The following is a 57,671-nucleotide window of genomic DNA, read 5'->3' on the forward strand; positions in this document are numbered from 1 at the left end:
GTTAACTTAATTCTGCTTTCAGTTAAGTTTTCAACTGTTACTAAACAAGATGCTGTAATTCCATTTCCTGTAGTAGCTGTAATAGTAACATTTCCTGCCTTTAGTGCAGTTACTTTACCATTAGAATCTACTGTAGCTATTGATGGATCATTTGAAGTCCAATTTACATTTTTATTTGTAGCATTATCAGGTGTAACTGTAGCAACTAAATTATCTGCTTGTCCAACTTGTAAATTGTCTGTAGTTTTATTTAATAATATTTTCGATGCAACTATTGGTTTGTCATCAGTATAAGTCACTAACTTTCCATCACTATCTATATCTATAGCATCAAATGCAATATTAAGATTACTTAATGCTAAATTTTTAGTCATTATTTTAACAGTATGATAACCTTTATTTAGGGAAGTATTTTCAAAAACCAATGTCTGATAGACTGGGTTATCATTATGTTCAAGAATTTTACCACAATCTATATTATCAATATATACTTCTGCACATTCACCTGTAGGTTTGTTCGAAGCTATAGAACCTAGAATTCTTATTTTAGTACCATAAAATTTAAACTGAACGCTATCATTGTTAGTCCATGTATAAATTTCTGAAGATCCGCAAGCTCCAGCACCATTATATCTAGACCAAGTACCATTATATATTATCATGTTATTTGTATCATCAATTCTCTGCCATCCTTCTTCTGGCGCTGTTAACTGTTTTCCAACAGTAGCAGCACTCGCAACAATTCCATTTTGAATTGCTCCAATTCCCACAGCAACCAAGAACATTATAAATATTATTCCTAATTTTTTTAAATAATTTTTCATTCATCATTTCTCCTTTCGATTTACCAATGTTGAAACACATATGATTATTATAATTCCATATATGTCAAATTACAACAAATTATTTATTGTAATTATTTATTTAAAATTAGGACCAATCCATGCAGGTTTCTTTCTTAACCCGCATTATACCAGTATATTCTTAAGAATATTACTTCTTTGAATAAAAAAAGTCACAACTGAGCAGTATATACTCACTTGTGACTTAATAATAGTAACTAAAGCTAATGCTTTTAATGTTTTAAATACTTACTTCACTTTATATTCTTGTACATTAAAATACTCTATTCTATCATAGGAAATATAATCTTTATTTGAGATATTTCCCGCATTTGCTTTATTCTCAAATACATAAAATGCATGCCCTATTCCATTAGCTCTTGAATCATACCACTTTATAAATGCATTTAACTCATCCTCTGATAAATCATATGTTTTTATAATATTATTGGCCATAGTTATTGTTAGAACTGCCCTATCTTCAGTTGGATTTACAGGAGGTACATCTGCTACTGTAACTGTACACGCCATAGATAAATTACTTCCATCTGTTGTTTTAGCTGTAATACTTACTGTACCTGCCTTTAGTGCAGTTACTTTACCATTAGAATCTACTGTTGCAACTGTTGGATCACTTGAAGTCCAAGTTACATTTTTATTTGTAGCATTATCAGGTGTAACTGTAGCAACTAAATTATCTGCTTGTCCCACTTGTAAATTGTCTGTAGTTTTATTTAGTGATATACCTGTCGCAACAACCTGCACATTTTGATCATAAGATACTAACTCTCCTGTAGAATCTATATCTATTGCATCCAAGCACATAAAATTCGAAGTATTAGTAATTTCTACTGTATGGATGCTATTGCTCAAACTATTTTTTTCATATACCAAAGTTTGAAAATGATTTCCACTTCCGTCGTATATATTAAATGTTTGTTTAACTCCATCGATATATATACTTATTGAATTTCCGCATACAGGATTACGAAGAGATATAATTCTTAATTTTGTTCCTTGAAATTTAAATTGTATTTTTGAAGCTGAATTCTGGCTAGATTGCACCTCACTCTCTGAGCCATTATAGAAATCTCCTCCAGTATTCTTAATCCATCCATCCCCTACATATTTTATTCTACTATCAGTATCATCATATCTTCTCCACCCATCTTCAGGTTGCAATAACTGTTTTCCAAGAAAGACTGTTACTGTACATTTTGTTGACAAGTTGCTTCCATCTGTTGTTGTAGCTATGATATTTACTGTACCTGCCTTTAGTGCAGTTACTTTACCATTAGAATCTACTGTAGCTATTGACGAATCACTTGAAGCCCAAGTTACATTTTTATCTGTAGTATTATCAGGTGTAACTGTAGTAATTAGATTATCAGCTTGTCCTACTTCTAAGCACTCAGAAGTTTTATTTAGTGATATACCTGACGCAGCAATTGGAAGACTTCCATCATAAAATTTTAGTTCTCCCGTAGAATCTATATCTATTGCATCCAAGCACATAAAATTTGAATTATTAGTCATTTCTACTGTATGGATGCTATTACTCAAACTATTTTTTTCATATACCAAAGTTTGAAAATGATTTCCACTTCCATCGTATATACTAAATGTTTCTTTAACCCCATCAATAGATATACTTATAGAACTTCCACATACAGGATTACGAAGGGATATAATTCTTAATTTTGTTCCTTGAAATTTAAATTGTATTTTTAAAGCTGAATTCTGGCTAGATTGCACCTCACTTTCTGAACCATTATAGAAATCTCCTCCAGCATTCTTAATTAATCCATCTCCAACATATTTTATTCTACTATCAGTATCATCATATCTTCTCCACCCATCTTCAGGTTTCGATAACTGTTGTCCAATAGTAGCTGCCTTAGCAACAATTCCATTTTGAATTACTCCAATTCCCACAGCAACCAAGAACATTATAAATATCATTCCTAATTTTTTCAAATAACTTTTCATTCATCATTTCTCCTTTCATTTTACCAGTCTGAGAGCATATACATCATTATTATAATTCCATATATGGTAAAATACAACAAGCTATCTAATATAAAGTCCTTTATAGACAAATATTGATAATTTATTTTATGAAAATTGATGATAGTTTTGATATAAATTTATCACATTATAATCCCAGCAATGCACGCCAAGTATTTTTACCAACTACTCCATCAGCCTCTAATCCTTTAGAATTTTGAAATTCCATAACTGCATTTTTAGTGCCTTCTCCAAAAATCCCATCTTCAACAAGATTATATCCAAACCTATTTAAAAATTTTTGAAGACATTTTGTAATTTCTCCTCTAGCCCCTTCTCTAATTAGAGGACAATGATTTAATGTTTCATTCCCTGGGATACCATCTTCAGCAACTGGTCCGAACCCTTGCTCATTTATAAGTTGTTGAAGCTTTAATACTATGTCATGAATTTCTGAAGTTGGTTGTGGTGATGGTACATAACTTCCATTCATGAAAATTCCTTCGTAGAAGTTATCCATATCTACATTGCCACGAATACCTGAAACTTTTCCACTTTCTGAATATTGATGTCCCACCAATGGGAACCCAGTTTCCATTGGTGAATCAACTCCATAATGCGCTATCCATCCACCATAACATTTTATTCTACTGTCTAAATTATCTCTGCCGAAATATCCCCCTGTGTATATAATAATGTCTTGCCCACTTAATTCTTTAAATCTATTAATAAACGCTAAACACCTGTCTGTTATTTCAGTTGCCGAACGTCCATAATTGTTGACCTCTATGTCTAAGCAAGGCTTAACATCATAAGTTTTTCCTTTAATTGCATTATAAAAATCTTCTGCCTGCTCACTAGGGTCTGTTTTTTCACTCATAAAATGATAAAACCCTATATGTGGTATAATTCCATTAGCTCCATTGTAATTTTGTTCTAATAAATTATCTACAAAATCCACTCCTTCTGTTGCTTTTATTATTACAACCTCAACTCCACTATTTTTTACTGATTCAAAATCAATTGTTCCATTATGACTAGATACGTCAATTCCTTTAATTTTCATGTTACTCACCTTTCCTTCCATTTAACTTAGCTTGTTCTTTAAATTCTAATTTAACTCTTCAATTTGACATATAACCACCTGCCTTTCAACTAATAAAACAAACAAAGTAACTAATTTGACAACCATTTTCTCATTAATAAACTAAAATCATAAAGATGTTGTTACTAAATTAGTCACTTCTATTTATGTTATATATAACTATGAAGCAAAATACAGAAATAAAAAAAGTAGTGAGTAAGATTTAATTCTTACTCACTACCTCGGTATACTTTATACCAACCATCTACAGAAGTATGTTATGACAAAAACAAACCTTATTAAAGTTTCTTTTAAATACTTCTATTTCTTCTTGTAATAATCACCGCTCTTAGCTAAATGTTATTCCTAGTAATACGGCAAATACTAAACTTAAGCCTGACCATATAGCTAAATCATGCCTATAACTTAATCCAATACCTTTGGGTTAACTTCCCATTGTTTAGAACTTCATTTTCCAATATCCCACCGCAAGATTTTATAGTCTTTGCAGAAGCAATATTCTCAGCATCACATGTAACCAAAATTTTATTCATTTCTAATTTTTTACATTCTTCAAGTGCCATTTTCAGCATTTTCTTAGCATAACCTTTTCTTCGCTGATTTTTTGTCACACTGTAGCCAATGTGCCCTCCATAATTATATAAATACTCATTTAATGAATGTCTAATATTTATAATACCAATTAATTTATTATCTTCTTCATTCACAGCCAAGAACACACTTCCAGTCACTTCAGTATGTTTTGTACTCTCTTTTTCATTATCCAATACAAATTTCATCCATTCTTCATATATATCATACTCCTGCAAATATGATGTACCAGCTAAATCATCACCATTCTCCATAAATTCTTTTTTATAATCTAAAACCTGCTGCTTATATTCTATAGACGGCCTTAATAATCTCATAACTTTCCCCCTATTTTATTTATAGTAATAATTTTTTTCTTCGATACTATCTCCAAACAACCTCTAGGAAAATTATACCACAGAACTTTTATATCTATAAAATCAAAGACCAGGATTATCTCCTAGCCTTTTTAATATTATATCTATTTACTTAATCTTTTGAAATTCATCTTCATATTTATTAGCTTCATCTGGCGTAACCTTGTGGTCAATTCTTAATATTGTACTTCCTTTATCAAAATTAATTTTTGATGTATATTGATTAGGCCTAACAATTAAATTGTTTTTTTCATTTTCCCACTCTCCCAAATACTATATAACATGATATTACACTTAATGTAACGAATTTGAAAATATTAATATATTCTGTAATATACGCCAATAAAAAGTACTGCATATTATTTTTGTATAATATACGGTACTATATTAAAAAGAACCCTATTTCTAAACTACTCTCTGTCAACTTGACATCAGCAGTTCATTTCTAGAGTTCTTTAATTTAATTATTTTATTGCTCTACTCAGTAAAATACTCAACTCTTATATTTGTACTCCTGACGCTTTCATCATATTCTATCTTAAAACGCCATGTTCCAGTATGACTCCAGTTATAAATTTGAGTTTCTCCATTTCTAGCATACCGAGCTGGTTCAGCTCCTGAATCATTCCATGAATTATTACTTGAATCATACTGCTGTAATGTAATTTTCATCCTATTCCCATTATAAAACGGTGATGCATTTACCTCTATTGATATACCTTGTCCTCTCATACTAAATTGATTAGTATAAATAATTCCTGCACTACCAAATGATTGAGTGAATGATTTCCATGTACCTGCATAACTTGTTGTAGATGGTATTTGTGAAATAATAAATACACATATTATCATTAATGGTAACATGAATTTCTTTTTTATTGAACTCACAAGCTTTTCCTCCTTTCCGAATATTATTACTTAAGAACATTATTTTAATAAATAAAATTTATGTTCTTATAACAATACTTCTACACTCGCAGAAAAATACCTCCTTAATTTTACATTTATTCAATTTTTATCATCAAGAATGATTTCAAAATAAATTATCGAATAATACGATATCTTTTACACAAAATATATCCAAAGAAAGATTGTATGATGAAGAATTGAATCTTTTCTCCTTATTTTTATTTAAAAAATATGTTAATAAACTTATCAAACTAGAAAGCGAGGAATTAAAATTGAGAATACTAAAAAGAACATTCTCCCTTTTAATATGTATATTAGTTACATTTTCTACCTTATCTCAACATAAAATTAGAAACATCAATGCTAAAGCAAATGAATTAAGACAAACACCTGTAATTGTTGATGTAGTATTATATAACTTTCAAGATGCATTTATTTCTTTAGTCAAACAAAGCTTAGAAAATATTGAAAAACAAAATGAAGGAAAAGTTAACTTTAGATTTTATGATAGTAAAGGAAATCAAGCAATACAAGATGAAATCATAAGCACACTAGTTAATGATAATGCAGATTTTTTATTAGTAAATTTAGTAGATACAAGATCAACTAAAGATATTACTAGAGTTTTTGAACAACGTAAAATACCTATTATTTTCTTTAATCGAGAACCAGCAGACATAGATACTATTAAATTCTATGGTAAATCCTACTACGTCGGAACAAATGCAATAGAAGCAGGTACTATACAAGCACAAATACTTATTAATATGTGGAACAATAATAGAAAAGCACTAGATACTAATAACGATGGCATATTACAGTACATTATATTACGAGGTCAACAAAACAATATTGAAGCTGAGGAAAGAACAAAATCCGTCATTTCTACCATTGAAAAAGCTGGAATAAAGACCTCTGAGCTTGCCCAAAGTATAGCTAATTGGGATAGAATGTTGGCTAGAGATAACATTAGCTCCTTATTTCTTAGATATGATAACAAAATTGAAGCTATAATAGCAAATAATGATGAGATGGCCATAGGTGCCATAGAAGCACTGCAAAAATATGGCTATAATTTAGGAAACCCTAAAAAAACAATTGTCGTTACTGGAATAGATGCAACACCTGAAGCACAAGAGTTAATTAAGAAGGGATTCATGGCTGGATCAGTTTTGCAAGATCCTTCCGAAATGGCCAAAGCTATTTATACAATAGGATTAAATGTATTTCAAGGTAATGACCCTCTTTCTGATACGCAATATAAATTTGATGATACTGGAATAGCAGTTCGCATACCATATAGAGAATACCTAAGCTAAGTAAATAGATATACTAATTAAAATACAAACAAGGAACTTCATAAAAGGAGTTCCTTGTAATAAATATTACTACATTAAATCACAACGAAATATGGAATAATATGATATGCATTACACAAAATATTAGTGAAAGGTGGTTATATAATGAAAAAACTTATTCTAAAATTTTTGATTTTATTAATCTTATCATTTAACCTAATAGGTGCAGCTATTCCGATTACATCAAATGTATTTAAAGAAGGCATTTACAACTTGAGTGATTTTGAGGCTATTTTGAAAGATAAAATTTATAAAGTTCAAAATGTATCTACAGATAAAAGCTCTTATATAATTATTTTTGATAGTAACTTAAAAACACTTCAATCTATAATGCTAGACCCACACTCTATAAAATATGACGTAACTCCATTAAAATCTAGCTACAAAGTAGTAATAGCTGGTGATGGTGAAATATATTTTTCATAAAATAAAAAAAATTTATAATACTTTACATCGGACTTTGCTTACTATTATAACTATAATTAATAAAGCAATATTACATTTAATTAAAATACTATTTACTATTTTATATTTATCCCACTCTATCGTATCCTTTATTGCTACATATTTTTTCAAAGGGTACCATTCTGCTACCTTAAATGTTAATACCCCATACTTATCTGGCTTACTTTCAAATTCCCCATATACCCTAAAATAATGATATTTCATATAATCATTATACCTATATCCCATTCCATTTATTATTGTCTTATAAATAGGATTTCCTTCAGTTAAATTAACCTCACTAGTGTTCAAATTTTTATACCCCATTTTTTTGCCATATTCAATTATATTATCATTTCCGCTTAAAACCCCAGGTCCTCCTGTAGATTGACTTATTGCAATCTCTAATTCAACATAATTTGAGTTTCTTAGTTTCCCTGGCGTTTTATATGGCCAATTGGGAATTACTATTGAAATTACAATTAAAGATATAATAATAAAAATTAATAATATCTTCAATTTTTTATTCATATTAATCACCTTTACTTTCGTATAGATATCATTTATATCCAACTAATTTATACGTAAGTTTATCAATTATATTTTCTAACTTAACCTAGAGTACCTTAAAGATTGTCCTAAACATATATTATAATACATTTAAAAAAGGAGCATTATAATATGTTTTTTACACAACAATTTGTTTCAATTCCAATAATATCTAATCCTCACATATTATGCAATAAGAAAGCACTATCTCATAAGCATAGAACATGTGAAACTCAAGAAAAAACTATAGAACAAGTTTATACAAACGAAAGACAAAAAGTATCTTCTCCTAGGGAAGTGTCTGTACAAAATTTCGAAAACTCTCCTACTCCAAGTGAAATACCCTACCTTAATGGAATTTGGTATGGATATAATCCTAACACAAAACGACATGATTTTTGTGAGATTATCCAGGAGAAAGACACAAATAATCTAACTTTTATTAATGAAGTCAAAGATAGATCAAAAGGAAGTTTCTTAAATAAAGATACTGTCATAGCTACTGAGTGGGATGAACTTATAGGTCATATACGTGGAAATGCAATATATTGGGACAACAATACTTGGTGGGTCAGACAACTAAATGGTAATCTACCTTGCATATTTGGCAATTATTGTGGTCTTGGTTGTAGTGGTCCTGGAACTCCCATCAATCCTGTAGATTGGTGTTGTAAATTTCATGATGATTGCTATACAGAATATGATATTTCTTACCCCTTTCCAACATGTGATCAAGAATTAGTTAAATGCTTAAAGCCACTGGAGGGATCTTTTCCACTATTAGCCCCTATTATTTTATCACCATTTTCATATGCAATTGATATGGTTCCAACAACTATATTAAAATATCCTCCTTGGAATTAGATAATTATTTTGCTATTAAATTTCTCTATAATTAATGTTTAAAAAATTGCAAACCTTAACTCATAAAAGGATTGAGTCCTGTACAATACAGGATTCAATCCCAAAGAGCTGCTTAATTAGACTGTCTAAAATTTAGAGTGCAGTTCAAATTCTTACCCACTAACTTCTTATTAGTTAAACTTTAAACTCCTAATTAGCTTTATATTCTTGCACATTAAAATATTCTATTTTATCATAAATAATATAATCTTTATTTGTTATCTTCCCTCCGATAGGCTTATTCTCAAGTATATAATACGCCTCGGCCGTTCCCTTAGATCTTGAATCATACCAATTTAAAAATGCATTTAATTCATCCTTTGATAAATCATAAGTTTTTATAACATTATTGGACATATTTATAGTTAAGACTGCTCTATCTGCCATTGGTTTATTTGGATTGGTAGTGCTTGTATCTGTTACTGTAACAACACAAGTAGCAGATAAATTGCTTCCATCTGTAGTTGTTGCCATAATGTTTGCTGTTCCTGCTTTTTTAGCAATTACTTTACCATTGTAATCTACTGTTGCTACTGATGTATCACTTGAAATCCACTTTACATTTTTATTTGTTGCATTGTTTGGTGTAATTGTAGGAACTAAATTATCTGCTTGTCCTACTTGTAAACTACTTGTAGTTTTATTTAGTGATATCCCTGATACAACTATCAGTTTGTCATTATTATACGGTTTTAACTCTCCTGTAGAATCTATATCTATTGCATCAAGGCACAAAAATGTTGAATTATTAGTAATTTCTACTGTATGGATGCTATTATTTAAATTATTTTTCTCATATACTAATGTTTGAAGTTGCTCATTTTTTGCCTTGTATTCGCTAAATGTTTGTTTGACTCCATCAATAGATATGTTTATTGAATTTGAGCAGGCAGAATTACAAATAGATATAATCCTTAATTTTGTCCCTTGAAATTTAAATTGTATTTTAGAATTTGGATCCTTATAGCAATCCCCCTCACTCTCTGTAGCATTATAGAAACTTGGCATATCAGGATAATGAACCCACCAGTTTCCTACATATTGTATTATACTATCCCTATCATCATATCTACGCCAACCATTTTCTGGTTGTAATAACTGTTGCCCAACAGTAGCTGCACTCACAACAGTTCCCCTTTGAATTAATTGAATTCCTATTATAGCAAATAATATTAAAAATATTATGCTAAACTTTTTAATATAATTTTTCATTTATGTTTCCCCTCATTTATAAATTACAAACGCGTTCAATTATTATTATAAACATTAAAACACAAAATTCCAATAAAATCCATATATAATTTATTTAAAATAGCATACCATTTTTTAATACTAAAATATTGCATATTCTTTTTATTCAAAAATACGGTATTGTAATTCATTATTTATATTACTTCTAATACAATCTTATATTAAGAAACTTCTTAGCTAAATTAAATTTTCAATAGCTTCAACTGCCTTCGCAGTTCCTCCAAGACTTAACAATATTTCTCCCGCTTTCTTAGAATTATTTCTATATACAGGATTTTCATTAAAATTATTAACTATTTTTTTTATTGTTTCATAATTAAAATCACTTACTTCTAACATGGCTCCCGCTTGTAATTTAACTATCGAAGATGCATTATACTTCCTTTCAAATACATTACCTGGACATATGATTTGGGGGACTCCATATATTAAACTTGTCATAATACTATTTTGACCTCCATGATTTATATACACTACTGCTTCTGGCAATAACTCATTAAAATCAAATCTTTTATTGACATTTATGTTATTTTTCTTATATGGCTCCACCTGCTCTGTAGCAATATAAACTTGATAAGAAGAACTTTCAAATGCCTTAGTTAATTCTTTTATTAATATCATTGGAGAAATCGTCCCATTCCCCATATATGCTACTATTTTGTTTTTTTCTCCCTTTGTTTGTATTAGTTTAGGTGAAGAAAGAGGTCCAACAAAGACTATGCTTTCTCCGTCTATTGGCTCTATCTCGTAAGAACTCGGAACAATCTTTAGATCAGCCCAGTCAAATATATCCAAAACAGATTCCACTTTATTCAAATTATTCTCAGTTAAATATTTATTTACCCCTTTACTATACTCAGGATTAGATGCAAAACTTTTTTGAACTGGCAAGCTAAATCCTGTAGCTACTTTTATTTTTTCTAGCTTAGCTGCAACAATAGCTGCTATTCTAAATTCTGAATAAATCACATCTGGCTTAAATTTTTGTATTGCTCTTCTTATACAAGATACATCATTTGCAAAATATTTTCTATTAATTGCTCCTACCAAGTGTAAAACTTCTTCAAAGCTATTAATCTGTTTTCTTTGCTGTAATCCAACTAATTGTGATATTCTAAATATATTATTGCCAACAAATTTAGGAACTCCTAATAAGGACGGAATAGGGGCATAATAATTTTTTACGTTTTCTATACTATGATAATTTATATCTTCGGGTGCGCATAATGCTACTTTATGACCTCTCTTAATAAATTCGTTAGCTAATAATACTATTCTTGAAAAAGGTCCTTTTGTTTCTGTCATCGCTGACATTGGTGCAAGTAAAACTCTCATAATATTCACTCCTATATATTTTTTGCTATATTAGTCATATGCATATTATACTATTCCTGGCAAATACCACTTTATTCAATTTTCAAAGATTAATTTTTAATATTGTATATAAAACTTATAGCTAACGAATCTAACTAATCAGAATATAGAACAATGTAGGATTTAAAAATTTCATAACAAAATTAAAAAACACGTTTTATTCATAATAAGTAATTTATGTAAAATACAAGAACAAAAGGAAATATAAGAGATATTGCGAATAAGTATATATGTAAAGTGTAACTAGACGAAATCAATTCATACTTGTAATATCAGAACTATACCATATTAGGTAATTTATGTAAATATGTGTAAAATACTACTTGAAGGCAGATATATCGATATAGTACAAGCCTATAATTTAAGGAGGAATGATAATATGAATAAAAAATTATTAAGTTTAGTAATCGCAGGAGTTCTTGCAGTAACTTCCTTACCAGCAGTAGCTACATCAGCAGCTACCACAGATACTACTACAATAAGTAGTGCAAGTAGACATTATACTCGTCATCCAGTACCAGCTGATTATGTAGGATGGGTATATTGTACTGGAAGTGGTGTTCGTATAAGAAATGGTAACGGTGAAATAAGAGGAACTCTTCTTTGTGGTCAGCAGATATATATTTATGGCTTAATTAATGGACAAGGATGTTCCTATCTACATGGAGAAAGGGTATATGTTGCAGGACAATATTTAAGTACTGTACCTGAGGACTGCTAATAGTTCTTTATAAATAAGCAGAAAATCAAATACATATCGTATTTGATTTTTCCGCTTTTCTTGTTAAGTTATAATTTTCCAATATTAAATTTATTCTGCTTGTACAATATAGAAAATTACAAGCCAAGCTTTCTTTCTATCGTTTCATTAATTATTGGCTTTAATTCTTCATCTATATCAAATTTAAATCTTCGATTAATTCCCAAAAATGTATTTGCTTTAAATTGAATTATATCTGGCAACACCCAACTATAACTCTTAATTTTATCCCATTTATAAAAATAACCCAAGTTATATATTCCATTTTCTCTTAATTCTGATCCTATAAACGATTTTATTATATTTGATATTGATAATTCTATCCAAAAGATATATACGAATATTCCATTAAAATTATCTAACTTATTATGAATATACAATCTTATCTCAGACGAAAATATCATAGAGAATAATATTATTAAGACTCCCCATATAATAGCTAGAACTCTGTTATCTTTTACTTTCACAATAAACTTTCCATGATGATATACTGCATATAAATCTTTTAATAACAAACCTGTTCCAAAAATAATTAGTATTATATTAAGAATTGTCCAGAAATAAGAATTGTCCATACGTTCACCCCATTTTAAATTAATACATGTTAGTTTATCATATACTAACTATCCACATATTTCAATACCAGATTATTCAATTTTTCACTTCAATTTACTATATGAAATTTTAATATTACGTAGAAAAAATCGCAAATTCAATTATTTTTGAATAATGCGATTTTACAATTTCCTATTTATTTCTAATTAACAATATACTATTATACACATCTTAAAGATGACAAATCATCGTTTTTTATCCCATAGTTTTCTACCCATGAGTATACTCCTGGGCCAAAAACACCTTCATATGGAAATTGAAATTGGTCGTCTCGAAAAAATTGCCATCTTCCTGATAAAACAACAAAAGAAGATACTATATCGTTAAAACCATATTGCGAAAGACTATCTACTCCATTAAATACATGTAAATGAGCTCCCTTAAAATTGTCATGCTCAAATAAAATAGCGTGACCTATTAATGGAATTCCACTTGCTCTAAAAGCATCAAATTGATTATTGCCTGAATAAAATGGTACATAGTTCATATTAAATCTCCATCGTTATAATAAATTATGATACAATATATGCACTACTTTAAAAATCACCACTCATACTATTTAAACAATAATCATAATATTTACTATTAATGATTTATAAGTAGGTACAATTATGTCATCTTTAGATAATTTAACTCCTGAAGACTTACTAATTTTAACAAATGTACTTGCTGTTGCTCTTTCAAAAGATAAGACTGCAGATGAAATAAATGTACTTGGAAATTTCATTGTAGGCATAGGATGTTTAATGTTAACTCTTGCAGCTCAAGAACAATATATAGAAGCACAAAAGCAACCTAGTAAATCTCCAACTAATGATGATATTACTATCGGGTAATAAATAACCTCATTTTATACACTTCTTTTTGAACTCTAATGCATTTTGCTAAATCCGAAGTTTACGTTTAGCTATCCATTGTGCTAAAAAATCAAAAAATCGACCTGCCATCTTTTTAACAAATCCTAATTGAACATAATAGTAATAATCAGATTCAAACCAGCCTTTTTCTCTAAAATATCTATAATCTCTGAACTTTTCATCAGTAATCGTCCTATAACTTGTGCGGAATAATCTGAATATCATTAGCTTGGATAAAGAAGGAGTAGGTAATACATGCCGCATAAGCTTCTTGTAAAATCTTGCAGATGCTTTATTTATTTTTTGTGCTATTTTTTTCTTTTCAATTTCTGTTATAGGCTCTAATGCTGTCAAACAGCATCCTTTTGCAACATGAAAACCCAATCTTTCTCCTATAGTTTCTAGATACTTTACAATAGATTCTCCTCCATATATTCCTTGAAAAACAATAGCTGTAAAAGCCTTACTAAAATAACGTGGTCTATGGAGAACAAAAGCTATTTGATCTAAAAAGTTCTTCATAAGCGCAGTTACATTAAATGCATAATTGGGGGTGGCAAAAATTACTCCATCTGAATTATCCAGTTTATTAAGTAATAAATCCCGATCATCTTTTAAGGAACAATATTCCTCGCCTTTGTCAAAACATAACTTACAACCTTTGCATCTTTCAAGATTATAGTCTTTTAAAAAAACATATTCAAAGTCAATTTCTCCATATGACCTTAAATATTTTTCAAATTCTCTAACTGCTCCATAAGTTCCTTGCTTTCGTGGGCTTCCAATAAATGCAGTAACTTTTTTTACTTGTTCAGATTTCATTTTATTCCCCCTCTATAATTCTTTTAATTAATATTTGTTACATTTTACTCTACTATTAAAAACCAAATATCATACATATTAAACTCCATAATTATATGTACTTTTTCATATCTCATTTTAGGCAATAAAAAATACCGCATATTCTTTTTGTTGAATAATACCATATTAAATTTTACTTAATCTACCAATTAAAATTTTTAGACGCAAATATATATTAAAGATATTTTTATAATTTTTACCATAAAAAGAAGGAAATATCATTTCTTTGTGTAATTATAACTATGTACAAAAATAAAAAAGATAAAAGGAGAGGTATCATATGAAAAAATTATTAAGAAATTTCTTAGTTTTAACTGCATTTATTTCTATTTTCACATTTCTTAGTGTTGGTACTAAAGCAAGTACATCATCTTATAAAAACACTATAGATTCATTTAAAGTTACAACAAATTCTAAATATCAACCACATGCTGGAAAAACATTTTGTAACATATTTGCTCAGGATGTAATGAAAAAACTTGGTACTCCATTACCAGACGGACCATGTTCTACTATTTTAAGTAAGTTAAAAGGAAATGCCACTACTCATTGGCGTTCTGTATCAGCTGTAACAGCACAAAATCGTGCTAATAATGGAGATAGCACAATAGGAATAACAAGTGACCATATTGTTGTTATTTATCCACACGGTAATACAGCAAAAACCGTAGGTGACTTATGGATGTCAATGTCTGGCTATAAGTGCTTTAACAATACAAGCATACGATATGCATGGACAAGCTCTGCTTTGTCAAACGTAAAATTTTACTCTTGGTACTAAATGATACAAGATTAAAAACTAAAATAAATCTAATAAAAAAATTATAGAAAGAGTGAAGCAGATTTCTCACTCTTTCTATTTTTATATTTATATTTAAAATTAGATATAAAACATAAGAGCCTAGAAAAACTAGACTCTTTAATTAATCTTTATCTTAATTGAAAATAATTACAATTTAATTTCTAATTGTAATAGTTAAACTATCTGTTGTAGCCGTATGACTTGCATCTATATATTGAGTTTTATAACTCAATTCATCCCATGTACTCTTTATTGAATAAAGTGTATTAAGTTCATTAAGAGTGCACTTAAGTTCAACTAATTCGGTATTCTTACTTAAGTCTAAACTTGTTAGATGATTATTAGAACAAAGTAGTACAATTAACTTCGTATTATTACTTATGTAAAGATTTTTTAGTTGATTGTCATTACAAAATAACTCTGCTAATTCTGTATTTGGGATTAAATCTAACTCTGTTAGTTTATTATCGCTACATTCTAATGATATTAGTGCTGTATTATTTACATTTAAATTTGTAAGTTGATTGCTACAACATATTAAATCTGTTAATACTTTATTATTACTTATATCTAACTCTTTTAGTTGATTATATGCACACGATAAGACATTTAACGCCTTATTGTTACTTACATCTAGATTTATTAGCTCATTATTATTACAATATAACTCATATAATTTTGTATTACCACTTAAATCTACATTTGTTAGTTGATTGAAATTGCAATGCAAAATCCCTAATTCTACACAATTTCTTATGTTTATATCTGTTAACTGATTGTGACCACACTCTAAATATGATAGTTTGATATTTTTACTTAAATCTAAACTTATTAATTTATTATTAGAACAATTTAGATCCGTCAAGGCTGTAAAAAATTCAATTCCACTTAGATTACTTATATTTTTTTCACTTATACTTAATTCTGTTATATTTTTAACGTCAGAATAAAGTATTGGTTCAGGGCTTTTTTTACTAATGTGCTCATATACTGCATTTTTAAAGTTTTCATCTATAAACATTTCAGTTATATCTGTATTATCAGTCAGTACAATTGTACCAATTTTTTTTACAATTTTGACTATGTCATATATATCAACTATATTATCTGCATTTAGATCATACTTAGAATCCCACTTAATATTACCGTTTTTTACATTATAATTTTGAGATAGACTAGCCAAATCTAACATGTCCACAACATTATCCCCATTAAAGTCCATATTACCATCATCAATTCCTGCAAACACATCAGTTTTATTTGTCCCTATAACTCCAATTATTATTAATGCTCCTATAATAACAAATGTCACCTTTTTATTTTTCCCCTTATTTTTCATAATTCTCTCCCTATTTCTAAATATTAGTTTAATTATATAAACATTATACAAGAAACTCAAGAAAAATCATATGTTTGTTAATTGTGAAAACTGAAAAGAATCATAGTGAGATGTTTTTAGACATTCCAAGTATTTAATTTGTTTTTCTGTAATATATATAGTCCTATTTCATGCAATAAAAAGATAGTGAATAAGATTTTGTTCTTACTCACTACCTTTTATTTAAATCATTTATATTCCTATATACATATATGCTTTCACTAAATCCTGTTTTTCCTTTTGGTTCCAACTTATCACTTTATATTACTATATAGTTAATGTAAAACCATATAGCATTAGAATATTAGTTTAACATACTATTTAATTTAGACGCTTCTTGTTCTAAAGTATCTAACTTTTTATTAGTATCATCCACTTGCTTTTCTAAATTTTTAACATATTCAATTATTTTTTGTACTTCACCCTTATCTGCATCATATTGTTTTGAAGCATCACCGATTTGTTGTTGCGCTTTCTGAACTGCTGCAGTAGCAGTATCTATTTTATTGGCATTAATTACCTTATTAAATCCTATCCCAGCCCCAGCAATCATTGCTGCGATTGTAAGTCCTGCTAATATCTTGCTTAACCCCATTCCTACCATTTAGTAGACCTCCTGCGTAATATATTTATTATTTACTGTCCATATTTAGGACAATATTAATAATATTATTAATTGGGTTTTTCAACAATAGTGAACTATTGGGCTATCTTCCATGAAATAAAAAAGAGGGTAGTAAATAATATTTCTCTTACTCACTACCTTCCTATAAACCCATAAATTATTTATTTTTCATTCTTCTTTCCTTCATTTCCCTATGCTTTGTTGCTAAATATATTTGATTTTTAGATTTATTTACGCCTCTATGTATTCCTATAAGGCTTATAATCCCTAATCCAGCCGTTATCAGTATTAGACCTAAAACCATAACCATAAATGTTCCTCCACTTTTATATCCTTATGGATATTATACATTTGTTTTAATCTAAATGATATATTATTTAAACAAAAAAGAAGACATTAACTAAGATTTTACTGTATTATTCTAAAGCTAATTCTTTTATAGTATAATAGCCTCATCATCCTTTGCATTTTTAATTTTTCTAGCAAATCTTTCTTTATCATATTTCCTTCTATCCCTGGACCATCTAACATGCTCTAAGACACATATTTTTACTATTTTGATATATTTCACTTACACTATTAACTCCAATAATATGCAATTTAAAACCATACTTTAGAGCATAATAAAAAGCCTTAGTTTTCTAAGACTTAATTACTTTCCAATCCTCTGTAAATATATCTCTTATACTTGGAATTCACATACTACCCAAACTTATAGTAACTAGCTTTATTTTATTGGATTTCTTTATAAAATGTAAAAACTCCTACTTATAACGATTCACTTTCATAACTATATCCAAGTACTGTTATTGATGCTAATTGAACAGAAGTTTCTCGCCAAGGATCCATCACGCTATCATTTCCTGTCAATATAGGATGAAAATCTGGATTTTTCTTTTGCCAAATATGCCATAGACGATCAACTTCAGCATGGTGCAACCAAAATACTGGATCTGTAGGGGAATACATTATGTTATTCATAATTCCACCTACCCAATTATGCACCTGATTATGGGCAGGAAGTATAGAATTATCTGCTCTTCTGCCGAAACCTTCTAGCCCGTAAGTAAATCTAGAATATCCATCCACATTTGCTTCAGGAAGCTGTTGTTGAAAATCATTAATTATGAAATCAATGTCACTAGCCGAAGGTTTTAAGTCAGGTGGAGACAACTTACGAGATTGTACTGGATTACCTGTCACTGGATGAGGTGCAGGTAAAAAACCTTGTAACCATTCAGGAAATGGATCTACCCAACGCCAATATGGAATAGTTATAAGTGTTTCTGCTTGTGGGCGCAATGTACGATCAGCATTTTGTAATGCTTCTTCAAATGCTAATAAATAACGTCTATGCCATGATAAAAATCTTAATAGTCCAATTCTCCCCATGCTACCATGCATATTATGTGACATATCAGCATGCATTTCAGTTATAGTCTTATAAATTCCATCTTCAATTAACTTATTAATTGCATTCTTAAACGCTACTACGTCATTCTCTCCAAAATTTTTCTGATCTTTACGTATAAGCTGAGCCGTTGATTCAGTAACCCCTCTTGTATCTTTCAATTTTGTTTCTTCAATAAGACGATTACTTGTAATTAACTCTTCTAGCTCACTCCCGATTTTTTTGGGATCAACAGTAACTTCTGAAAAGAGATCCACATGTTCTTTTGCTGTATGTACCAATTCAATTCACACTCCCTTTAACTATGAGTTGTATAATATACTTTTTCTATGTTTTATCATAGGTAGTATGTGCTTTAGGCAAATAAATTTATACATATTTTCATTTCTTTATAATGGAGAATGTTAGAAATGGATTGGCTTATTTCATCATAAAGTTTCTTCTTATCATCAGAATATCTTTTCCACTTCTTTTCTCTAGCCACCTCAATCCTAACATCATCTTCAGATTGATAATCATCAAGAATTATTAAATCTGGCCTAACATTCTTATATTTTCTATCTCTCATTGGCGATGTAGAAGAAATAGCTTCAACAAAAGTTTTGTTTGTAAATTCTAATTGAGTTGCATTACAAATAAAATTTCTATTTTTATCATCTAAGAGTTTTCTAATATTCTTTTTCCAGTTAATTCCTCAGCTTGTTCCTGTGGAATTCCTATATCAATATATGATTTTTTTAAGAAGTGATAAAGCAACCTCTTGATTCTTGATTCTAGCTTCATCACTTGGGAAGTCAAAAGGTATTTGCATACTTTATCACCACCCAACATTAATTTGTAAGATACTCAATAATTAACCTAATAAGTTTATTGTTATATATTCTATATGATGAACTCACATCATTTAAGCTGAAAATTCCCATATTATTATAATAACTAAATGATAAAATATATTGTTCACATAAGAAAAGACAATAACTAAGATTTTACTCTCAATTACTGCCTTTCAAGGTTAGCTGTTTTTTCCATTTACATAATTATGAAAATTATGTATAATAAAACAAAAATAATATTTAATAAAATAATTTGTAACAAAGGAGATAAATATGATTAAGAAGATTATTTTTACAACAATAATTATTATATCTTTAATTACACTAATATTTGCTATAATGATTATTTCTAAAGATGACGAAAAAACTAAGATGATTAAAAGCATATCAACTACAACACCTAAACAAATAGAAATAATTAAAACTGGCAATCCAGTTTTAAAAAAGGTTGTAACTTCTGATGAAGATATGAAAAAAATAATTTCTTTTATTCAAAATATAAAAGTTCAAAAAAAATCTAATGAAGAAATTAAGGGGTGGATGTATAGTATAACAATTACGAATAGTAATGATGAAAAACATTCTGTAACTCTCGGAATGATAGCAAATTTTGATACTACATCTTATGCTATAGACCAAAATGTTAATGATGAATTTCAAGGTTTATATGATAGTCTTGATTATAATGAAATAGATCCTCTCTAACTTTTATCTATAATGTATGTTTTATATTTTGATGAAGGTTTTTTGGCCTGCTCCTCATCCACTTTAAGATAACTTTTTATAGAACAACAAGCCATCAAACCTTTTATTTACTACCAAATCTTATTGTTAGTATTTTTATTATTCCTTAAATCTGCATATTTCATCTCATATTCCACATGATCTCCTGCTGAATGCCCAACACCAATACTTATTCCAATAGAATCTTCTGTTAAATAGCAAAAAGCTACATATTCACTTATCATTTTTTCTTTAGAATCTGCTTTTTCAAACTGCGAAATCAACTCATTATTATCCATATTATTAACAAGCTCTTTTATATTTGATTGATATTCTACTGTATCTTTTTCGTTATCAAAAGTTGTATAACAAACTAATTTTCCCTTCTTAAAAGAATTTGCAAGATTTTCATTTACTTTAAGAAGATCAGTTAATTTTATTATCTTTCCATTATTCATATCTATATTAGTAGTATAAAATACATTGGTTGGATGTGCAGCCTGCTCTAAATTTGCTACCCCAGAATATTGAATACTTAATACATTTTCATTTGATAATGTTATTTTATAATTAATCTCTAAATTTAAATTATCTTCAACTCCATTGCTAATGTACGCCTCAGCTCCATCTTTAATTAGTTTATTTATAGTTGATTGCTTATTAATATCACTTAACCCACTAATTTGAGGATAATTTATAATTACATTCTTAATTTTATAAACCTCTTTAGTTATTTTATATTTTTTTTCACTTGTATTTTTTGATGTTGTTTCCTTAGTAGTGTTAGTATCTACTGGTTGTTGAACTTCTGTCTTTATTCCTTCCTTAGAATCTGTATCATTCGATATCTGCTTATTAGCACAACCTATCATGAAAATTCCTGTAAAAATTAATATTAATATAGCTGTTAATTTTTTTCTATTCATAATTCCTCCACTTTTTCTTGTATTTGATTTAAATCTCTTTACTAATTTTAATATCTTAATTTATCTAAATTTGATTTCGACTTATTATATCACAATTCACCATTTAACCAAAGAATTCCTTTATCTAATTATTCCCCTGGCTTGAGGTTTTACATATTTAATATTTGTATATAGACATTTTAGCTTATTATCAATAGCTACTAATACTTATACCTGAGTAATGAAAAAATAAGACAGTAACTAAGATTTTACTCCTAACTACTGCCTTTCAAGGTTAACTTTCTTTTTAGAACTCTAAATGACCACGACCATATACATAGAAATATTGATCACTAAAGTATACTTTATACCAACCATTTCCATAATATTGAATATCTGCTTCGGTTTTAGTTTGTACAGAACCATAATAACGATCTGAATATGGTTCTGAGTATATATCAGTACCAGGAAGGATATAACCATCCTGCCAACTGCTCCTTGCTTTTACTGTTGATATAACACTTTTAGTACTATTAATTTCAGCAGCTGATGTAGTTACTGCTGGTAATGAAGTTACTGTTAAAATTCCTACAATTACTAAACTTAATAATTTCTTATTCATAATATAATTCCCCCTTTAATTCTAAGCTTGTACCATTTAATAACAATTAATATATTACAACTTTACATACTTGTTATTCAAATCCCATATAATACAACTTTATTTCAAAAATATCGTATACCACATATCCATCTATGTATAATATCTTCATTTCCTTATTTTACTTATATAACTTTTAATTACTTATTTGACATAATATTAAAACTATGTTATTACTTCAAATAGGAGCTGATTTTTATGAAAAAAATTTCACTTTTAGGATTTATTATTATTGTGATTATGTCTCTTCTTTTTTTCTTAAATACTTTTTATAAAGAAAGTCAGGTAAAAACAATGAATAAAGAACACTTTATAGCAATGGATATAGTTCCTAGCTCTATTTCAATTACTAAAAGTGGTAATACTGTACAAAAAAAAGAATGTTACATCATCTGAAGATATGAGCAAAATAATATCTTTTATAAAATCTATCAATATGAAAGAAAAACTTGACGATCCATATAAGGGTTGGGGATACTTGATAAATATTGAAGATTCAGAAGGTGAAACTCATCAAATAGGTATTTGTTCAGATAAAATTTCATATAATAATTCTTTCTATACTGCTGATATAAGTGTATCTGAAAAAATAACAGACATATATAACAAACTTAATTATCCAGAGATAGATCCACTTAGTTAGAATATACTAGTAAAAACTATATGAAAAAGATAATACATTGACATTAATTAAATCCCACATAAATACTTATTAGATATTTTCCATCCTATTTTTTTAAGTTCTTTAACAATTTCTTCATTATTTTTAAATTACACTAAAATATTTGTTTTTTTACTTTTAGTTCGCAGATTACCTTCCTCCTGTACAGTAATGTCATAATCATCCGCATCTTTTAACTAATTTTAGATATAATGTTATGTTTTCTATATATTGTAATATTTTCTTAATAATTCTGTAATGATACCGACACAAATCTACCATATATTTAAATATAAATGGTTATTGAAAATATTGGAAATTAAGTGAGGTGTATTTATGAGAATTAAATTAATCAAAATAGGTTTTGGAAATTTCATTGCTTCAAATAAGATAATAGATGTAATTAGCCCTGAATCAGTACCAGCAAAAAGGCTAATAAGAGATGCTAGGTATTTTGGTAAATTGATAAATGCTAATTATGGAAGAAAAACAAAATCTATCATACTCACAGATGATGATTATGTAATTTTATGTAGTATTAATTTTAAAAACTTTAAAAGGTAGCAAGCAAGATTTTACTCCTAATCACTAGCTTTTTAATTTAAATGGATTGCTAATTTTTAATACAGATATAGTATTCTACATATTCAATAATTCACACCAGGTATTTTCTCCCATAATCCAATCTCACACTATCATTTTTAAACGATAATTTATTAGAACTCAAAAAAATTAGTTTTCCCTCTCTATTTATATATTTGTGAAAATTATGTATAATTAAACAAAAACAGCCAGTCAACCACAACTTCATCTTAATATGATTGGTGAAAGAATACCAAATATAAAATACAATCCTAATTGCATATGTGGCTCTTGTGCTGTTGCAAATTTATTAACATTCTTAAGTTTTAATATCAATCAAAGGTTTGTGCCCCAACAATATCAAAATTCTACAAACTTTACAAATAATAGAACGCATTTATATGTTTCTGCTAAAATATATCTTTCATCATCTTCCTCAATTATTGGATTATACTTTAAGATAAAAACTTCATCACAACTAGGGCATTCTAATATAGAAATCACTTTACCTCTTGCCCATATTTCCCATGCATCTTAGAAAATATATCTACTCCACATATTGGACATTTCTTTATTAAATCTGCTCTATTATATCTACATTACTCTGCATAATTATTAAGATGCCCAGGCAAATTTTCTAATGCTTTAAATTTGCTCATAATTTCACTCCTTTCATATAATAATTGTTATATGAAAAATTGTGAATTCCTTCTAAGTATTTCAAATAACTTCTAAAAATAATCAAAAGACACCTACAACTAAGTAAGTGCCTTGCCCTTTTAATTGCCTTATTAGCATTTAAATTCTGCTATAATTGGCCATGGTTGATACAATGAAGTATCTAGATTATTTGCAGTAATATAATTTGCCGCTTCACTATCACTATAGAACCTCATTACATCAAATAATTCTGAAGTTTCTCCCCCATTTTTAGATATAAAACTAAATGCACTAGATTTAGTCCTTACAACATATCCATGATATGTAACTCCAAAATTTAATGTTTTAAAATTACCCATTTAACCATCTCCTAAAATTTATTTGTTTTACACTATTTAAAACATCAGCTTATACGATTTTGTAAACCTATTTAAAATTTATTTTTAATAAAATCAAAAGACACCTACAAACTACAATGTAAGTGCCTTTTGATTTATTTCTATGATACTATTATATAACCTTAAAACCATTGAAAACAGTAATATTATTATAATAATAAAGATATAATAAAATAATAATTAACTCTTTTTCCACATATTTTTAATCTTAAGTTCTAAATCTGCTTTCTCTGCTTTAAGCTTTGCTACTTCTGTCCACTTTTTATTTCTAACTGCAATTCTAATCTGTTTATTTCTGTTAATTCTTATCGAATATCCTTTTCCTAAATAAAGAACTTCAACTTTAGAATCTGTCGTATCCTCTATGAACTTCCTAAGTTGCCCTTCTGTTAATGACAGGCCAACAAAATTACTCATTCCCAAGGTAAGATTTTTATCAGTTTCATCATAGTCAAATTGAATCATTATTATATTATTAATTGTCTATTCTGAATTTAAATACACTCGCGTTTTTTACAATTCTGAATAATGCGATATTTATATCTGTCATTTATTTTTGTTTATATCAATAATAAGACTTTGCAAAAAATTTACGTTTTTTAAAAATATCCAAATGTCTCTTCATTAAATTCTTTTATTAACTCATCCATCAGTTTCACTCTTTTTTCAGCAATTTCCCGTGATTTTTTTAAACAAAGCACTCCAGGCAACTTACTTTTCCTGCTGATAACAGTTTCATATGCTCTTCTCAAATCCCTTGGCTTCATGGAAAATTCTCTTAACATACCCACTATTCCTAACAGGTCTAACTTATCCGCATCACTTAGAAGCATTGCCTCAATTGATCTGTTATGGTTATCCGAATGATGAAACTCTATGCATTCCAGTATAAGTTCCAACAATTCCTTCTTGTATCCCTTGTTAACCAAAAATTCTTCTGCTAGTTGTTTTGAACGTATAGGATGTTCAATATCTGGGGTAAACCATTTTGCATATCCTCCCCAATCATGCAAATAAGCAGCAACCCATACAGCCTCACGATTATATTGTAGCCCTTCACTAATAACTGAAATAATCTGTAATAGCCTTTTTGTATGATTTATACCCCACTGGCCACCATACTCGTCTGTTAGTGAAACAATTTCATCCTCATTAATATACATTTATATCCCTCCCTAGCATTATATAATTCATTTGCATTATAATCTAGTTATAGTATATTTAGCAAATATCACATTATTCAATTTTCAAAGAACATTAGTTATAAGTTTCTACGCACTTTCTACAAATTACGAACTATTCTTCGTAACTTGAACCTAAATTATAATATCTCACATAATCATTCCAATCATCTAAATCAAGACCTTGCAACTTTGCACCTTCATAATCTTCTAAAGAATATGGCTTATCATCCATGAAATTTCACCTCACTTACTGTGAAATATCTACATAATTATGAAGGAAGTAATGGCTACCCTCTTAATTGCAAATACTCTATTACTTGAAAGCTCCATCAATAACTTTTTTCTCTTTATCTGACAATATTGCTTCTTCAAATTCAGGCTCTACAATAGCAAAAGCTTTTAATTCTCTCAAAAAACTCCCTTTAATAATAAGGGAGTTTTTTTATATCATATTACTATTTCAAATCTATAGTTTCTATTTTTTGATCTACTGCTATAGTTACTATTACTGAATCTTCTTTTACTATGTTAGACCCCTCTCCCGATATGCTATGTTGAAATGATTTTGTATTGATATCATCACCCAATTCTATTTCACCACTTCCATGGTTTATATCTGTTTTGTAAGAATACTTTAGAACTTCTGAAGATTTTAAATCTGCTAAATCACCTTTATATGTGAATTTAAGTATTCTCTCATACTGTTCTTTATTTTTTGATGTTTTATATTCTATTTTCCAATTATCATTCTCACCATTATATTTGTATTCTAATTTATTGTTGTTTTTTAACGAACATCCTGTAATAATCAATAAAAATAATATTAACATTCCTATTATATTCGTTTTTCTCATTTCTTTCCCCTCCTATTTTATGTAATCTTCTTATTATCAATATATTAGTATAATTGAATATCATTGGAAAGACTTATTTGTAATATAAATTTTATAGTTTGATTAATAATTCTAACAAATTATTAAAACAATTTCTAAACTATTGTGTTGACAATTCTTATATTGTTAATAATCCTTGTAATGGAAAAAGTTAATTGTGCCACAAGTTATAATACTGAAAATGAAGATATTATTTTTTTAACTGACAATGGTAATTTGATTGATGCAGGTAATATTGAAAAAAGTTGGATTTACTTTTTAAAGAGATGTAAAGTTAAGCATAAGAAATTTCATGCTCTTAGACATACTTATGCTACATTGCAATTTGAAAATGACAAACCACTATTAACTATATCTAAATTACTTGGTCATGCAAATATTGATGTCACCGCTAGTACTTACACACATGTTATGAAAAAAGAAAAACAAAAAGCAGTTGATACATTAGAACTATTAAAATGGAGTTAATATTAATTAAATCTCATATAATAATATTACTTTGGATTTAAAATGGATTTAAATTAAGACTTTACAATGAATTTTTAGCAAATAAAAAAGTCCCAAACGAGTAATATACTCATTTGTGACTTAGTAATGGTAGTCCATAGGGGAATCGAACCCCTGATTCCACCGTGAGAGGGTGGCGTCTTAACCGCTTGACCAATGGACCAGAACATGAATTAGTATACCACAGATATCCTCACTATGGAATTCCTAATATCGGTCATTTTATCCTAAATATCAGCATTATTAATAAAATCATGGACCATTCTTTCATATTCTTCCTTTTTCTCCTTATATGAAGTCAAATGTACTGCATTTGGAACAATAAGTATCATATCACCTTCACGATTCCTTCTTTTATACATATCTATTGCCATATTAACAGGAACCTTTTTATCAGCATCACCATGTATAAAAAATATTGGCACTTCACTTTTAGCTATGGCATTTATTGGACAAACATCCTCAAACTTAAATCCACATCTTCTTTTAACCTTCAAATTTAAAAGCCAATAAACTAGTCCAAAAGGTACATAGTCAACTTTAGAGAATTGGTATCTCATTAATTCCTTTCCTGATGAATAACCACAATCCTCTATTACAAATTTAACTTTTCTATTTCTAGCTCCACATAAAAGAACAGTTGCAGCTCCCATAGATTGTCCATGTAATCCTAAAAATAATTCTTCACCTTTTCTCTCTTCAAGAAAGTTAATCCATAAATTTAAATCTTCTTTTTCTTTATACCCATAAGTTGCATATTTACCTTCACTTTCACCATGAGATCTTTCTTCAACCAATAATATATTAAATCTTTCCTTTAAAAACATAGGAATAAAAGGCATATGAAGATAATGATTAGCACTATACCCATGTACTAATATTATATATCTATTACTATCCTCAAATCTCTCTATTAAATGTCCACAAAGATTCAATCCATCCTTCGATGTTATAAAAACATCCTCCATTTGAAGATTTTCAAAATATTCTTCATTCCAAAGCCCCCAATTATTTAGCCTTTTAATTGAATCTTCTTTGGTCTTTCTTCTAGCATAAAATGCTTCCTTAAATGCATATTCCGATGCAAAGTGAAGAAAAATCGAAAAAACTATAGTAAAAACTATTAATATTGCTATTAATATTGATAATATCATATCTAGAACCCCTCATCTCTCCATTTATATCAATTTATACTATTTTATATTATAGCATCATTTTTTGCAAATAAAAAAGAGCAGCTTATAACACCATAAAGCTACTCTTTTTCAAAATAAAATAGACAAATCCATTTCTATTCCTTTCCAATTAACCTTGTAATTTTTGAGCTAATTCTTTTAACTCATCAAAAGTTAATTCTGATAAATAGGATCTCCTTAGTTCTGCCTCAGCTAGTCCACGATCTTTTCCTAAAGTTAATATGGTAGTGATATACATTTCTCTATAATCTCTTACTGCCATACCCCCCACCTCCTTATATTCAATTTACTAATATACTCTCATACTATGTAAGAAACCAAGATTTAATTACAAGTATTTGAATATTTTTTTATTACAATAATTATTATACTACATAATTTGAAATTTTCAAAATATTTTATTTCATCTTTAACTTTTCCTTCATTTTTAACTAAAATAGCATACTTATCGTTATTTTGCAAAATTTTTATGCCAAAACACTCATTAATAAAAAGAGTTTTTTCTATTTTACTTTATTTTATTTTGCAAGAAATATATTCTTTCTTGTCAATTTTCTCACTTTAGCATGTTAAAGAACCCATCAATTCATTTTGTTATATTTAACTCCATATATTACATATTATATTATAATATTCTTCTACAATTTACTATATTATAATGAAAACCTTAACTTAAACTTAATATAAATATAAAAAAGTTTGCAAACCTATATGTTTGCAAACTTTTATTTTAATTTATCCAAATACGATACAGCACTAAGTGATGCAATATTACCTTCACCTGCTGCCTTAATATACTGATAAGGCTTTCCAACACAGTCTCCACAAGCAAATAACCCTTTAAGATTGGTAGTCATTAATCTATCAACCTTAACATGACCTTCTTCTTCCTGCAATCCTGGCACAAGTTGCGCTGGTGAAATAGCATCTTTTAATAGAAATACACCATCTGTAAGAATTTCTCTATCTTTTAAGATAAGCTTATTTACCTTACCTTCTCCTTGAACTTCAACCGGTCTATCTTCTACAAGTTCTATATTATCATTTAGCTTATAGTCTCCTTTATATAAAGGAATATAATATACTTTAGAAGCTATTTCACTTACGTAATTTGCTTCCTGTTCTCCTTCTTCATTTGAAGACACTATACAAACAACCTTTTCTTTATAAAGAGGAGCATCGCAAGTTGCACAGTAGCCTACACCTTTACCAAGGTATTCAAGTTCGCCAACTAGCGGCTTAGAAAATTCAACTCCTGTAGCTAAAATTACAGACTTAGCTTCATACATCTTTTGATTTACCATAAGAGCAAAATAATCACCCATTGAATAAATATTGTTTATTCTCTCTTCTGTTATTTGTATATCCATATCTTCTATATGTTTTATAAATGCTTCTCCAAGTTTATCTCCAGATGAACCTGGAAAACCTAAATAATTATTTATTTTTGGTGCCTTTTGGATTTTTGAACTTAAATTTTTGCTGCCAAAAAGTATAAAAGATTTTTTCCTAATCTTAGCGTTAAGGGCAGCTGACAATCCAGCCGGCCCTGACCCTACTATGGCAATGTCATATCTTTCAGACATATCCTATAAAACCTCTTCTATTGCTTCCTTTAATGCATCTTTTGGTAAAAATCCAACCTTAGTATCTACTTCTGCACCATCTTTAAATATTTTTATTGTTGGAATGTTTTGAACTTGATATTTATTAGCAATTTCTCCACTTTCATCTACATCTAATTTAACTATTTTAACGCTTTCGCCCATTTCAGTTTGTAATTCTTCCAATATTGGTGAAAGCATTTTACAAGGTGCACACCATGTAGCAAAGAAATCTACAACTACTACTCCTTTACTATTTAATACTTCTTCTGTAAAATTACTAGTATTTATGTGATTTAACATATAAACTCCTCCTTATACCCCTTAGGGGTATGTATCTTTTTCTTAATTTTACTCCTGCAAGCAAACCTTGTCAAATATAATCAAGTAGTAATAGTCTTATTTTAAGATTTATCGTATTATTTTATACCTGCTACATCCACATCTTTACTAAAATTCTTTCTATATTTCTAGCTAAAACATTATAAATCAGTATCAGTCCACCACAGTAAATAGTATTTAATATTACTGGTTTCAAGTTCTTCTTTTCTTTAAATGCTTTAAAGCTCCTGCTTATTAAGAATATCGCAATAATCCAAGGAATAATTCCTTCAACAGATATCATAGGCATAATAAAACATAATCCAATTAAAATATATAATATAATCTTTTTAGTCATTTAAATCCGCCTCATCTCTATAATAATTTCCTCTAATCATCTTATCACTAATACCTATAAGACTCTTTACCTTCTCTTGTTCTTCTGGAGTAAGTCCATCTTGCTTTAAATCATAATTTGATAATAAAGCGTAATCTTTATTTGTATTAAGAAGGTTTCTTCCTATAGTTAAGTTGCTTGAATATTGTTCTTTTGGTGCTCCAAATAAATAAGCTACAGTTGGCAATGTATCTACTTGTCCACCTTTTACCGAAAATGTTTTTCCTTGAATATCTTTGTTATAAACTATTAAAGGAATTTTTCTATCGTCTTTCTCCATCCAAGGTTCTAATCCCTTAGTAGCACTTACTTCATCACCATAGAATTTATGAACACCTTCATGGTCTCCATACATTACAACAACTGTATTATCAAGAGCTCCACTTTCTTCAAGATCACTAAGTAATTTTCCAATATATCTATCTGTATAGTTTATTGATTGAAAATATCCACCAAGTTTTGTTCCCTCTAAATTTTCAGGAAGCTTTAGATATCTATCATTTTCAGGCATATCAAAAGGACTATGACTAGTTAATGTTATTGTATATGCCATATAAGGTGACTTTTGCTTTTTAATTACCTCGCCAAATTGTTTTAAATAACTTTCATCTGATACTCCAAGATTTATAACATCTGAGGTATCATAGTCTGATGCATCTAATAACTTTTCGTATCCCATAGATCTAAGGCTAGTCATCCAGTTCCAGTATGATCCTTTATCAGGATGTGATGCTAAAGTACTATAACCCATATTCTTAAAAATATTAGGCAAAGAATATTTATAAGTATTTGTTGGATATCTAAAGAATGTTGCACCTTCTCTTACTGGGAAAACTGATGTATTTGTCATTAATTCTGCATCAGAGCTTGTTCCTCCATATGTTTGCTCATAAAAATTATTAAAATATAAAGAGTTTGAAAGCAACTTATTTACATTTGGAGTTATTTCTTGTCCATCTACTTTTTGATTAATTACACAATTTTCAAGAGACTCCCATTGTATTACTAATAAGTTTTTGCCTTTAAGCATTCCTGCATATTCATTATCCGGTTTATTTTCCTTTAAACTCGTTAATGTATTTCTAACCTCTTCCTTTTCATTTGAATCAAATTTATAAGGCTTTGATTGCTGATAAAAATCATATCCATCATATATATGGTATCCAATTGGAGTTAAATTCCCCATTGTTTGATTTGGGCTCCAGCTTGTCCTAAACAAAAATTGCCCTTCAAATCCACCAGCTTTTCTATCTAATTTTATATGTAAATATGTCAAAAACGAAAATGAAACTAATAAAATACATAAAGCACCTATAACATTTCTAGAATGCTTAGTATAAGTTTTTCTGTTTTTTATATTTTTAACAGCCATAATTACTAAATCAATTAAGAATAATCCATCTACAAGTCTAACCATTGATACAATTGAACTTCCTAAGTTATCTAAATTACTTGTCATACTAAACATATGGTAGTTTAAGAATACTGAATTTGATCTGTAATACCACATATCCCCTATAACTAGTATCGTGAATAAAAGATTTAAAGTCCAAAAGCTCCATTTCTGTACCTTTCCATTAAAAAATAGCCCTATTGCTACAAAAGCAGCATTAATAGCTAGCCATGCTCCAAGTGGTGGCATAGAGAAAAATATAGATTTTAAATGTATTCCATTCGCCTTATCATCTGATAATAGAGCTAGAAATAACAGTGTTTTTATCAATATAATTACTAAAGTAAGTAAAAAATCTCTATTTTTTATACCTTCAAAAAATTTATCTTTTATCCTAGTAGGAATATTTCTATAAATTACTTCTTCTTTATAGTTCAACATTATTTTGTCCTCCTTATTTTATCTATATAGCTATAGTAACATAAACTTAATATATTAAAAATTAATTATTATTTCATATTTCTTAATTTTTTGGGTATACATATAAATTTTTTACACATAATAAAAATGATCTCACAATGTTAATGTTATCTTGAATGATAATATATTCTCATTCTCACGTAACACAATGAAAAGTCTGACTTTAATAGCCAGACTTTTTTTCCATTTTAAATTCAGTTTTTCTTTTCATCCAATCTCTTGTTATAAATAAATATATACAAAGATGCTAAAAATATTATTCCATATCCAACAAAACTCCATGCATCAGGTAAAATTCCAAATATAAAGAAGCTAAATATAGCTGCAAATCCTATATTACTATAGTCAAATATAGAAATTTCCTTTGCAGGTGCATATTTATATGCATAGGTAATACCAAATTGACCAAGACTAGCGCTAAGCCCTGCCCCCATAAGATATAAAAATTGTGTAAATGTCATATATTCATATGTTGCTATCATAAATGGAAATATCATTATGCTTGATAAAAAAGAAAAATAAAACACTATTGTCTGTGGCTTTTCTTTTCCACTTAATGCTCTAACACAGGTATACGCTCCAGCAGCTGTTACTCCTCCAAGAATTCCTATTAAAGCTGGCATTATTTCTAAATTAAATCGTGGTTTAACCACAAATAAAACTCCTATGAAAGCTATTATTAATCCAATTATCTGTTTAGGTTTTATCTTTTCATGTAAAAATAAAGCTGAAAATATTATTACAAAAAATGGACTTAACTTATTTAACATATTTGCATCAGATAAAACTAAATGATCTATAGAATAAAAGTTAAATACTATTCCTGCTGTACCGAGGGTTGACCTTAATACAAGAAGTTTTTGATTTTCTTTCTTTCCAAAAAGGCTTTCTTTGCTTTTTATAATCATAACAAGAGCAATAAATAAAGATACTAAATTTCTAAAAAATGTTTTTTCAAAGGGAGGTAAATCCCCTGCTAACTTTACGAATGCCGACATAGCTGCAAAACCAAAAGCAGATAAAGTTATAAATACTATTCCCTTCGTTCTACTACTAAAATCCAATTGTTTCACCTCCAGTATTTTGTAGTATATTTAGTTTAGCAAATTATAAGTTCATTGTATATTCTTTCATAAACATATATAATAATAATAACGTTGTAATTACTTAGGAGGATTAAAATGTACAATGATTACCACATGCACAGCTATTTTTCAGCTGACTCAATCACCCCTATGGAATCTATGATTGTTAAATCAATAGACTTAGGATTAAATGAAATTTGCTTTACCGATCACGTAGATTACGATATTATAGGAAACCCTAATGTTTTTATAGATTACGATAAATACTTTGAAGAATTATGTTTCTATAAAGAAAAATATAGAAAAAACATCTCAATAAAAAAAGGTTTAGAAATTGGCTTACAGCCTCACATTCTCCACAGATGTTCAAAAGAAATACAATCTCATGATTTTGATTTTATAATAGCTTCAATTCATACTTTAGAAAGATTAGAGCTTTATACATGTGACTACCACAAAGGTAAAACTCAAGAAGAAGTCTATGATAAATATTATTCAACATTATTTAATATAATAAAAAATTATAAAGATTATTCAGTTCTTGGTCACTTAGATTTAATTAAAAGATATGGAGATTACCCTACTATCTTAGATGACTCTATTTTTTCTGATTACTTTAAGTCAATATTAAAACAGGTAATTGAAGATGGAAAAGGAATAGAAGTTAATACTTCATGTTTTAGATATGGCCTTCCTGATTTAACACCATCTACTTATATACTTAAACTCTACAAAGAACTAGGTGGAGAAATATTAACTGTTGGATCTGATTCCCACGTAACTAAGGATATAGCTACAAAGTTTCAGCAAGTTCATAATTATCTTAAAGAATTAGGATTTAAATATGTATGTGAATTTACTAAAATGGAACCAAAATTCACCAAGATATATTAACAAAATGTTAATATCATAGAATTTGTGTTAATAAACAATTAAAAGTATTTCTTTATTTTTTAATTTTTGATATCATGTACACATAAAATTTAAATAACAGCTATCAAAGGAGATAGTGATTATGTCTTAAAAGACACAATCGCTATCTCCATTTTTTTAGAAAGGAATGATATATTATGACAACAAATTTAGGAGATAGTGCTTTTGTATTAGTAAGTACGGCTTTAGTATTTTTAATGACTCCCGGACTTGCATTTTTCTATGGAGGCATGGTTAGACGTAAAAATGTATTAAATACTATTCTTTCATCTTTCTTTATATGTGGACTTGCTTCTGTATTATGGATAGTAGTTGGTTATTCATTATCTTTTGGTGATAATATAAAAGGAATAATCGGTGGATTTAATCATTTATTTTTTAACGGCGTTAGTATGGAACCTAATGAGCTTTACGCAGCAACCATTCCCGAAACACTTTTTGCAGCTTTTCAAATGATGTTTTCAATTATTACTCCTGCATTAATCACAGGAGCTTTAATTGGCAGAATGAAATTTAGTTCTCTATTTATCTTTATAACTGCATGGTTGTTATTAGTTTACTACCCTCTTGCACATATGGTATGGGGTGACGGTGGAATCTTAAGAGAATTAGGTGCTGTTGACTTCGCTGGTGGTAATGTTGTTCATATAAGTTCTGGTATTTCTGGACTTGTTGCCTGCATTATCTTAGGCAAAAGACGTGGTTATGGGCTAATCTCCTACAAACCTCATAATATACCTTTTGTATTTTTAGGTGCTGCTCTTCTATGGTTTGGTTGGTTTGGATTTAACGCTGGAAGTGCTTTAGGTTCAGGAGAACTTGCTGTGCATGCTCTTCTAACTACTAATACTTCTGCAGCTGCTGCATTACTTTCGTGGATGTTAATTGAAAAAATCAAATTTGGAAAAACGACTTTACTAGGGGCTGCTACTGGTGCAGTAGTTGGACTTGTCGCTATAACCCCTGGTGCTGGATTTGTACCTATTTGGTCTTCTTTAATAATTGGAGCTTTAGTAAGTCCTATTTGCTTCTTCTTTATGTCAGTAGTTAAATCTAAATTTGGATATGATGATGCCTTAGATGCATTTGGATGTCACGGTATTGGTGGTGTTTGGGGAGGAATTGCAACAGGAATTTTCACTCAAGCTTCAATAAACCCAGCAGCTCAATGGAACGGTCTTATTTTTGGTGATGTTCACCTTTTTGTAGTACAAATTATAAGTATTATAGTAACAATTGCCCTTGCATCTATTATGACATTTATCATACTTAAGGTTATTCAATTATTTATGGATCTTAAAGTATCTGAAGCAGATGAAGCTAATGGATTAGATATATCTGAACACAGTGAAACTGCTTACCCATCATTTACAAGACTTGACTAAGGAGGTAATAATATGAAGAAAATTGAAGCAATAATTCGTCCTTCAAGGCTAGAAGCTCTAAAAGATGAACTACATGAAGCCAAAATATCAGGACTTACCATATCTCAAGTTTTAGGCTGTGGTCAACAAATGGGTTGGACAGAACAGTATAGAAGCAATAAGGTTTTAATAAATATTCTACCTAAGATAGAAATCAAATTAATAGTTGATGATGATAATGTAGATAATATTGTTGATCTTATAATAAAAGTCGCTAGAACTGGTGAAGTTGGTGACGGTAAAATATTCATCTCAAATGTAGAAGATTGTATAAGAATCAGAACAGGAGAAAGAGGTAAAGAAGCTTTATAAATACCAAAAAGAAGGATAACTAAAAGTTTTCCTTCTTTTTCATTTCACTTTTTAACATTTCTCCTTTAAATATACTTATATTATTTCCGCCATTCTTTTTGCTATGATACATTGCAATATCTGCAAACTTTATTAGTGTCCCAATATCATCAGTATCCCTATTAAATATGCTAACCCCTAAACTGGCTTTAATATTATAAGAATAACTTTCTTGATTAATATAATAAGTATTTAAAGATCTTAAAATAGCTTGTCCTAATCTTTCGATGTTCTCCTTAGAAATATTATCTTCTAGTATTATCAAAAATTCATCCCCACCTAATCTACCTATACTTATAGCTTCATTTTCATGCTTTCGTAAAATGGCTGCTACCTTATGAAGAACTTGATCCCCTAGATTATGTCCTAAATTATCATTTAACATTCTAAAATTATCTAAATCCAAAAAGAAAATAGCAAAGTCTTTTTTCCTCTTCTTTAAATTAGTCATATGATTATATATACTATATCTATTTTTAGTATCAGTTAACACATCATAGTTAGCTAAGTATCGCATTTCATCTAAATAACTTTTTCTGTCACTAACATCTATAATTATAACTGCAATGGTATCGTTTTTCATTCTGCATATAGAAATTTTAATCCATTTATTATCTCCTATGCTTATATAATCTTCAAGTTTATACTGACCATCCTCTTCTATATCCTTCAACGCTTTTTCATAATCATATTCTTTCCCAACATATTTAGTTAAAAAAGTCTTTAAAGAATACTTCAGTAGTGCTTCTCTTCTTTCTTCTAATATACCTATTAATGCTTTATTCACCTCCAAAACTTCAGCATCCTCTAAATTTCCCAATTCATCTCTTACTATTTTGAAATAAGCATATCCAATATCTATACAGTTTAGTAATTTTTCATACTTATTTTCAGTTATTTTTTTTGATACATCTCTTTTAATAAAAAAATTTTCAAAGCAGTTATAATTTATATCTTCTTTCTCAAATTCAGATTTTTTTTTCATAGCCTTATATAATAGAAAAATAAGTCCAAGAGCTGTAAGATATTCAAGTACTAAATTTACTATTGTAAATCTATCCAAATGAAAGTCATCAATAATCGAATTCAGGTATAAGAAGTTTGAAGTGCTTATGATCAAGAGGATTAATAATACAATCTTATTATTAGTTTTCATTCTCCCCTCCTAGTTGGAAATATTCTTACCGTTCCCCATTATTATACAACTTTTACATAAAAATGCAATAAAAAATATCTAAAAGTTAAAACATGTATAACTTTTAGATATCTTATTCATTCTACTACTTTAGACTTAAATTTTCAAAATTATCTACTATTATATATTTACTATCCTTAACGCTCATATATTTTATAGAAACTCTATCACCAACTTTACTTAAAGCCACTTCTCTAGAACTATCTGTAGACACTGTAAATACTTTCTCTTGATTCTTTAGTTTTATATCATATATACTAACACCGTCTTTAATGACTACACCTATTCTTTCAACTTCACCTTCAATGGCTTCTGTTTTATTTGAACCATCTAATGAAACATTGCTACTTGCAAGTACATCTAAATATTTATTTAAGGCACCTTGAACAGTATCTGCTACTGCTACAGTATTATAATTTTTTACATCCACCATTGCATACTGCTTAACTAATCCATTTGAATCTTTCAATGTAGTAAAGTATGTTGCTTCACCTTGTATATTAATTAAATATGGTAATGTAGCTCTATAGCCATATTGCTGAACTTTACCTTCTGCTGATTTCATAGCAGCACTTTCTGTAGCTCCTGCTGTTTTATACATAGTTGTCTTTCCTGTTTTTGTATTTGTTAACATAAATCCAACTAAGCCTTCATCGTTACCTACAGAAGTAATTCCTGTATAATAGAAACACTCATTTTTATTAAAAATAACATTCATATCATCTGTTGACTTAAGTTTGTCCTTATCACCAAAATTAAACACCCCATGAACTAATTCTCCCCATTTGTCTACATAATTTAAGATATAATTTTCTGGTTGAATTCTATCTACCCATGAAGGCATGTTATCTATATCATAAATCTCTGAATCTCCAGTTTGTGCATCCATTATCAAAGCCCCAATAGCCTTTTTTTCTTTAAATCCAATAGCATTATCATATCTTGTTATAACCCAATAAGGTTTTCCTTCATCATCAAGCTCAAAAGTAAAATCGGTATGTCCAGCTTTCATATCTCTAAGATATGCTGCTCTGTGTAGATCACTTAAAATATATGCCGAATCTAAATATTTTATTTTTAATGCTTCACCATTAAGCTCTGTAACTAATTGCACATCATTTTCGTTTGTTGCACTTACCTTAATATAACCGCTTGTACCTTTACTATTTGTAATCCACTTAATTAATGATGAATGTTCAAGTGGAGCTACATAATAAAGTTCACCATCTAAACTTTGTAAATTTAACTCTCCTATAGTTACTTGACTACCTAACGAAGGTATCTCTCCAAGTTTTTTATCAGCTAATTTTGCTGCAAGTTCTTTATCTATTGTTGGAAGTTGTTTTAAATCAATATGATCTATTTCCTTTGAAAACTCTACTTCATCCACTGTGCCAATTAAATTTCTATGATCTTTATAACTGATAATTGGACTAAAGTATAATGATAAACCAGCATAAATTATAGCTGCCGCTAAGCCTACTAAACCTAATTTTTTCATAGAGTGAGTTAATCCATATATTATGGAGAATAAAACAAAAGGAATTACAATTATAAATGCATTTAAGCTAACATCAAGAATTAAATGTGAATTTAAAAGCTCAAGTAAAGCAATAACCACATATATAAAGAATAGTCCCTTAAGATATCCTTTTACCGATCCTCTTTTTGCATTAATATTTTTATTTCTCTTAAATCTTCCCAAAAACATAGATAGAATATCTCTTATTTTTTCTTCGTAAAAATTGCCATTATTCATAAACTCTCCACCCTTTTCTATACTCATTATTAAAGTGTTTCAATTATAACATAAAAAGTTATTTAAAACCATATAATATTTAAAGTTTTTTTGCATTTTTATAAATTTCATTTTTTTCATCTTTTGAAAGACTTTTATTTATAATATAAGCAATTATTATAATACTAATAATTTCAACTGTTAATCTTATTAAAGTAAACTTTATCCCTAGAGAGGATATTTCAATTAATAACATAGGCACCTTTGTTGAAGCCCAAGCTCCTGTAAATATCATAACGTTTTTTATAGATGCTCCTTTTCTAAGGAACATAGCTGCAACAGGAAAAGCTGCATATATAGGTCCTGCTGCAAAGGAGCCAATTAAAAATGCTACAATACCACCTTTAACACCAGATTCCTCCCCTAAAAATTTCATCATCCTTTCTCTAGGTATCCATATATCCATAAGTCCAAGCAAAACAAAGACTGGAGGCACAAGCTTTATAAGCTCCCATACATTATTTAAAGTTCCTTTAATAGCTAAAATACCTACTTCATGATTAATTAAATACATGATTAATAAAATCATTATACATACAATCACATATTTATATCTTTTAAGTATATACATCTTACCACAATATCTCCAATGCCATTGCTACCATTAAAGCCACTACTACACCAAAAAGATTTCTCATTAAGGTGGCTTTTTTACCCCAGTACTTTTCTTCTAATGGGATAGTTAATAATCCTATCATCATTATAGCAGAAACAAAAGCTCCAACCTGTGGAACTCCAGCACCTTTGTCTATAAGAATTGCTCCTAAGGGGAAAGCTATAAAACCTGCCATCATGGTAACTGCTCCTATTAAAGTAGATAACAATACTCCTATAATCCCAGAGCTTGGTCCAATAAAATTTACAATGGTATCTTCATTAACAAAACTTAAGGAAATTCCTACTGCTGTCATTACACAAAGTACCATTGGCAAAATGCCTTCAAATGCCTTCCATCCCTTGATTAATGCCTTTTTTGTCTTCTCCTTATCTTTAATAAAAGATATTATAGTTAAAACTGCAGCTAAAACATACAATATACCTTGAACCATAATTTTTCTCCAACAATTATTTACTAATATAATAATATAATATACCACTCTCCATTGTGCACTAAAAAAAGAGCCCTAAGGCTCTCTCTACTCAAATTCCTCTATTCTTATTAAATTTTCTATACTTTCAACTGCATTTAACTTACTTAATTCATCTAAGGCTTTTCTCACCTTTTCTTCAGTTGTCATATGAGTAACTAATACTAAAGCAACTTTACTCTTATTTTTTATTTCACCCTTTTGGATTACAGAGTGCATACTAACTTCATAGTTTCCAAATACTGCACTTACCTCACCTAAAACACCTGGTCTATCTTGAACAGTAGCTCTAATGTAGTATTTGCTTTCCACATTAGCTACATCCATAATCTCTTTATTCCATAAATTGTTCTTAACAACCGAAATAGGATTATCTACATCTATGTTTGTTCTTACAATTGATATTATATCTGCAACTACAGCACTTCCTGTAGGTAAGTCTCCTGCACCTCTTCCATAGAACATTAAATCTCCTACGGCATTTCCTTTTATAAATACTGCATTAAAGGAATCATATACATTTGCTAGCGGATGAGTTTCTGGAATCATAGTTGGATGTACACGAAGTTCAAGCTGTCCATCTACATCTTTTGCTATTGCAAGTAATTTTATTACCATTCCAAAGCTTTTTGCATATTCCATGTCTACATCTGTTATCTTAGTTATTCCTTCTCTATAAACCTTAGAAACATCGATCTTAGTTCCAAAAGCTAAAGATGCTAAAATAGCTAATTTATATTGAGCATCATATCCTTCTATATCTGAAGTTGGATCTGCTTCTGCATATCCCATTTCTTGAGCAAGTTTTAACACATCATCAAACTTGCCATTTTCAAGTTCCATTTTACTTAATATAAAATTAGTTGTTCCATTTACTATCCCATATAATTCTTTTATTTTATTTCCAGTTAAACTTTCATTAATAGCTTGAATTATTGGTATACCACCTGCTACACTAGCTTCATAATTGAACATTACACCTTCTTCATCTGCTTTCTTGTAAAGTTCATCCCCATTAGTTGCTAGAAGCATCTTATTTGCTGTTACAATTTGTTTTTTTCTGCTCATAGACTTAAGCATATATTCTCTAGCTGGTTCTATACCACCCATAACTTCAACCACGATTTTAATAGAATCATCATTTAAAATTTCATTAAAATCTGTTGTAACTATTCCATCTGGTACTTCTACTCCTCTTGGCTTATTTATGTCTCTTACAAGGACTTTAGCTACTTCAACTTTAAATCCAGAACGCTTCATTATCTCTTCTTCGTTTTCTTTTAAGATATTCCAAACGCCACGCCCAACATTACCTAAACCTAATAATGCTATCTTTACCTTTTTCATATTTACATTTCCCCCTTCTTACTTTTCCCCAACTTTTTATATACTTTTTTATTATATTACTTTTCTAGCAAACTTTCTAGACTCTATACATCTTTTTCCCCTTTAATGGTTCCATATAAAACAAAAGCCCCAAGGAAATAAAAGGTTCCAAGAAAACCTACAGGTGTAAAAGCTAAGAACAATGCAATAATAATAACTAATGGATGAACACCTAAAAATGAAGATACTAGTTTTTGCTCTAAGAATTGTCTAATAGCAACTGCTCCTATATATCCTATAACCATTATTATGGCTCCCTTTATATTACCAGAAGCTAAGTTTATAATGGCAATAACGCTATAAACCATACCTGCTCCAATTAGTGGAAGAGCATCTAAAACCGCTGTTAATATTCCTATAACAACAGCATATTTCATACCTATTACCATATAAATGAAGGAACTATATATTCCGATTACAGTAAGTATAATAGAATAAGCTTTTATATATCCCCCAAAGATTTCATTTCTCTTTTTCTTTAGGCTTCTCATTAGAATTAAACCTTTTTCTGAAAAAGCACCTTTAATTTTAACAAGAATATTATCTATTTCTTTAGTAACAAAGAATGTAGAGACTATTGTAATAATAGTTATAATCACACCAGTTGGTATTGAAACTATTATATTTATTATATTTTGAACGAGCTTTGCTATAATTGATGTTCCAGCTGAAATAATTTTTGAAACTCCTTCATTAATGTTTTGAGCTATATCAGGATTTATATTATCTACATTATTTAAAATATCTTGAACTTTTTCCTTAGCTACACTTAGTACATTATTCATTGTTTCTTTATCAGTTATATATGTATAATAATTTTTAAGCTGATCTATTATTTGATATCCTATAAAAAATAGTAATATACCCAAAATACTTACTAATAAAAGGGTTAATACTAAAGATACAAAACCTTCTGTTAGTTTAAATTTTTTAAATCTTTTATTTATTGATAGTATTCTGTTTTTAATAGGTCTTAATATTAATGCTATAATTAAAGCTATTACTAATGGAACTGCATATTTAATTCCAAATAGCAATATAAAAAAACCTATAGTATAAACTAATAAAAATTTAAACAATCTTCTAGTATTATTTATTAATTCTGGCGAAAGATATTCTCCTATACTTTTAAAGAAACTTATCATACTATTAGTATCTCCTTTCCCATTTATATTATTAAGCATTATAAAATATAAAATGATATTATACAAGCTTATTTATCATAAGTTTTTATTAAAAAAAGTAAAATGGGCATTTTTAATATTTTGTAAAATAAACATATTATTGATAAGTAATTTGTAGGAGTTTAATATGTTTGATTTTCATTCCATAATGCCAATATTTCTTTCCCTTTTTGCTGGATTATCTACAGTCATAGGGGCTTTTATAGTTTTCTTTTCAAAATCTGGCAGTAAAAAATTAATCACCTTTGCTCTAAGCTTTTCTGCTGGAGTAATGATAACAATTTCTTTTACAGACCTTTTTCCTACTGCTGAAGAAACTTTATCCAAAAACTTTGGTAAATTTGATGGCGTTTTATTAGCACTTTTATTTCTTATTATTGGCACATTAATAGCTTTTTTAATCGATCATTTTATTCCATCTGAAGAAAGTAAACAACTTATAGATAAAAACAACACAAACCTTTATAGAGTTGGTTTTGTAACCATGATTGCATTAATGCTACATAATTTCCCAGAAGGCATAGCAACATATGTTTCTGGTTATCAAAGCACCACTCTTGGAATTTCCATAGCCTTAGCTATAGCTCTTCATAACATTCCTGAAGGAGTATCTATTGCTATGCCAATATACTATTCAACAAGAAGCAAAAGTAAAGCTTTTAAATATACATTCCTGTCAGGTATAGCAGAACCTGTTGGGGCAATATTAGCTTTTCTATTTTTAAAACCTTATATAAACGACTTTATTTTAAGTATAGTTTTTGGAATTGTAGCTGGTATAATGCTTTATATTTCCTTTGAGGAACTTATTCCAGAATCAAGAGTTTACGGATTTAATCTTCTTTATATATTTTCCTTAATTTTAGGTATTTGCATTATTCCTATTAGCCATATTTTCTTATAATATGGTGATTTTTATGAAGAATAATAAACATTTATGACGGGAAAAATAAAATTGTTTCTAAGATTAAAGGAGGTAATTTTCAATGACAGAAAAAGAACTTTTGTATTTGGAAGATTTATTAGGTGCTGAAGAATTAGCTCAAAAAAGCTGCTCAAATCACAGTTCCTGCACTCAAGATGCGGACCTTAAAAATCATTTTACTAACTTAGCAAATTATCATAAACATAACATATCAACATTATATCAACTATTAAAATAGTAGGAAGGTGATTTACTAATGCTTGGAGAAAAAGAAATGACAAACGAAATATTAACCCTTGAAAAAAGTTTAGCTTCTCTTTATCAACTTGGAGTACAAGAAGCTAGTACCGACCCTCTTCGTTATGATTTTAATAAATTATTGAATCAAACCTTAGATAAACAAAACGAAACTTATAAACTTATGGTTCAAAAAGGCTGGTATAAAACAGATCAAGTTCCTCAAAGTTCCATAGATAAAGTTAAAAATAAATTTGCACAAGTGGTGCAACCTGGTCAATAATATAATTTTTAAGAGGTATTTCAAACTTTTGAAATACCTCCTTTGTTTTTAAAGTTTTACTAAAATCTCATTAATTTGCTCACTTACATTAATTCTTTCGTCATAAATCCACTGAACATCAAATTTTAAGTTAAACAATTTACAAAATGAATAATACATATTAATCTTTTGATAATATATTTCTAATTCGTCTAAAGTTCCACTTAAAACAGTTGGTCTAGATATCTCTTTAAGCTTAGCTATAAATAACTCATCTACATAAAATAAAAACTGTTCCATAAGATCATCATTAGTTACATCAAAAGGAACTTTAAGTAATTTCCACTGAGTTTCTTCTTTAAGCTTATATCTTTTTAGCCTATCTAAAATAATTATATAATCGGAAATATCCATCTTTCTATAATAATCAAGCTTTTCTTTTCTAGTGCTCCAAAGAGCCAATTTTTCTATTAATGGCAAAGTTTTAATTCTCAAAATAGCTTCTGATGGTCCTATTACGGCCTCTGTTATCTCTCTATCCTTTTCTCTTATTTTATCCTTTAAGAATTCACTATTGTTACCACTAGCAGCAACGTAACCTACATCATAAATTCCTTTTCTTCCAGCCCTTCCTGCTATTTGTTTAACTTCCTGAGATGTTAATTCTCTTACCTCTTCTCCATCAAACTTTTTAGTTGATAGGAAAATTATCCTTCTTATAGGAAGATTAACTCCCATACCGATAGCATCTGTGGTAATTAAAATCTTTGTCTCTTTATTTATAAATTGCTCATACTGTTTTCTTCTAACTTCAGGTGGAAGATCTCCATAAATTATACTTGCCCTTTCTCCTCTTTCAGAATATTCCTGAGCTAAGCTTAATACTCTCTTTTTAGAAAATAATACTATTGCATCCCCTTCTTCTATATCTCTATGACTAAACTCCTTATCTTGAACTTCAAGAGGAATACTTCTTTTATACTCCTTAATTTCATATGGATCTTTGCAATCATCTAATATTTTCTTTATGATCTCTTTTGCATTTAATGCACCACATACATGAATTTCTCGAGCCCTTATTCCAAGTAACGCCCTGCTCCATGCTGCACCTCTTTGAGAATCATCTATCATTTGAATTTCATCTATTACTGCAACTTCATATTGTTTCTTTAAATTAAGTTTTTCTATTGTGCAAGATACATGAGTTGAACCTTCATGAGTAAGCTCTTCTTCTCCTGTTTGAAGATCACATACTACTCCTTCTTTATTTAACCTTTCATAATTTTCTAAAGCTAAAATTCTAAGAGGAGAAAGATAAACTCCATTTTTGCACCCCTTTAATCTTTCTATGGCGTTATAAGTTTTACCTGTATTAGTATCTCCTAGATGAATAATAAACTGCCTATTAATCCCCCTAGCTTCCCTATATTCATCTTTAGGGTTTTCAGGGAAGTTCTTTTCAAATTCTTCAGATATCATCTTTGGAATATGCTGCTTTGTAAGTACAGTCATTATTCCTGAGTTTAATAGAGAATTATAATTTCCTCTAGCAACTTCATAATAATCGAAATCACAGTTATTCTTTTTATTATAATCTTCTAAAATCCTCTTGCCTATATGCTCTAGGATTTCATTATATCTATCGAATACCTCTTCATATTCTTTAAAACCATCCTTCTCCATCTCCATTAATAAAAGGATCTTTTTTCTTACAGCAGATTCATGCTCATGAAGAGCTCCACCTTTTGAATGATGTGCTATCTCTTCTATTTGATTTATTTGACTTTTAAGTTTCTTAAATTCTCTTTGTGCTGCATTTCTCTTCATATAATTAATTTCCTCCAATAGAATATAGTCTATTTATATCTTTTTCCATTTCTATATTTTTATTATACTAAAAAAAATGTTTTTCTAAAAATTTCTTTATTTATAATAGCAACTTTCTTTTTATTACATAGATTATTTGTAGAGAGTTTTAAAAGGAGGCTGACATTATGTCTACCTTTAGAATTATCTCTTTTGATGGAGGTGGAGTTAAGGGAGCTTTATCTACAAGCCTATTAAAAAGGCTATGCACTGATAATCCAACCCTTGTAGATAAAACAGCACTCTTTGCTGGCACCTCATCAGGAGGGCTCATTTCACTTGGTTTAGCTGCTGGTTTAAATAGTGATGAAGTTAATAACCTTTTCTCATATGAAAATGCAAAAAATGTTTTTACCCCTAAGAGGATTAACCTTTTTCATCCTCGCTTTAAAAATAGAAATCTAAAAAAGCTTATGTCTTCCATAATAAGTTATGATAAAACAGCCCTTGGTGATTTAGATAAATATGTATTTATACCCTCTTTCAACGTTAAGGGAGTATCTAGAAACCATTGGCAAGGTGTGTTTTTTAATAATCTTTCCAAAAAATATCATTGTAATGAGAAAATCCTAGATGTTGCCCTTGCTACTTCAGCTGCACCAACTTATTTTCCTTCTCATAACAATTATATAGATGGAGGCATTATAACAAATTCACCTGCTATAGCTTCTGTTATAACTGTGATTCATAAATTTCCAGAATACAATTTAAAAGATTTTCGAGTTCTATCAATTGGCACTGGAAGTTCTCCAAAGAAAATTTCAGAAAACACTAAAAACTGGGGAATATTAAATTGGACACTAAGACCCTTTTCCACTGTGAAGTTACCCTTAGTATCTGTTTTATTAAATGATGCTGTCCCATTAGAAAATCTTTATTCAAAAACACTCCTTGGCGACAATTACTTTAGAATTAATCCTGAACTTCCAATAGATATAGAACTTGATGACTATAAACAAATAAACTTTTTAAAAAATGTGGCTTATAAATATGATTTAACTAAAGCTAACAATTTTATAAAAAATGTATTTCTCAAATAGGAGGCCCTTTGTGTTTGGTTATATAACTCCAGTTAAAGACGAACTTAAAATAAAGGATTATGAAACCTTTAGAAATTATTACTGCGGTCTTTGTATGGCTATAAAAAATAACTTTGGCAATATTCCTAGAATAGGGTTAAATTACGATGCTACATTCTTTGCAGTTTTACTTGATTCTTTATATAAAGAACCCACAAACACCTATAATTCTTCCTGTATAAAGCATCCAATAAAAAAGAGAACTTGCATTAAAGAAAATATTCCTTTGACCTACACAGCTAATTTAAATATAGCATTAATTTATTATAATGCATTAGATGACGTTATAGATGATAATAATTTAGTAAGTAAAACTATATCACTAGTTCTACTTCCTTACAAAAGAAAAATGATTTACAACAATATAGATAATATAGTAAAGACTAACTTAAACGAGCTACATTCTATGGAAACTTCAAATAATTCTTTTCCATTAGATGAAATAACTCATCCCTTTGGGCATATAATTGGAGAAATTTTAAAGGAAGCTCCCTTTACATTTAATAGGGATACTCCTAAAATCCGTAATAGTCTTTATACCTTTGGTTATTCCTTTGGAAAATGGATTTACCTTATAGATGCCTTAGACGATTTGACAAATGATATGGATAATGGTAAGTTTAACCCTATTGAAAAATCATATAATAAAAAAAATCTACCTTATGAAAGACTAGTTAAAGAAATCAAAGAAGCTATGGATTTTCTTTTAATGGGTCTTGCCATGAACTGTAGTGACCTTTTAAAAGAACTACCTATAGAAAAAAATGAAGGCATTATTTATAATGTCATAAATCGAGGACTAATAGAAAAATACATGAATATTTATTATAAGTTATAATATATTTACTATATATCAATATAAATATGAGGAGTATATATTTATGGATCCTTATAAGGTTTTGGGTGTATTACCTCACTCTTCTGAAAAGGAAATTAAAGATGCATATACAAACATTTTAGAAACTTACAACCTAGATAATCTTGAAAATGATTCCTTTAAATCCTTTAATGAAGAAAAAATAAATGAGGCAAATGAAGCCTATAGAATTATCACTAATACTATGACATGTGAGGAGGTAAGAGATCTTATAGAAAGAGATGAATTTGTAGCAGCAGAAGCTAAACTAAATATGGTATCTGACTTTTCTTCCGCAGAATGGAATTATTTAAAAGGAATACTCTTAATCAAAAAAGGTTGGATTGAATCTGGTGTTAATCACATAAAAAACGCTGTTACTTTAAATCCATACAACGATGAATATGCAGCAACCATAAATAAGTTAAATGAAAAAATCGGCAACTTTAAAAATAGCAATACATCTTCCACTCAAAGTCAAAGTGGCATGTCAGGTCTTTGTGGTGGAAACAATAACAACAGCAGTAACAAAGGCGGATTATGTTAATAATTTATTAAATAAAAAAAAGACTGGAAATCCAGTCTTTTTTATTATTAGTTGTTCCCTTCTTTTCTTCCTTCAATCACTCTTTGCATCTTTTCTCCAAAAGTTGCACCAGCTATAGAAGTAGCTAAGAAAACAATTAATACTATTGCTAATATTAAGAAGTCTTTTCCAACTACGCCGTAGTTAATTACTGTAGCAGAGCTTATTTCTCTTAAAGCTTCTACTGAATAAGTAAATGGCATAAATGGATTTAATACTACAAAGAATTTTGGTACTAATTCTAATGGGAATGTACCAGCACATGCTGTTAATTGCATGATTAGTAGTACTATACTTAATAATCTTCCTGCATCGCCGAACAATGAAATTAAACATTGAACTATGGCAATATACACAAGTGAGAAGAATATTAATGATCCAAAGTATAAACCAATATTTCCTGGAGCCAAGCCTAAAGCCATTATAACTACACCAACAAGAACAGCTTGTAAAACTCCAACAAATCCAAAGGATAAGAATTTACCAAATGCCTTATCGAACTTACTTGCTCCTTCGTATTGTTCAGTCTTAGCTGAAATTACGAAGAACATCATTATAGCTCCTATCCATAAAGATAGATTTGCAAAATATGGTGCAAAACCTGTTCCATAGTTAGGAACTGGATTTATAGGTGCAACTTCTAGATTTACTGGAGTTGCAACGAATGTTCCCATATCTTCTGATGTATTTTTCAATCCATCATTTAATTCACCTGAACCATCTTTAAGCTTAGTAGCAAGTTCATTTGAACCATCATGAAGTTTTGTAATACCATCTTTAAGGTCACTTTGACCTGATACTAATTTGTTTGAACCATCATAAAGTTTAGAAACTCCACTAGTCAATACAGGAACCTTTGAATTTAATGTGTTAAGACCTTCACTTAATTGACCTGCACCTGAATTAGCTTTTTCTAACCCTGGTCCAAAAGTATTAGTCAAACCAGTTTTTAAATCTCCTGATCCTTTACTTAATTTAGCTACTCCTTCATCTAATGCAGTAAACTTTCCATTAATTAACCCAATACTGTTAAGTGCAGAATCCTTAATCTTATCAGTTTGGTCTGTAACTTTTTGGTCTAGCGAATCCACCATTTTTTGGTTATCTTCTAGTTCTTTAGTAAAATAGCTAGCCTTTTTCATCGACTCTGGAACTTTCGAGTTTATTCCTTGAACTATTTTAAGAGCATCTTGAGTTCTACCACTTTTTAACAACTGTTCTACTGTTGCTAAATTTGTAGCTGTATCTGTGGATCCTTTAATAAGTTCATCTACACCACTTCTTATTGCTGCATATTTATCTTTATACCCTTGTACTTGAGCTAAAGTTTCAGTTTTTTGGCTTTCAATACTTGCTAATTGTGCTGCAGATTTTTCAGCTAATTCAGTTTTTCCTTCAGCAAGCTGAGACTGCATAAATTTAAGACCACCATCTATATCCCTTACTCCTGGATAAATTTGATTAGTAAACCCATCGTACAGTTGACTAGTACCGCTTTGCAAAGCACTTGCTCCATTACTTAACTGATTTGCACCAGAAGCTAGTTCAGGAACTTTGTCATTTAATGTTGAAATACCATCATTAAGTTGAACCTGACCATCATTTAATTTGTTAGAACCATCATTTGCTGTATTAAGTCCATCATTAAGTTGTCCACTACCATCAGCTGCTGCATCCATTCCATCTTTAACCTTATAAAGATTATCAAAAGCACCTGACACATAAGTTTCAGTAACTGTTTTTGTTATTTCTTCCTTTAAGGCACTTTCTACCTTTGAGTTAACTTGTGATGCTAAGAAGTTTTTCTTTTCATTACATACAAATCTTAAATCTGCCTGCTTTGGAGCACCCTCCTTGGCACTTATTATGTCCTTTGAAAAGTTTTCAGTAATTACTAATTTTGCATAGTACTTATTACCTTCTAACCCATTACTTGCATCTTCATCTGATACGAATTTCCAACCTACTCTGTTGTCATCTTTAAGCTTATCAACAAAGTCATTACCGTAGTTCTCAAATTTACCATCTAAATTAGCACCATGGTCTAAGTTTACTACAGCAACAGGCATGTCTTTTAATCTACCATATGGATCCCAAAAGGCATCTAAATATAATAGAGAATATAATAAAGGCACTATTATGATAGCTATGACACTTACTCTTATAAACCTATTTTTAAATATACCTTTTATATCTGATCCTGCTATTTTTAAGAAATTCATTCTAATACCTCCTTCCTTCTATGTGTTTTTCCATTTGACAATTATAAATTTACACCTAAAATGACTAATAGTCAAGTTTATTTTGCTAAAAAAATGACTAATTGTCTATTTTCTTTTTGTAAATGTTTTCTTTGTAAATTTTTTCATTAAATTAACTAATAAAATATTAAAATAATATCTTTACCTATATTATTTATGTACTTAAATAACATAATTTTAGTTTATACCAACAAAAAAACTGGATTTCTCCAGTTTTTTTACTATTATTCTGCGCTTTCATTTCCATTCATTTTTTGAAGTTCTTTTTCATTAGCTTTTTCTGCATACTTACCTGTAACAGCTTTATTTTCATCACTGCCTTCTTTACTTGAACTAACTTCACTATCATCATCTACATGCTTTTTAGCCACTTTAGCCATCTCACTTATTTTGCTATTGATATTTGCATCAATCCTTGCTGCGCTAGCAGTAATCTGTTCAGCTCTTTTATGTGTAAATGACTTTTCACTTGGATTATTTCCCAAATAATTTGATTCTATCTTTTCCTGAGCTTTAATTTGTCTTAAACTATGAATTTGTCTTTCAGAAGCACTAAGATTAATTAAATCATAAAGACTTCTCGAAATAACAACTCCATCCTTTGTAACATCGCCCTTTTTATTATTAGGACTGTTTTTTTCTTCTTCAGCCTTTTTCTTTTCTAGCTTTTCCTTTTGCTCATCAATTTTTTCTTGTTTCATTTGAGCTTTAATTTGATCAATCTGTGTCTGAACATCCTTAATCTTACCATTTATATCTTTAAGTCTAGCTTTCTTTTGCTCTGCAGTTAAGTTTGCATGCTCTATTTCTTCCTTTTTCTTCTTATATTCTTCCTTCATCTTTTCAAGATCACTTATAAATTTAAGTCTATTTTCATTTCTCTTTTGCTTAATTGCTTCTGAATCAACCTTTAAACTTGATTTGTTTTTGTCATCAGTTTTTGATTTACTCTTAGTATTTCCATCGTTACCAGTAAAGCTAAGTCTAACATTTGAACTATCGATTTTCATTTTTTAACCCCTTTTCACTCTATCTAAGGGTTCACTATTTCTCTCAAACTTTTCATTTAGTATACTATTTATTCTAGGACAATTTATAATCTTTTCTCTAACTATACGTCCAACCGTGTTATTTTCCTTAATTAAAGAAGTTAGACTAGAAGATACAATAATGTCCTCATCATAATCTTCACCGTTATCTCTCTTAATGTCTTCATTCTCTTTTCGTATCTCTTGTAGAGCATTCTTAAAGCTCTTCTTTTTCTTGTTAGAATCATTTTTTCTTCCGTCGTTAACTGCTGGAGTTATGGCTGTAGTTTTTTTAATTCTACTATGTCCTCTTTCAATTTCTTTATTTAGTACAAAACGAATATTATCTGTCATTTTATTAGTTCCCCCTTTCATATTATTCTTATTTTATTATCGTATACAAAAGCACAACCTTAACACTTTTTTACCTAACAACCATAAATTACTACAAAAGAAAAATGACCCAAGTACTTGCCTTAGGTCATTTATATTTTATGAAGTTTTATCCTCTGTAACTCTGCCATCTGAAGTACTTACAGGTATTTCTTCACCTAAAAAGGTTGGTTCAGGTTTTATTAGGGCATAGAAGAAGTCCTTCAATTGAGCTAACTTTTCCCTTTGCCTATAAACCTCTATCCCCTTATAGTTTCTTATATCTGATTTAACTCCATATGCATCTATTCCTAAGCTTTTAGCTATATATAATGCTCTAGGAAGATGATATTCATTTGTTACTATAATGGCTTTCTTCACCTTAAAAATTTCCTTTGCTCTATACATACTTTCGTAAGTAGAAAATCCAGCATGATCTAAGAAAATTTTTGAATCATTTATTTTAATATTATCTTGTACAAACTTTTTCATAGTTCCTACTTCATTATAATTTTGTCTGCTGTGATCTCCTGATAAAAGTAATTTGCTATTATTACTTTCTTTATAAACTTCTATTGAAGTCTTTAACCTATCTACAAGCATATCGCATGGACTACCATCAGCTTTAACCCCTGCTCCAAGTACTATTATAGCATCTACATCCTTTGGAATATCCTCTAAAGAAACTATTCTTGCTGCTCCATCTTTTTGTACTTTTGAAACAATAAATATACCTGCAATAACAGCTACACTAGTTAAAACTAATAAAGCTATTATAACCTTCTTAAGTACCCTTATAAATTTTCTCTTTTTCATACGCCCTACCCTCATTTAGTACATTTTTCTAATATTATACTTTAAGTAACTTGTAAAAGAATTATATATTTATTAATTTAAAAAAAGTTCTGATTAATCTTATTAAGACTAAATCAGAACTTTCAATGTTTTTATTCTTCTATTTTTTCTTCTTTCTTAACATCAATCTTAATTCCAAGTTCAGAAAGTTGCTTTTCATCAACTATATTTGGAGCTTCACTTAAATAGCAATAAGCGTTTTGATTTTTAGGGAATGCTATAACATCTTTAATATTATCTGTTCCAGCTAAGAACATTATCATTCTATCAAGACCAAATGCTAATCCTCCATGTGGTGGTGGTCCAAATTTAAATGCCTCAAGTAGGAATCCAAATCTTTCCCAAGCTTCTTCCTGAGTAAAACCTAATGCCTTAAACATTCTTTCTTGAAGTTCCATATTGTGTATTCTAATAGAACCTCCACCTAATTCTTCACCGTTTAAAACTAGGTCATAAGCCTTTGATCTAACCTTACCTGGATCAGATTCAATCATATCTAAATCCTCATCCATTGGTGCTGTAAATGGATGGTGGCAAGCTGTATATCTTTCTTCTTCTTCGCTATATTCAAATAATGGGAATTCTGTAACCCAAGTAAACTTAAATTCACTCTTATCTTTTATTAAATCATATTTCTTAGCAAGTTCTAATCTTAATGCTCCTAGGCTTTGGAAAACTACTGAATTTTTATCTGCAACTATAAGTATTAAATCTCCAGTCTCTGCTCCCATTTTAGATATTATTCTGTTCATATCATCATCATTTAAGAACTTAGCTATAGGTGATTTTATTCCTTCTTCTTTAAGTTGAATATAAGCTAATCCCTTTGCCTTATATCCTTTTACAAATTCACCTAATCTATCTATATCTTTTCTACCCATAGAAGCTCCACCCTTTAAGCATAGCGCTCTAACTGAACCCTTAGCTTCTAAAGCAGATTTAAATACCATAAAATCAACATCTTTAACTTCTTCTGTTAAATCAGTAATTTCCATACCAAATCTTATATCTGGTTTATCTGATCCATACTTTTCCATAGCATCTTTATAAGTCATTCTAGGAATAGGAAGCTTAACTTCATGACCTAAAACTTCTTTAAATACGTGAGCTATTAACTTTTCGTTAATTCCTATTACATCTTCTTCTTCCACAAAACTCATTTCTAAATCAACTTGAGTAAATTCTGGTTGTCTATTAGCTCTTAAATCTTCATCTCTAAAACATTTTGTAATTTGATAGTATTTATCAAACCCTGATACCATTAATAATTGTTTAAATATTTGTGGTGATTGAGGAAGAGCATAGAACATCCCTGGGTAATTTCTTGAAGGCACTAGATAATCTCTTGCTCCTTCTGGTGTAGACTTAGTTAGGATTGGAGTTTCCACTTCCAAGAATCCATTAGTATCTAAAAAGTCACGTACAGCCTTAGATGCTCTATTTCTTATCATAAAGATTTTTTGCATATCTGGTCTTCTTAAATCAAGATATCTATGCTTTAATCTTACTTGTTCAGATGCATCTAATCCTTCCTTTATGTATATAGGTGGAGTATCTGATTCTGAAAGTATCTTTATGCTTTCACATTTTAACTCAACCATACCAGTTGGCATGCTTTCATTTGGAGCTTCACGTTTTACAACTTCTCCAATAACAGCTATACAGTATTCTGGCTTTACAGCTTTAGCCTTTTCAAAAGCTTCTGCATTAATTTCTTCACCAAATACTACTTGCATTATGCCTTCTCTATCTCTAAGATCTATAAAATTAAGTCCCCCTAATTTTCTATTTCTTTGAACCCATCCCATAAGAGTAATTTTACTTCCTACATGGCTTTCTCTAGGTTCTCCACAGTACATACTTCTCTTTAAGCCACCTAAAGCTTCTCCCATTTTAGTCATTCCTTTCTTATTTAAGAATATAAAGTATCAAGCAATTCTTTCTTACCTTCTACCATTTCTTCAATTCTTTTAACATATTCTCGAACATCTTTTACATTTCCAAAGCGCTCTATCTTATTATCCTTTAAGAATACAACCTTTGTAACAGCATCTGCACCTAATGCGATAATAGTTTGTTTATCTTCTATCATCTGCATATTATAAATACATTCCTTGCCTTCTTTAGCATACCCTAAATTCTCCATATTTCCAACCATATTTTTTTGTCTATACATATAATATGGCTTTAAATCTAAAGACTTTGCTAAATTCTTACTTTCATCATACATTTTTAACACTTCATCTTGGGTTTTAAGACCTAAGCCTTTCTTTAAGATAAAGTTCTCATACATTATAGAACCTCTCTTTAAAGATAATCCATGAACTGTTAAGCTATCAGGTGAAAGTTTTTTAATCTCTTCAGCAGTATGCTTAGCTTCCTCTAAACCTTCACCTGGAAGCCCTATTATCATATCCATATTAATGTCTTCAAAGCCTAAAGATTTTGCCATGTTAAACTTTTCTATTACATCATCTGAGGTATGATTTCTTCCAATTAAGGCTAGAGTCTTATCATTCATAGTTTGAGGGTTTATACTAATTCTAGAAACATTATATTTTTTCATAGTTTCTAGCTTTTTTAGAGTTATAGAATCTGGTCTGCCACATTCTACAGTAAATTCCTTTAAATCTCTTTTGTCTACAAAGGAATTATATATCTTATTCATAATATTTTCAAATTCTTCTTCATCTATTGAAGTTGGTGTTCCTCCACCAAAGTAGACAGTCTCCACTTTTAAAGCCTTTTCATTAATATACTTACGTATTTCTTCTATCTCAAAACTTAAGGCATCTAAATATGGGGAAACTAATTTTTTATTTCCACCTATAGGGTTCGATGCAAAGGAACAATAAAGACATCTAGTTGGACAAAATGCCATTCCTATGTAAATCGATATAGTTTTCTCATCCTTATTTACAAATCTATCTTCAAACTTTGCTACATCTATGCAAAGCTTTGCTTTTTCTCCTTGAGTAAAATGTTCTTTATAGAAAATTTTCTTAACTTCTTCTTCTGTTTTCCCTCCTCTTAAAAGCTTTAAAGCTATTTTTGAAGGTCTTATGCCAACTAAAGTTCCCCAAGGGTAAGTTTCACTTGTAATTTCTTTCAAAACTTCAAATATAACTTTTTTAATAGTTTCCTTTATATGTTCATCTTCACTAAATACAGCTTCATTATGATAATTCATATAATCAAAGGTAACCTTACTAGAATCTATATTTACATGATAATCTCCCTCTAGCTCTGAAAATTTTATTTCATCTAAAGGGAAATATATATTAAACATTTGATATACATCATATCTATATTTAAAGTCATTTAACTTTATATTTCTTTCCATCTTCTCTCCTTAATCTAAAAAAGGATTTCTCATCTTTTCGTAACCTATTGTAGAACTTCCTCCATGTCCAGGATAAACTTCCACTCCATCATCTAATATTAGTAATTTAGTTTTAATTCCTGATATTAAATCTTCGAAATTTCCACCTGGGAAGTCTGTTCTACCAACAGCTCCTTGAAATAGAGTATCTCCTGTAAATAGTTTATCCTCAATTAAGAAACAAACTCCTCCTGGGGTATGTCCTGGTGTAGTAATAACCTTAGCTGATGTTTTTCCAAAAGATATTGTATCTCCTTCACTAAGATGACCATCTGCTTTTCTTAATGGTCCAAATACTGATGTTGTATCATTTTCTATAGCATCTTCATCTTTTTCATTTATATAAAAAGGTACTTTGTATTTGTCAGCTAAATATTCAACTGCACCTACATGATCAAAATGTCCATGCGTTAAAAGTACATATTTTACCTTAGCACCTAAATCATCTGCAACCTTTGATATTTCAGGCCCATTGCCACCTGGGTCTAAGATTACAGCTTCCATTGTTTCTTCATCTATTACTATATAGCAATTTTCCTGAATTGCTCCAATTACTAAAGTTTTAATTATCATATTAGCACCTCTTTTAAAATTCTTTTTTACTATCTAGCATGATAGTTACTGGTCCATCATTAACTATATCCACTATCATATGAGCTCCAAACTCTCCGCATTCCACCTTAAGACCTGACTTTTTAAAAGTATCTAGTAATTTTTCATAAAGCTCACGAGCTTCATCTCCACCCATAGCATTCATGAAATTAGGTCTTCTTCCTTTTCTACAATCACCATATAGGGTGAACTGTGAAATAATAAGTAGTTCACCCTTTACATCTTGTATAGAAAGATTCATCTTATCATCTTCATCTTCAAAAACCCTAAGTCCAAGGATTTTTTCACTTATATATTTAATATCATCTTCATTATCATCCTTTGAAATTCCAATTAGCACATTAAAGCCCTTAGAAATTTCACCAATTATTTCTTCATTTACAGTAACTCTTGATGAGTTTACCCTTTGAACTATAGCCCTCAACCTCTACACATCCTTTAACTGTTCATTCTAAATACATCAGTAACACCTTGAAGTCTTCTTATCTTCTTCATAAGTTCCTTTAATTG

Annotated in this window: 67 protein-coding genes, 1 tRNA gene and 1 pseudogene (2 of these 69 cut by a window edge); 20 read left to right on the forward strand and 49 right to left on the reverse strand. The window is 29.2% G+C overall.

Going from position 1 to position 57,671, the window contains the following annotated elements; translation table 11 throughout:
• The 6 genes from H9661_RS08725 to H9661_RS08750 all read right to left on the reverse strand — a co-directional run.
• A protein-coding gene (locus H9661_RS08725) for an Ig-like domain-containing protein (protein ID WP_191768296.1) crosses the window boundary here: on the reverse strand, nt 1–824 show its 5' portion. Its footprint begins 217 nt before the window's first position; only the first 824 of its 1,041 coding nucleotides appear in the window; it begins with the start codon at nt 822–824; its stop codon lies off the left edge, out of view.
• Between the two features lie 267 nt (nt 825–1,091).
• Nucleotides 1,092–2,831, reverse strand: a complete 1,740-nt coding sequence (locus H9661_RS08730; RefSeq protein ID WP_191768298.1) for an Ig-like domain-containing protein — start codon at nt 2,829–2,831, stop codon at nt 1,092–1,094.
• Nucleotides 2,832–2,997: 166 nt separating this feature from the next.
• Nucleotides 2,998–3,915, reverse strand: a complete 918-nt coding sequence (locus H9661_RS08735; RefSeq protein WP_191768300.1) for a GH25 family lysozyme — start codon at nt 3,913–3,915, stop codon at nt 2,998–3,000.
• A gap of 437 nt (nt 3,916–4,352) precedes the next feature.
• Nucleotides 4,353–4,862 carry a GNAT family N-acetyltransferase gene (locus tag H9661_RS08740; protein ID WP_191768302.1) on the reverse strand — a complete coding sequence of 170 codons (510 nt, stop codon included), beginning with the start codon at nt 4,860–4,862 and terminating at the stop codon, nt 4,353–4,355.
• A gap of 147 nt (nt 4,863–5,009) precedes the next feature.
• Nucleotides 5,010–5,171 (reverse strand): hypothetical protein, encoded by a 162-nt coding sequence (locus H9661_RS08745; protein WP_191768304.1) that lies wholly within the window; start codon nt 5,169–5,171, stop codon nt 5,010–5,012.
• A 207-nt stretch (nt 5,172–5,378) separates the two neighbouring features.
• Nucleotides 5,379–5,789, reverse strand: coding sequence for a hypothetical protein (locus H9661_RS08750; RefSeq protein WP_143317886.1), 411 nt, complete (start codon nt 5,787–5,789; stop codon nt 5,379–5,381).
• 293 nt (nt 5,790–6,082) lie between these two features.
• Here H9661_RS08750 and H9661_RS08755 point away from each other — a divergent pair, with 293 nt between their 5' ends.
• Entirely contained in the window at nt 6,083–7,129 is a 1,047-nt protein-coding gene (locus H9661_RS08755) for a galactose ABC transporter substrate-binding protein (RefSeq protein WP_191768307.1), read from the forward strand.
• Between the two features lie 144 nt (nt 7,130–7,273).
• Complete coding sequence (locus H9661_RS08760; protein ID WP_191768310.1) at nt 7,274–7,594, forward strand: hypothetical protein; 321 nt, start codon at nt 7,274–7,276, stop codon at nt 7,592–7,594.
• A gap of 12 nt (nt 7,595–7,606) precedes the next feature.
• Here H9661_RS08760 and H9661_RS08765 read toward each other — a convergent pair whose 3' ends face one another.
• Nucleotides 7,607–8,143: a hypothetical protein gene (locus H9661_RS08765; RefSeq protein ID WP_191768312.1), complete on the reverse strand. Its 537-nt coding sequence runs from the start codon at nt 8,141–8,143 to the stop codon at nt 7,607–7,609.
• Nucleotides 8,144–8,293: 150 nt separating this feature from the next.
• Between H9661_RS08765 and H9661_RS08770 the strand changes: the two genes are divergently transcribed.
• Nucleotides 8,294–9,025 carry a phospholipase A2 family protein gene (locus H9661_RS08770; RefSeq protein ID WP_191768314.1) on the forward strand — a complete coding sequence of 244 codons (732 nt, stop codon included), beginning with the start codon at nt 8,294–8,296 and terminating at the stop codon, nt 9,023–9,025.
• 189 nt (nt 9,026–9,214) lie between these two features.
• On the opposite strand, the gene H9661_RS08775 is transcribed toward H9661_RS08770, so the two are convergent.
• Nucleotides 9,215–10,276 (reverse strand): Ig-like domain-containing protein, encoded by a 1,062-nt coding sequence (locus H9661_RS08775; protein WP_143317894.1) that lies wholly within the window; start codon nt 10,274–10,276, stop codon nt 9,215–9,217.
• A gap of 216 nt (nt 10,277–10,492) precedes the next feature.
• A complete protein-coding gene (locus H9661_RS08780; protein WP_191768317.1) occupies nt 10,493–11,650 on the reverse strand; it encodes a glycosyltransferase in 1,158 nt (385 codons plus the stop codon).
• 418 nt (nt 11,651–12,068) lie between these two features.
• Here H9661_RS08780 and H9661_RS08785 point away from each other — a divergent pair, with 418 nt between their 5' ends.
• A complete protein-coding gene (locus H9661_RS08785; RefSeq protein WP_191768319.1) occupies nt 12,069–12,410 on the forward strand; it encodes a hypothetical protein in 342 nt (113 codons plus the stop codon).
• Between the two features lie 116 nt (nt 12,411–12,526).
• On the opposite strand, the gene H9661_RS08790 is transcribed toward H9661_RS08785, so the two are convergent.
• Together H9661_RS08790 and H9661_RS08795 are read right to left on the reverse strand one after the other, a co-directional pair.
• Nucleotides 12,527–13,024 carry a hypothetical protein gene (locus H9661_RS08790; protein WP_143317897.1) on the reverse strand — a complete coding sequence of 166 codons (498 nt, stop codon included), beginning with the start codon at nt 13,022–13,024 and terminating at the stop codon, nt 12,527–12,529.
• Nucleotides 13,025–13,224: 200 nt separating this feature from the next.
• Nucleotides 13,225–13,551: a beta/gamma crystallin-related protein gene (locus H9661_RS08795; RefSeq protein WP_143317898.1), complete on the reverse strand. Its 327-nt coding sequence runs from the start codon at nt 13,549–13,551 to the stop codon at nt 13,225–13,227.
• 124 nt (nt 13,552–13,675) lie between these two features.
• Here H9661_RS08795 and H9661_RS08800 point away from each other — a divergent pair, with 124 nt between their 5' ends.
• On the forward strand, nt 13,676–13,900 hold the full coding sequence (locus H9661_RS08800) for a hypothetical protein (RefSeq protein WP_191768320.1): 225 nt from the start codon (nt 13,676–13,678) through the stop codon (nt 13,898–13,900).
• Between the two features lie 48 nt (nt 13,901–13,948).
• On the opposite strand, the gene H9661_RS08805 is transcribed toward H9661_RS08800, so the two are convergent.
• Nucleotides 13,949–14,743 (reverse strand): flavodoxin family protein, encoded by a 795-nt coding sequence (locus tag H9661_RS08805; protein WP_191768345.1) that lies wholly within the window; start codon nt 14,741–14,743, stop codon nt 13,949–13,951.
• Between the two features lie 319 nt (nt 14,744–15,062).
• Here H9661_RS08805 and H9661_RS08810 point away from each other — a divergent pair, with 319 nt between their 5' ends.
• Nucleotides 15,063–15,563 (forward strand): hypothetical protein, encoded by a 501-nt coding sequence (locus H9661_RS08810; RefSeq protein WP_143317901.1) that lies wholly within the window; start codon nt 15,063–15,065, stop codon nt 15,561–15,563.
• Between the two features lie 175 nt (nt 15,564–15,738).
• On the opposite strand, the gene H9661_RS08815 is transcribed toward H9661_RS08810, so the two are convergent.
• From H9661_RS08815 to H9661_RS20080, 6 genes and pseudogenes are all read right to left on the reverse strand, one after another.
• The gene (locus H9661_RS08815; protein WP_191768346.1) at nt 15,739–16,923 is read right to left on the reverse strand and encodes a hypothetical protein; all 1,185 of its coding nucleotides are present in this window, start codon (nt 16,921–16,923) and stop codon (nt 15,739–15,741) included.
• Between the two features lie 343 nt (nt 16,924–17,266).
• Entirely contained in the window at nt 17,267–17,566 is a 300-nt protein-coding gene (locus tag H9661_RS08820; RefSeq protein WP_143317903.1) for a hypothetical protein, read from the reverse strand.
• Between the two features lie 178 nt (nt 17,567–17,744).
• Complete coding sequence (locus H9661_RS08825) at nt 17,745–17,897, reverse strand: hypothetical protein (RefSeq protein ID WP_185966864.1); 153 nt, start codon at nt 17,895–17,897, stop codon at nt 17,745–17,747.
• A 126-nt stretch (nt 17,898–18,023) separates the two neighbouring features.
• Entirely contained in the window at nt 18,024–18,158 is a 135-nt protein-coding gene (locus H9661_RS19865; RefSeq protein WP_279232114.1) for a hypothetical protein, read from the reverse strand.
• Between the two features lie 197 nt (nt 18,159–18,355).
• Entirely contained in the window at nt 18,356–19,279 is a 924-nt protein-coding gene (locus tag H9661_RS08830) for a tyrosinase family protein (protein ID WP_191768347.1), read from the reverse strand.
• Nucleotides 19,280–19,437: 158 nt separating this feature from the next.
• Nucleotides 19,438–19,662: pseudogene (locus H9661_RS20080) on the reverse strand (hypothetical protein); the annotation flags it as partial.
• A 442-nt stretch (nt 19,663–20,104) separates the two neighbouring features.
• Here H9661_RS20080 and H9661_RS08840 point away from each other — a divergent pair.
• Nucleotides 20,105–20,536 (forward strand): hypothetical protein, encoded by a 432-nt coding sequence (locus tag H9661_RS08840; protein WP_191768348.1) that lies wholly within the window; start codon nt 20,105–20,107, stop codon nt 20,534–20,536.
• A gap of 110 nt (nt 20,537–20,646) precedes the next feature.
• Here the strand turns inward: H9661_RS08840 and H9661_RS08845 are convergent, their stop codons facing one another.
• Together H9661_RS08845 and H9661_RS08850 are read right to left on the reverse strand one after the other, a co-directional pair.
• A complete protein-coding gene (locus H9661_RS08845; protein WP_143317906.1) occupies nt 20,647–21,480 on the reverse strand; it encodes a polysaccharide deacetylase family protein in 834 nt (277 codons plus the stop codon).
• A gap of 286 nt (nt 21,481–21,766) precedes the next feature.
• Nucleotides 21,767–22,081: a hypothetical protein gene (locus tag H9661_RS08850; RefSeq protein WP_143317907.1), complete on the reverse strand. Its 315-nt coding sequence runs from the start codon at nt 22,079–22,081 to the stop codon at nt 21,767–21,769.
• Nucleotides 22,082–22,318: 237 nt separating this feature from the next.
• Here H9661_RS08850 and H9661_RS08855 point away from each other — a divergent pair, with 237 nt between their 5' ends.
• The 3 genes from H9661_RS08855 to H9661_RS08865 all read left to right on the forward strand — a co-directional run bounded on the left by H9661_RS08855 (nt 22,319) and on the right by H9661_RS08865 (nt 23,345).
• Nucleotides 22,319–22,516 (forward strand): hypothetical protein, encoded by a 198-nt coding sequence (locus H9661_RS08855; RefSeq protein ID WP_191768349.1) that lies wholly within the window; start codon nt 22,319–22,321, stop codon nt 22,514–22,516.
• Nucleotides 22,517–22,520: 4 nt separating this feature from the next.
• Nucleotides 22,521–22,763 (forward strand): hypothetical protein, encoded by a 243-nt coding sequence (locus H9661_RS08860; protein ID WP_191768350.1) that lies wholly within the window; start codon nt 22,521–22,523, stop codon nt 22,761–22,763.
• Nucleotides 22,764–23,117: 354 nt separating this feature from the next.
• Nucleotides 23,118–23,345, forward strand: coding sequence for an extracellular matrix/biofilm biosynthesis regulator RemA family protein (locus tag H9661_RS08865; RefSeq protein WP_191768351.1), 228 nt, complete (start codon nt 23,118–23,120; stop codon nt 23,343–23,345).
• A gap of 378 nt (nt 23,346–23,723) precedes the next feature.
• Here H9661_RS08865 and H9661_RS08870 read toward each other — a convergent pair whose 3' ends face one another.
• From H9661_RS08870 to H9661_RS08890, 5 genes are all read right to left on the reverse strand, one after another.
• Nucleotides 23,724–23,867 carry a hypothetical protein gene (locus tag H9661_RS08870; RefSeq protein WP_191768352.1) on the reverse strand — a complete coding sequence of 48 codons (144 nt, stop codon included), beginning with the start codon at nt 23,865–23,867 and terminating at the stop codon, nt 23,724–23,726.
• Nucleotides 23,868–24,154: 287 nt separating this feature from the next.
• The gene (locus H9661_RS08875) at nt 24,155–24,382 is read right to left on the reverse strand and encodes a hypothetical protein (protein WP_143317910.1); all 228 of its coding nucleotides are present in this window, start codon (nt 24,380–24,382) and stop codon (nt 24,155–24,157) included.
• A gap of 219 nt (nt 24,383–24,601) precedes the next feature.
• A complete protein-coding gene (locus H9661_RS08880) occupies nt 24,602–24,886 on the reverse strand; it encodes a hypothetical protein (protein WP_191768408.1) in 285 nt (94 codons plus the stop codon).
• Between the two features lie 134 nt (nt 24,887–25,020).
• Entirely contained in the window at nt 25,021–25,584 is a 564-nt protein-coding gene (locus H9661_RS08885; RefSeq protein WP_191768353.1) for an HD domain-containing protein, read from the reverse strand.
• A gap of 476 nt (nt 25,585–26,060) precedes the next feature.
• Nucleotides 26,061–26,459: a hypothetical protein gene (locus tag H9661_RS08890; RefSeq protein WP_191768355.1), complete on the reverse strand. Its 399-nt coding sequence runs from the start codon at nt 26,457–26,459 to the stop codon at nt 26,061–26,063.
• Nucleotides 26,460–26,639: 180 nt separating this feature from the next.
• Here H9661_RS08890 and H9661_RS08895 point away from each other — a divergent pair, with 180 nt between their 5' ends.
• Complete coding sequence (locus H9661_RS08895) at nt 26,640–26,966, forward strand: tyrosine-type recombinase/integrase (RefSeq protein ID WP_191768357.1); 327 nt, start codon at nt 26,640–26,642, stop codon at nt 26,964–26,966.
• Between the two features lie 127 nt (nt 26,967–27,093).
• On the opposite strand, the gene H9661_RS08900 is transcribed toward H9661_RS08895, so the two are convergent.
• The 8 genes from H9661_RS08900 to H9661_RS08935 form a co-directional block, all read right to left on the reverse strand.
• A tRNA-Glu gene (locus H9661_RS08900) sits at nt 27,094–27,168 on the reverse strand.
• A gap of 64 nt (nt 27,169–27,232) precedes the next feature.
• Nucleotides 27,233–28,159 carry an alpha/beta hydrolase gene (locus tag H9661_RS08905; RefSeq protein WP_191768359.1) on the reverse strand — a complete coding sequence of 309 codons (927 nt, stop codon included), beginning with the start codon at nt 28,157–28,159 and terminating at the stop codon, nt 27,233–27,235.
• Between the two features lie 151 nt (nt 28,160–28,310).
• Nucleotides 28,311–28,463 carry a hypothetical protein gene (locus H9661_RS08910; RefSeq protein ID WP_185966834.1) on the reverse strand — a complete coding sequence of 51 codons (153 nt, stop codon included), beginning with the start codon at nt 28,461–28,463 and terminating at the stop codon, nt 28,311–28,313.
• Nucleotides 28,464–28,926: 463 nt separating this feature from the next.
• Complete coding sequence (locus tag H9661_RS08915; RefSeq protein ID WP_143317330.1) at nt 28,927–29,787, reverse strand: NAD(P)/FAD-dependent oxidoreductase; 861 nt, start codon at nt 29,785–29,787, stop codon at nt 28,927–28,929.
• Between the two features lie 3 nt (nt 29,788–29,790).
• The gene (gene trxA / locus H9661_RS08920; RefSeq protein WP_191768362.1) at nt 29,791–30,108 is read right to left on the reverse strand and encodes a thioredoxin; all 318 of its coding nucleotides are present in this window, start codon (nt 30,106–30,108) and stop codon (nt 29,791–29,793) included.
• A gap of 130 nt (nt 30,109–30,238) precedes the next feature.
• Nucleotides 30,239–30,484, reverse strand: coding sequence for a hypothetical protein (locus H9661_RS08925; protein ID WP_143317325.1), 246 nt, complete (start codon nt 30,482–30,484; stop codon nt 30,239–30,241).
• Complete coding sequence (locus tag H9661_RS08930) at nt 30,477–32,357, reverse strand: LTA synthase family protein (RefSeq protein ID WP_143317323.1); 1,881 nt, start codon at nt 32,355–32,357, stop codon at nt 30,477–30,479. The genes H9661_RS08925 and H9661_RS08930 overlap by 8 nt, the downstream gene beginning before the upstream one ends.
• Nucleotides 32,358–32,590: 233 nt before the next feature.
• Entirely contained in the window at nt 32,591–33,460 is an 870-nt protein-coding gene (locus H9661_RS08935) for a DMT family transporter (protein WP_207729659.1), read from the reverse strand.
• Between the two features lie 117 nt (nt 33,461–33,577).
• Here H9661_RS08935 and H9661_RS08940 point away from each other — a divergent pair, with 117 nt between their 5' ends.
• The 3 genes from H9661_RS08940 (at nt 33,578) to H9661_RS08950 (ending at nt 36,150) form a co-directional block, all read left to right on the forward strand.
• Entirely contained in the window at nt 33,578–34,375 is a 798-nt protein-coding gene (locus H9661_RS08940; RefSeq protein ID WP_143317320.1) for a histidinol-phosphatase HisJ family protein, read from the forward strand.
• A 176-nt stretch (nt 34,376–34,551) separates the two neighbouring features.
• The gene (locus H9661_RS08945; RefSeq protein ID WP_191768365.1) at nt 34,552–35,799 is read left to right on the forward strand and encodes an ammonium transporter; all 1,248 of its coding nucleotides are present in this window, start codon (nt 34,552–34,554) and stop codon (nt 35,797–35,799) included.
• 12 nt (nt 35,800–35,811) lie between these two features.
• The gene (locus H9661_RS08950) at nt 35,812–36,150 is read left to right on the forward strand and encodes a P-II family nitrogen regulator (RefSeq protein ID WP_143317316.1); all 339 of its coding nucleotides are present in this window, start codon (nt 35,812–35,814) and stop codon (nt 36,148–36,150) included.
• Nucleotides 36,151–36,169: 19 nt separating this feature from the next.
• Here H9661_RS08950 and H9661_RS08955 read toward each other — a convergent pair whose 3' ends face one another.
• The 6 genes from H9661_RS08955 to H9661_RS08980 all read right to left on the reverse strand — a co-directional run bounded on the left by H9661_RS08955 (nt 36,170) and on the right by H9661_RS08980 (nt 42,801).
• Nucleotides 36,170–37,345, reverse strand: coding sequence for a GGDEF domain-containing protein (locus tag H9661_RS08955; protein ID WP_191768366.1), 1,176 nt, complete (start codon nt 37,343–37,345; stop codon nt 36,170–36,172).
• A gap of 124 nt (nt 37,346–37,469) precedes the next feature.
• A complete protein-coding gene (locus H9661_RS08960) occupies nt 37,470–39,143 on the reverse strand; it encodes a cell shape-determining protein (RefSeq protein WP_423738981.1) in 1,674 nt (557 codons plus the stop codon).
• Between the two features lie 79 nt (nt 39,144–39,222).
• Entirely contained in the window at nt 39,223–39,753 is a 531-nt protein-coding gene (locus H9661_RS08965) for a permease (RefSeq protein WP_191768367.1), read from the reverse strand.
• A gap of 1 nt (nt 39,754) precedes the next feature.
• Nucleotides 39,755–40,231 carry a permease gene (locus H9661_RS08970; RefSeq protein WP_143317311.1) on the reverse strand — a complete coding sequence of 159 codons (477 nt, stop codon included), beginning with the start codon at nt 40,229–40,231 and terminating at the stop codon, nt 39,755–39,757.
• A gap of 87 nt (nt 40,232–40,318) precedes the next feature.
• Nucleotides 40,319–41,617, reverse strand: coding sequence for a homoserine dehydrogenase (locus H9661_RS08975; protein WP_191768368.1), 1,299 nt, complete (start codon nt 41,615–41,617; stop codon nt 40,319–40,321).
• Nucleotides 41,618–41,700: 83 nt separating this feature from the next.
• Complete coding sequence (locus H9661_RS08980; RefSeq protein WP_185966832.1) at nt 41,701–42,801, reverse strand: AI-2E family transporter; 1,101 nt, start codon at nt 42,799–42,801, stop codon at nt 41,701–41,703.
• 166 nt (nt 42,802–42,967) lie between these two features.
• Between H9661_RS08980 and zupT the strand changes: the two genes are divergently transcribed.
• The 3 genes from zupT (at nt 42,968) to H9661_RS08995 (ending at nt 44,285) form a co-directional block, all read left to right on the forward strand.
• The gene (gene zupT / locus H9661_RS08985) at nt 42,968–43,744 is read left to right on the forward strand and encodes a zinc transporter ZupT (protein ID WP_191768369.1); all 777 of its coding nucleotides are present in this window, start codon (nt 42,968–42,970) and stop codon (nt 43,742–43,744) included.
• Nucleotides 43,745–43,826: 82 nt separating this feature from the next.
• Nucleotides 43,827–44,003, forward strand: coding sequence for a hypothetical protein (locus H9661_RS08990; protein ID WP_185966831.1), 177 nt, complete (start codon nt 43,827–43,829; stop codon nt 44,001–44,003).
• An 18-nt stretch (nt 44,004–44,021) separates the two neighbouring features.
• Nucleotides 44,022–44,285, forward strand: coding sequence for a spore coat protein (locus H9661_RS08995; protein WP_143317303.1), 264 nt, complete (start codon nt 44,022–44,024; stop codon nt 44,283–44,285).
• 48 nt (nt 44,286–44,333) lie between these two features.
• Here the strand turns inward: H9661_RS08995 and H9661_RS09000 are convergent, their stop codons facing one another.
• Nucleotides 44,334–46,091 carry a helicase-related protein gene (locus H9661_RS09000; protein ID WP_191768370.1) on the reverse strand — a complete coding sequence of 586 codons (1,758 nt, stop codon included), beginning with the start codon at nt 46,089–46,091 and terminating at the stop codon, nt 44,334–44,336.
• A gap of 167 nt (nt 46,092–46,258) precedes the next feature.
• Between H9661_RS09000 and H9661_RS09005 the strand changes: the two genes are divergently transcribed.
• The 3 genes from H9661_RS09005 to H9661_RS09015 are packed head-to-tail and all read left to right on the forward strand — an operon-like array spanning nt 46,259 to nt 48,612.
• The gene (locus H9661_RS09005; RefSeq protein WP_143317299.1) at nt 46,259–47,170 is read left to right on the forward strand and encodes a patatin-like phospholipase family protein; all 912 of its coding nucleotides are present in this window, start codon (nt 46,259–46,261) and stop codon (nt 47,168–47,170) included.
• A gap of 10 nt (nt 47,171–47,180) precedes the next feature.
• Nucleotides 47,181–48,047, forward strand: coding sequence for a DUF5685 family protein (locus H9661_RS09010; RefSeq protein WP_191768371.1), 867 nt, complete (start codon nt 47,181–47,183; stop codon nt 48,045–48,047).
• Nucleotides 48,048–48,090: 43 nt separating this feature from the next.
• On the forward strand, nt 48,091–48,612 hold the full coding sequence (locus H9661_RS09015) for a J domain-containing protein (protein ID WP_143317296.1): 522 nt from the start codon (nt 48,091–48,093) through the stop codon (nt 48,610–48,612).
• Nucleotides 48,613–48,659: 47 nt separating this feature from the next.
• On the opposite strand, the gene H9661_RS09020 is transcribed toward H9661_RS09015, so the two are convergent.
• From H9661_RS09020 to H9661_RS09060, 9 genes are all read right to left on the reverse strand, one after another.
• Nucleotides 48,660–50,873, reverse strand: coding sequence for a YhgE/Pip domain-containing protein (locus H9661_RS09020; protein WP_191768373.1), 2,214 nt, complete (start codon nt 50,871–50,873; stop codon nt 48,660–48,662).
• A 263-nt stretch (nt 50,874–51,136) separates the two neighbouring features.
• Nucleotides 51,137–51,922, reverse strand: coding sequence for a hypothetical protein (locus H9661_RS09025; protein ID WP_191768376.1), 786 nt, complete (start codon nt 51,920–51,922; stop codon nt 51,137–51,139).
• A gap of 3 nt (nt 51,923–51,925) precedes the next feature.
• The gene (locus tag H9661_RS09030) at nt 51,926–52,294 is read right to left on the reverse strand and encodes a hypothetical protein (RefSeq protein WP_143317291.1); all 369 of its coding nucleotides are present in this window, start codon (nt 52,292–52,294) and stop codon (nt 51,926–51,928) included.
• 138 nt (nt 52,295–52,432) lie between these two features.
• Entirely contained in the window at nt 52,433–53,128 is a 696-nt protein-coding gene (locus H9661_RS09035) for a SanA/YdcF family protein (RefSeq protein ID WP_191768379.1), read from the reverse strand.
• A 131-nt stretch (nt 53,129–53,259) separates the two neighbouring features.
• Nucleotides 53,260–55,059, reverse strand: a complete 1,800-nt coding sequence (gene aspS, locus H9661_RS09040; RefSeq protein ID WP_143317338.1) for an aspartate--tRNA ligase — start codon at nt 55,057–55,059, stop codon at nt 53,260–53,262.
• Between the two features lie 20 nt (nt 55,060–55,079).
• Nucleotides 55,080–56,510, reverse strand: coding sequence for a coproporphyrinogen III oxidase (locus tag H9661_RS09045; protein ID WP_191768381.1), 1,431 nt, complete (start codon nt 56,508–56,510; stop codon nt 55,080–55,082).
• A gap of 9 nt (nt 56,511–56,519) precedes the next feature.
• On the reverse strand, nt 56,520–57,122 hold the full coding sequence (locus tag H9661_RS09050) for an MBL fold metallo-hydrolase (RefSeq protein WP_143317286.1): 603 nt from the start codon (nt 57,120–57,122) through the stop codon (nt 56,520–56,522).
• Nucleotides 57,123–57,135: 13 nt separating this feature from the next.
• The gene (dtd, locus tag H9661_RS09055; RefSeq protein ID WP_143317284.1) at nt 57,136–57,585 is read right to left on the reverse strand and encodes a D-aminoacyl-tRNA deacylase; all 450 of its coding nucleotides are present in this window, start codon (nt 57,583–57,585) and stop codon (nt 57,136–57,138) included.
• Nucleotides 57,586–57,599: 14 nt separating this feature from the next.
• A protein-coding gene (locus H9661_RS09060; RefSeq protein WP_143317282.1) for a RelA/SpoT family protein crosses the window boundary here: on the reverse strand, nt 57,600–57,671 show its 3' portion. Its footprint extends 2,118 nt past the window's final position; 72 of the gene's 2,190 nt are visible here — the last part of the coding sequence; the start codon falls outside the window, past its right edge — the gene reads right to left on this strand; the stop codon is at nt 57,600–57,602.

This window comes from Clostridium cibarium (assembly GCF_014836335.1).
Classification (GTDB): Bacteria; Bacillota; Clostridia; order Clostridiales; family Clostridiaceae; genus Clostridium; species Clostridium cibarium.

What these genes read in the sequence shown, in the direction of transcription:
- H9661_RS08735 (WP_191768300.1), bottom strand. Translation starts at nt 3,915, where the DNA reads ATGAAAATTAAAGGAATTGACGTATCTAGTCATAATGGAACAATTGAT.
- trxA (WP_191768362.1), bottom strand. Translation starts at nt 30,108, where the DNA reads ATGTTAAATCACATAAATACTAGTAATTTTACAGAAGAAGTATTAAAT.
- H9661_RS08875 (WP_143317910.1), bottom strand. Translation starts at nt 24,382, where the DNA reads ATGGGTAATTTTAAAACATTAAATTTTGGAGTTACATATCATGGATAT.
- H9661_RS08865 (WP_191768351.1), top strand. Translation starts at nt 23,118, where the DNA reads ATGAGAATTAAATTAATCAAAATAGGTTTTGGAAATTTCATTGCTTCA.
- H9661_RS09015 (WP_143317296.1), top strand. Translation starts at nt 48,091, where the DNA reads ATGGATCCTTATAAGGTTTTGGGTGTATTACCTCACTCTTCTGAAAAG.
- H9661_RS08800 (WP_191768320.1), top strand. Translation starts at nt 13,676, where the DNA reads ATGTCATCTTTAGATAATTTAACTCCTGAAGACTTACTAATTTTAACA.
- H9661_RS08855 (WP_191768349.1), top strand. Translation starts at nt 22,319, where the DNA reads ATGAAAAAAATTTCACTTTTAGGATTTATTATTATTGTGATTATGTCT.
- H9661_RS08915 (WP_143317330.1), bottom strand. Translation starts at nt 29,787, where the DNA reads ATGTCTGAAAGATATGACATTGCCATAGTAGGGTCAGGGCCGGCTGGA.
- H9661_RS08960 (WP_423738981.1), bottom strand. Translation starts at nt 39,143, where the DNA reads ATGAATAATGGCAATTTTTACGAAGAAAAAATAAGAGATATTCTATCT.
- H9661_RS08845 (WP_143317906.1), bottom strand. Translation starts at nt 21,480, where the DNA reads ATGAATAGAAAAAAATTAACAGCTATATTAATATTAATTTTTACAGGA.
- H9661_RS08860 (WP_191768350.1), top strand. Translation starts at nt 22,521, where the DNA reads ATGAGCAAAATAATATCTTTTATAAAATCTATCAATATGAAAGAAAAA.
- H9661_RS08850 (WP_143317907.1), bottom strand. Translation starts at nt 22,081, where the DNA reads ATGAATAAGAAATTATTAAGTTTAGTAATTGTAGGAATTTTAACAGTA.
- H9661_RS08990 (WP_185966831.1), top strand. Translation starts at nt 43,827, where the DNA reads ATGACAGAAAAAGAACTTTTGTATTTGGAAGATTTATTAGGTGCTGAA.
- H9661_RS08810 (WP_143317901.1), top strand. Translation starts at nt 15,063, where the DNA reads ATGAAAAAATTATTAAGAAATTTCTTAGTTTTAACTGCATTTATTTCT.
- H9661_RS08780 (WP_191768317.1), bottom strand. Translation starts at nt 11,650, where the DNA reads ATGAGAGTTTTACTTGCACCAATGTCAGCGATGACAGAAACAAAAGGA.
- H9661_RS08905 (WP_191768359.1), bottom strand. Translation starts at nt 28,159, where the DNA reads ATGATATTATCAATATTAATAGCAATATTAATAGTTTTTACTATAGTT.
- H9661_RS08760 (WP_191768310.1), top strand. Translation starts at nt 7,274, where the DNA reads ATGAAAAAACTTATTCTAAAATTTTTGATTTTATTAATCTTATCATTT.
- H9661_RS08795 (WP_143317898.1), bottom strand. Translation starts at nt 13,551, where the DNA reads ATGAACTATGTACCATTTTATTCAGGCAATAATCAATTTGATGCTTTT.
- H9661_RS08815 (WP_191768346.1), bottom strand. Translation starts at nt 16,923, where the DNA reads ATGAAAAATAAGGGGAAAAATAAAAAGGTGACATTTGTTATTATAGGA.
- H9661_RS09035 (WP_191768379.1), bottom strand. Translation starts at nt 53,128, where the DNA reads ATGAAAAAGAGAAAATTTATAAGGGTACTTAAGAAGGTTATAATAGCT.
- H9661_RS08740 (WP_191768302.1), bottom strand. Translation starts at nt 4,862, where the DNA reads ATGAGATTATTAAGGCCGTCTATAGAATATAAGCAGCAGGTTTTAGAT.
- H9661_RS09025 (WP_191768376.1), bottom strand. Translation starts at nt 51,922, where the DNA reads ATGAAAATCGATAGTTCAAATGTTAGACTTAGCTTTACTGGTAACGAT.
- H9661_RS08895 (WP_191768357.1), top strand. Translation starts at nt 26,640, where the DNA reads ATGGAAAAAGTTAATTGTGCCACAAGTTATAATACTGAAAATGAAGAT.
- H9661_RS08820 (WP_143317903.1), bottom strand. Translation starts at nt 17,566, where the DNA reads ATGGTAGGAATGGGGTTAAGCAAGATATTAGCAGGACTTACAATCGCA.
- H9661_RS08995 (WP_143317303.1), top strand. Translation starts at nt 44,022, where the DNA reads ATGCTTGGAGAAAAAGAAATGACAAACGAAATATTAACCCTTGAAAAA.
- H9661_RS08925 (WP_143317325.1), bottom strand. Translation starts at nt 30,484, where the DNA reads ATGACTAAAAAGATTATATTATATATTTTAATTGGATTATGTTTTATT.
- H9661_RS09000 (WP_191768370.1), bottom strand. Translation starts at nt 46,091, where the DNA reads ATGAAGAGAAATGCAGCACAAAGAGAATTTAAGAAACTTAAAAGTCAA.
- H9661_RS08975 (WP_191768368.1), bottom strand. Translation starts at nt 41,617, where the DNA reads ATGAAAAAGGTAAAGATAGCATTATTAGGTTTAGGTAATGTTGGGCGT.
- H9661_RS08980 (WP_185966832.1), bottom strand. Translation starts at nt 42,801, where the DNA reads ATGATAAGTTTCTTTAAAAGTATAGGAGAATATCTTTCGCCAGAATTA.
- H9661_RS08840 (WP_191768348.1), top strand. Translation starts at nt 20,105, where the DNA reads ATGATTAAGAAGATTATTTTTACAACAATAATTATTATATCTTTAATT.
- H9661_RS08770 (WP_191768314.1), top strand. Translation starts at nt 8,294, where the DNA reads ATGTTTTTTACACAACAATTTGTTTCAATTCCAATAATATCTAATCCT.
- H9661_RS09045 (WP_191768381.1), bottom strand. Translation starts at nt 56,510, where the DNA reads ATGGAAAGAAATATAAAGTTAAATGACTTTAAATATAGATATGATGTA.
- H9661_RS08930 (WP_143317323.1), bottom strand. Translation starts at nt 32,357, where the DNA reads ATGTTGAACTATAAAGAAGAAGTAATTTATAGAAATATTCCTACTAGG.
- H9661_RS08885 (WP_191768353.1), bottom strand. Translation starts at nt 25,584, where the DNA reads ATGTATATTAATGAGGATGAAATTGTTTCACTAACAGACGAGTATGGT.
- H9661_RS08955 (WP_191768366.1), bottom strand. Translation starts at nt 37,345, where the DNA reads ATGAAAACTAATAATAAGATTGTATTATTAATCCTCTTGATCATAAGC.
- H9661_RS08805 (WP_191768345.1), bottom strand. Translation starts at nt 14,743, where the DNA reads ATGAAATCTGAACAAGTAAAAAAAGTTACTGCATTTATTGGAAGCCCA.
- H9661_RS08910 (WP_185966834.1), bottom strand. Translation starts at nt 28,463, where the DNA reads ATGGCAGTAAGAGATTATAGAGAAATGTATATCACTACCATATTAACT.
- H9661_RS08785 (WP_191768319.1), top strand. Translation starts at nt 12,069, where the DNA reads ATGAATAAAAAATTATTAAGTTTAGTAATCGCAGGAGTTCTTGCAGTA.
- H9661_RS08790 (WP_143317897.1), bottom strand. Translation starts at nt 13,024, where the DNA reads ATGGACAATTCTTATTTCTGGACAATTCTTAATATAATACTAATTATT.
- H9661_RS08950 (WP_143317316.1), top strand. Translation starts at nt 35,812, where the DNA reads ATGAAGAAAATTGAAGCAATAATTCGTCCTTCAAGGCTAGAAGCTCTA.
- zupT (WP_191768369.1), top strand. Translation starts at nt 42,968, where the DNA reads ATGTTTGATTTTCATTCCATAATGCCAATATTTCTTTCCCTTTTTGCT.
- H9661_RS09005 (WP_143317299.1), top strand. Translation starts at nt 46,259, where the DNA reads ATGTCTACCTTTAGAATTATCTCTTTTGATGGAGGTGGAGTTAAGGGA.
- H9661_RS08945 (WP_191768365.1), top strand. Translation starts at nt 34,552, where the DNA reads ATGACAACAAATTTAGGAGATAGTGCTTTTGTATTAGTAAGTACGGCT.
- H9661_RS08940 (WP_143317320.1), top strand. Translation starts at nt 33,578, where the DNA reads ATGTACAATGATTACCACATGCACAGCTATTTTTCAGCTGACTCAATC.
- H9661_RS09050 (WP_143317286.1), bottom strand. Translation starts at nt 57,122, where the DNA reads ATGATAATTAAAACTTTAGTAATTGGAGCAATTCAGGAAAATTGCTAT.
- H9661_RS08965 (WP_191768367.1), bottom strand. Translation starts at nt 39,753, where the DNA reads ATGTATATACTTAAAAGATATAAATATGTGATTGTATGTATAATGATT.
- H9661_RS08880 (WP_191768408.1), bottom strand. Translation starts at nt 24,886, where the DNA reads ATGATTCAATTTGACTATGATGAAACTGATAAAAATCTTACCTTGGGA.
- H9661_RS08765 (WP_191768312.1), bottom strand. Translation starts at nt 8,143, where the DNA reads ATGAATAAAAAATTGAAGATATTATTAATTTTTATTATTATATCTTTA.
- H9661_RS08775 (WP_143317894.1), bottom strand. Translation starts at nt 10,276, where the DNA reads ATGAAAAATTATATTAAAAAGTTTAGCATAATATTTTTAATATTATTT.
- H9661_RS09030 (WP_143317291.1), bottom strand. Translation starts at nt 52,294, where the DNA reads ATGACAGATAATATTCGTTTTGTACTAAATAAAGAAATTGAAAGAGGA.
- H9661_RS08890 (WP_191768355.1), bottom strand. Translation starts at nt 26,459, where the DNA reads ATGAGAAAAACGAATATAATAGGAATGTTAATATTATTTTTATTGATT.
- H9661_RS08825 (WP_185966864.1), bottom strand. Translation starts at nt 17,897, where the DNA reads ATGGTTATGGTTTTAGGTCTAATACTGATAACGGCTGGATTAGGGATT.
- H9661_RS09020 (WP_191768373.1), bottom strand. Translation starts at nt 50,873, where the DNA reads ATGAATTTCTTAAAAATAGCAGGATCAGATATAAAAGGTATATTTAAA.
- H9661_RS08730 (WP_191768298.1), bottom strand. Translation starts at nt 2,831, where the DNA reads ATGAAAAGTTATTTGAAAAAATTAGGAATGATATTTATAATGTTCTTG.
- aspS (WP_143317338.1), bottom strand. Translation starts at nt 55,059, where the DNA reads ATGGGAGAAGCTTTAGGTGGCTTAAAGAGAAGTATGTACTGTGGAGAA.
- H9661_RS08970 (WP_143317311.1), bottom strand. Translation starts at nt 40,231, where the DNA reads ATGGTTCAAGGTATATTGTATGTTTTAGCTGCAGTTTTAACTATAATA.